The sequence below is a fragment of the Sulfolobus islandicus Y.N.15.51 genome (assembly GCF_000022485.1).
In the GTDB taxonomy this organism is placed as follows: domain Archaea; phylum Thermoproteota; class Thermoprotei_A; order Sulfolobales; family Sulfolobaceae; genus Saccharolobus; species Saccharolobus islandicus.
Window position 1 is genome coordinate 2372218 of the sequence record NC_012623.1, and the last position, 56213, is coordinate 2428430.

The 56213-nt window shown below is 36.2% G+C and carries 62 protein-coding genes, 1 tRNA gene and 6 pseudogenes (2 of these 69 only partly in view); 42 read left to right on the forward strand and 27 right to left on the reverse strand.

All coding sequences use genetic code 11. From position 1 onward, the window contains the following. Positions 1–638 carry the 3' portion of a hypothetical protein gene (locus tag YN1551_RS12805; protein ID WP_012718037.1) on the forward strand. Its footprint begins 490 nt before the window's first position, so 638 of the gene's 1128 nt are visible here — the last part of the coding sequence; the start codon falls outside the window, past its left edge; the stop codon is at positions 636–638. Positions 639–789: 151 nt separating this feature from the next. Here YN1551_RS12805 and YN1551_RS12810 read toward each other — a convergent pair whose 3' ends face one another. From YN1551_RS12810 to YN1551_RS12820, 4 genes are all read right to left on the reverse strand, one after another. Next, positions 790–2145 (reverse strand): FAD-binding oxidoreductase, encoded by a 1356-nt coding sequence (locus tag YN1551_RS12810; RefSeq protein WP_012718038.1) that lies wholly within the window; start codon positions 2143–2145, stop codon positions 790–792. A gap of 103 nt (positions 2146–2248) precedes the next feature. Further along, a complete protein-coding gene (locus YN1551_RS17765; RefSeq protein WP_048052382.1) occupies positions 2249–2443 on the reverse strand; it encodes an STK_08120 family protein in 195 nt (64 codons plus the stop codon). A 20-nt stretch (positions 2444–2463) separates the two neighbouring features. Next, complete coding sequence (locus tag YN1551_RS17770; RefSeq protein ID WP_016732037.1) at positions 2464–2604, reverse strand: hypothetical protein; 141 nt, start codon at positions 2602–2604, stop codon at positions 2464–2466. Between the two features lie 176 nt (positions 2605–2780). Continuing rightward, positions 2781–3203 (reverse strand): hypothetical protein, encoded by a 423-nt coding sequence (locus YN1551_RS12820; RefSeq protein ID WP_014511964.1) that lies wholly within the window; start codon positions 3201–3203, stop codon positions 2781–2783. Between YN1551_RS12820 and fliD the strand changes: the two genes are divergently transcribed. The 4 genes and pseudogenes from fliD (at position 3187) to YN1551_RS12845 (ending at position 5532) form a co-directional block, all read left to right on the forward strand. Continuing rightward, positions 3187–3648: a flagellar filament capping protein FliD gene (gene fliD, locus YN1551_RS12825; RefSeq protein ID WP_012715552.1), complete on the forward strand. Its 462-nt coding sequence runs from the start codon at positions 3187–3189 to the stop codon at positions 3646–3648. The genes YN1551_RS12820 and fliD overlap by 17 nt on opposite strands. Before the next feature lie 57 nt (positions 3649–3705). Further along, positions 3706–3834, forward strand: coding sequence for a hypothetical protein (locus tag YN1551_RS17920; RefSeq protein ID WP_016729666.1), 129 nt, complete (start codon positions 3706–3708; stop codon positions 3832–3834). Between the two features lie 55 nt (positions 3835–3889). Beyond that, on the forward strand, positions 3890–4285 hold the full coding sequence (locus tag YN1551_RS17775) for a hypothetical protein (RefSeq protein ID WP_238527854.1): 396 nt from the start codon (positions 3890–3892) through the stop codon (positions 4283–4285). Positions 4286–4310: 25 nt separating this feature from the next. Next, positions 4311–5532: pseudogene (locus YN1551_RS12845) on the forward strand (IS256 family transposase). Between the two features lie 65 nt (positions 5533–5597). Here the strand turns inward: YN1551_RS12845 and YN1551_RS12850 are convergent. Then, positions 5598–5774 carry a xanthine dehydrogenase family protein molybdopterin-binding subunit gene (locus tag YN1551_RS12850; protein ID WP_012715550.1) on the reverse strand — a complete coding sequence of 59 codons (177 nt, stop codon included), beginning with the start codon at positions 5772–5774 and terminating at the stop codon, positions 5598–5600. 176 nt (positions 5775–5950) lie between these two features. Here YN1551_RS12850 and YN1551_RS12855 point away from each other — a divergent pair, with 176 nt between their 5' ends. The 10 genes from YN1551_RS12855 (at position 5951) to YN1551_RS12900 (ending at position 14188) form a co-directional block, all read left to right on the forward strand. Beyond that, positions 5951–6499: a 2-oxoacid:acceptor oxidoreductase family protein gene (locus YN1551_RS12855; protein WP_012712965.1), complete on the forward strand. Its 549-nt coding sequence runs from the start codon at positions 5951–5953 to the stop codon at positions 6497–6499. Beyond that, a complete protein-coding gene (locus tag YN1551_RS12860) occupies positions 6492–6758 on the forward strand; it encodes a 4Fe-4S binding protein (protein ID WP_048051969.1) in 267 nt (88 codons plus the stop codon). The genes YN1551_RS12855 and YN1551_RS12860 overlap by 8 nt, the downstream gene beginning before the upstream one ends. A 3-nt stretch (positions 6759–6761) precedes the next feature. Continuing rightward, entirely contained in the window at positions 6762–7919 is a 1158-nt protein-coding gene (locus YN1551_RS12865) for a transketolase C-terminal domain-containing protein (protein WP_012712963.1), read from the forward strand. Then, positions 7916–8809 carry a 3-methyl-2-oxobutanoate dehydrogenase subunit beta gene (locus YN1551_RS12870; protein ID WP_012715549.1) on the forward strand — a complete coding sequence of 298 codons (894 nt, stop codon included), beginning with the start codon at positions 7916–7918 and terminating at the stop codon, positions 8807–8809. The genes YN1551_RS12865 and YN1551_RS12870 overlap by 4 nt, the downstream gene beginning before the upstream one ends. Positions 8810–9753: 944 nt before the next feature. After that, the gene (gene sixA, locus YN1551_RS12875) at positions 9754–10239 is read left to right on the forward strand and encodes a phosphohistidine phosphatase SixA (RefSeq protein ID WP_012715548.1); all 486 of its coding nucleotides are present in this window, start codon (positions 9754–9756) and stop codon (positions 10237–10239) included. Further along, positions 10240–11496 carry a Ppx/GppA phosphatase family protein gene (locus tag YN1551_RS12880; protein ID WP_012715547.1) on the forward strand — a complete coding sequence of 419 codons (1257 nt, stop codon included), beginning with the start codon at positions 10240–10242 and terminating at the stop codon, positions 11494–11496. Then, positions 11493–12134, forward strand: a complete 642-nt coding sequence (gene tmk, locus YN1551_RS12885; protein WP_012715546.1) for a dTMP kinase — start codon at positions 11493–11495, stop codon at positions 12132–12134. Before YN1551_RS12880 ends, tmk begins: the two co-directional genes overlap by 4 nt. Beyond that, a complete protein-coding gene (locus YN1551_RS12890) occupies positions 12109–12735 on the forward strand; it encodes a dTMP kinase (protein WP_012718039.1) in 627 nt (208 codons plus the stop codon). The genes tmk and YN1551_RS12890 overlap by 26 nt, the downstream gene beginning before the upstream one ends. After that, positions 12716–13351 (forward strand): CHAD domain-containing protein, encoded by a 636-nt coding sequence (locus tag YN1551_RS12895; protein WP_012712958.1) that lies wholly within the window; start codon positions 12716–12718, stop codon positions 13349–13351. The genes YN1551_RS12890 and YN1551_RS12895 overlap by 20 nt, the downstream gene beginning before the upstream one ends. Before the next feature lie 27 nt (positions 13352–13378). Continuing rightward, on the forward strand, positions 13379–14188 hold the full coding sequence (locus YN1551_RS12900) for an amidohydrolase family protein (RefSeq protein ID WP_012718040.1): 810 nt from the start codon (positions 13379–13381) through the stop codon (positions 14186–14188). An 11-nt stretch (positions 14189–14199) separates the two neighbouring features. Here YN1551_RS12900 and YN1551_RS12905 read toward each other — a convergent pair whose 3' ends face one another. Both YN1551_RS12905 and YN1551_RS12910 read right to left on the reverse strand, forming a co-directional pair. Further along, positions 14200–14715, reverse strand: a complete 516-nt coding sequence (locus tag YN1551_RS12905; protein ID WP_012718041.1) for a DUF488 domain-containing protein — start codon at positions 14713–14715, stop codon at positions 14200–14202. A gap of 2 nt (positions 14716–14717) precedes the next feature. Beyond that, positions 14718–16007 (reverse strand): phytoene desaturase family protein, encoded by a 1290-nt coding sequence (locus tag YN1551_RS12910; protein ID WP_012718042.1) that lies wholly within the window; start codon positions 16005–16007, stop codon positions 14718–14720. A gap of 586 nt (positions 16008–16593) precedes the next feature. Between YN1551_RS12910 and YN1551_RS17780 the strand changes: the two genes are divergently transcribed. From YN1551_RS17780 to YN1551_RS12935, 4 genes are all read left to right on the forward strand, one after another. After that, positions 16594–16824 (forward strand): hypothetical protein, encoded by a 231-nt coding sequence (locus YN1551_RS17780; RefSeq protein ID WP_012718043.1) that lies wholly within the window; start codon positions 16594–16596, stop codon positions 16822–16824. 761 nt (positions 16825–17585) lie between these two features. Next, positions 17586–18395, forward strand: a complete 810-nt coding sequence (locus YN1551_RS12925) for a hypothetical protein (protein ID WP_012718044.1) — start codon at positions 17586–17588, stop codon at positions 18393–18395. A 48-nt stretch (positions 18396–18443) separates the two neighbouring features. Beyond that, entirely contained in the window at positions 18444–19415 is a 972-nt protein-coding gene (locus tag YN1551_RS12930; RefSeq protein ID WP_012712954.1) for a DUF973 family protein, read from the forward strand. Positions 19416–19540: 125 nt separating this feature from the next. Continuing rightward, positions 19541–20350, forward strand: coding sequence for an amidohydrolase family protein (locus tag YN1551_RS12935; RefSeq protein WP_012718045.1), 810 nt, complete (start codon positions 19541–19543; stop codon positions 20348–20350). Between the two features lie 41 nt (positions 20351–20391). On the opposite strand, the gene YN1551_RS12940 is transcribed toward YN1551_RS12935, so the two are convergent. Both YN1551_RS12940 and YN1551_RS12945 read right to left on the reverse strand, forming a co-directional pair. Beyond that, complete coding sequence (locus YN1551_RS12940) at positions 20392–21972, reverse strand: sodium:solute symporter family protein (protein ID WP_012715536.1); 1581 nt, start codon at positions 21970–21972, stop codon at positions 20392–20394. A gap of 4 nt (positions 21973–21976) precedes the next feature. Next, complete coding sequence (locus YN1551_RS12945) at positions 21977–22168, reverse strand: DUF3311 domain-containing protein (RefSeq protein ID WP_012718046.1); 192 nt, start codon at positions 22166–22168, stop codon at positions 21977–21979. A gap of 463 nt (positions 22169–22631) precedes the next feature. On the opposite strand from YN1551_RS12945, the gene YN1551_RS17190 reads away from it, so the two are divergent. Continuing rightward, positions 22632–22799, forward strand: coding sequence for a hypothetical protein (locus tag YN1551_RS17190; protein WP_012710512.1), 168 nt, complete (start codon positions 22632–22634; stop codon positions 22797–22799). 377 nt (positions 22800–23176) lie between these two features. Beyond that, positions 23177–23347: a hypothetical protein gene (locus YN1551_RS17785; protein WP_012735488.1), complete on the forward strand. Its 171-nt coding sequence runs from the start codon at positions 23177–23179 to the stop codon at positions 23345–23347. On the opposite strand, the gene YN1551_RS12950 is transcribed toward YN1551_RS17785, so the two are convergent. Continuing rightward, complete coding sequence (locus tag YN1551_RS12950) at positions 23344–23709, reverse strand: NifB/NifX family molybdenum-iron cluster-binding protein (RefSeq protein WP_012718047.1); 366 nt, start codon at positions 23707–23709, stop codon at positions 23344–23346. The two genes, YN1551_RS17785 and YN1551_RS12950, sit on opposite strands and share 4 nt — an antisense overlap. Before the next feature lie 284 nt (positions 23710–23993). Between YN1551_RS12950 and YN1551_RS12955 the strand changes: the two genes are divergently transcribed. Continuing rightward, positions 23994–24641 (forward strand): peroxiredoxin, encoded by a 648-nt coding sequence (locus tag YN1551_RS12955; RefSeq protein ID WP_012710510.1) that lies wholly within the window; start codon positions 23994–23996, stop codon positions 24639–24641. A gap of 21 nt (positions 24642–24662) precedes the next feature. On the opposite strand, the gene YN1551_RS12960 is transcribed toward YN1551_RS12955, so the two are convergent. Both YN1551_RS12960 and YN1551_RS12965 read right to left on the reverse strand, forming a co-directional pair. Continuing rightward, complete coding sequence (locus YN1551_RS12960) at positions 24663–26177, reverse strand: amidase (protein ID WP_012718048.1); 1515 nt, start codon at positions 26175–26177, stop codon at positions 24663–24665. Positions 26178–26419: 242 nt separating this feature from the next. Further along, on the reverse strand, positions 26420–27277 hold the full coding sequence (locus YN1551_RS12965) for an MFS transporter (protein WP_048052384.1): 858 nt from the start codon (positions 27275–27277) through the stop codon (positions 26420–26422). A gap of 119 nt (positions 27278–27396) precedes the next feature. Here YN1551_RS12965 and YN1551_RS16275 point away from each other — a divergent pair. Together YN1551_RS16275 and YN1551_RS12970 are read left to right on the forward strand one after the other, a co-directional pair. Then, positions 27397–27546 (forward strand): annotated as a pseudogene (locus YN1551_RS16275) (DUF4322 domain-containing protein); the annotation flags it as partial. A gap of 46 nt (positions 27547–27592) precedes the next feature. Then, complete coding sequence (locus tag YN1551_RS12970) at positions 27593–27853, forward strand: hypothetical protein (RefSeq protein WP_238527855.1); 261 nt, start codon at positions 27593–27595, stop codon at positions 27851–27853. Positions 27854–27953: 100 nt separating this feature from the next. Here YN1551_RS12970 and YN1551_RS12975 read toward each other — a convergent pair. Beyond that, positions 27954–28135, reverse strand: a pseudogene (locus tag YN1551_RS12975) (helix-turn-helix domain-containing protein); the annotation flags it as partial. A 223-nt stretch (positions 28136–28358) separates the two neighbouring features. Between YN1551_RS12975 and YN1551_RS12980 the strand changes: the two are divergent. The 5 genes from YN1551_RS12980 (at position 28359) to YN1551_RS13000 (ending at position 35231) form a co-directional block, all read left to right on the forward strand. Next, positions 28359–29951 (forward strand): L-lactate permease, encoded by a 1593-nt coding sequence (locus tag YN1551_RS12980; protein WP_012718051.1) that lies wholly within the window; start codon positions 28359–28361, stop codon positions 29949–29951. Between the two features lie 407 nt (positions 29952–30358). Further along, a complete protein-coding gene (locus YN1551_RS12985; protein WP_012718052.1) occupies positions 30359–31651 on the forward strand; it encodes an L-lactate MFS transporter in 1293 nt (430 codons plus the stop codon). Positions 31652–31860: 209 nt separating this feature from the next. Then, the gene (locus tag YN1551_RS12990; RefSeq protein ID WP_012718053.1) at positions 31861–32952 is read left to right on the forward strand and encodes a 4Fe-4S dicluster-binding protein; all 1092 of its coding nucleotides are present in this window, start codon (positions 31861–31863) and stop codon (positions 32950–32952) included. Next, on the forward strand, positions 32949–34196 hold the full coding sequence (locus YN1551_RS12995) for a pyruvate ferredoxin oxidoreductase (protein ID WP_012718054.1): 1248 nt from the start codon (positions 32949–32951) through the stop codon (positions 34194–34196). Before YN1551_RS12990 ends, YN1551_RS12995 begins: the two co-directional genes overlap by 4 nt. An 18-nt stretch (positions 34197–34214) precedes the next feature. Then, a complete protein-coding gene (locus YN1551_RS13000) occupies positions 34215–35231 on the forward strand; it encodes a thiamine pyrophosphate-dependent enzyme (RefSeq protein WP_012718055.1) in 1017 nt (338 codons plus the stop codon). A gap of 53 nt (positions 35232–35284) precedes the next feature. Here YN1551_RS13000 and YN1551_RS13005 read toward each other — a convergent pair whose 3' ends face one another. From YN1551_RS13005 to YN1551_RS13015, 4 genes are all read right to left on the reverse strand, one after another. Beyond that, positions 35285–35749, reverse strand: coding sequence for an Lrp/AsnC family transcriptional regulator (locus YN1551_RS13005; RefSeq protein ID WP_012718056.1), 465 nt, complete (start codon positions 35747–35749; stop codon positions 35285–35287). Between the two features lie 237 nt (positions 35750–35986). After that, positions 35987–36208 carry a DUF973 family protein gene (locus tag YN1551_RS16280; protein WP_012715544.1) on the reverse strand — a complete coding sequence of 74 codons (222 nt, stop codon included), beginning with the start codon at positions 36206–36208 and terminating at the stop codon, positions 35987–35989. After that, the gene (locus YN1551_RS17790; protein WP_048052385.1) at positions 36153–36440 is read right to left on the reverse strand and encodes a hypothetical protein; all 288 of its coding nucleotides are present in this window, start codon (positions 36438–36440) and stop codon (positions 36153–36155) included. Before YN1551_RS17790 ends, YN1551_RS16280 begins: the two co-directional genes overlap by 56 nt. Before the next feature lie 117 nt (positions 36441–36557). Then, positions 36558–37421: a transglutaminase-like domain-containing protein gene (locus YN1551_RS13015; RefSeq protein ID WP_012718058.1), complete on the reverse strand. Its 864-nt coding sequence runs from the start codon at positions 37419–37421 to the stop codon at positions 36558–36560. A gap of 599 nt (positions 37422–38020) precedes the next feature. Here YN1551_RS13015 and YN1551_RS13020 point away from each other — a divergent pair. Then, positions 38021–38434, forward strand: a complete 414-nt coding sequence (locus YN1551_RS13020; protein WP_012718059.1) for a secondary thiamine-phosphate synthase enzyme YjbQ — start codon at positions 38021–38023, stop codon at positions 38432–38434. Here the strand turns inward: YN1551_RS13020 and YN1551_RS13025 are convergent. Both YN1551_RS13025 and YN1551_RS13035 read right to left on the reverse strand, forming a co-directional pair. Beyond that, positions 38423–39388 carry a GH12 family glycosyl hydrolase domain-containing protein gene (locus YN1551_RS13025; protein ID WP_012718060.1) on the reverse strand — a complete coding sequence of 322 codons (966 nt, stop codon included), beginning with the start codon at positions 39386–39388 and terminating at the stop codon, positions 38423–38425. The two genes, YN1551_RS13020 and YN1551_RS13025, sit on opposite strands and share 12 nt — an antisense overlap. Before the next feature lie 539 nt (positions 39389–39927). Continuing rightward, on the reverse strand, positions 39928–41151 hold the full coding sequence (locus tag YN1551_RS13035; RefSeq protein ID WP_012718061.1) for an NAD(P)/FAD-dependent oxidoreductase: 1224 nt from the start codon (positions 41149–41151) through the stop codon (positions 39928–39930). 345 nt (positions 41152–41496) lie between these two features. On the opposite strand from YN1551_RS13035, the gene YN1551_RS13040 reads away from it, so the two are divergent. Continuing rightward, entirely contained in the window at positions 41497–41898 is a 402-nt protein-coding gene (locus YN1551_RS13040) for a SelT/SelW/SelH family protein (RefSeq protein WP_012718062.1), read from the forward strand. On the opposite strand, the gene YN1551_RS13045 is transcribed toward YN1551_RS13040, so the two are convergent. Next, positions 41875–42135, reverse strand: a complete 261-nt coding sequence (locus YN1551_RS13045) for a hypothetical protein (RefSeq protein ID WP_012712937.1) — start codon at positions 42133–42135, stop codon at positions 41875–41877. The genes YN1551_RS13040 and YN1551_RS13045 overlap by 24 nt on opposite strands. A gap of 307 nt (positions 42136–42442) precedes the next feature. Then, on the reverse strand, positions 42443–42601 hold the full coding sequence (locus YN1551_RS17195) for a hypothetical protein (protein WP_012715527.1): 159 nt from the start codon (positions 42599–42601) through the stop codon (positions 42443–42445). A 659-nt stretch (positions 42602–43260) separates the two neighbouring features. Between YN1551_RS17195 and YN1551_RS13050 the strand changes: the two genes are divergently transcribed. From YN1551_RS13050 to YN1551_RS13060, 3 genes are all read left to right on the forward strand, one after another. Further along, positions 43261–43653 (forward strand): HEPN domain-containing protein, encoded by a 393-nt coding sequence (locus YN1551_RS13050; protein WP_012710490.1) that lies wholly within the window; start codon positions 43261–43263, stop codon positions 43651–43653. Next, positions 43634–44005 (forward strand): nucleotidyltransferase domain-containing protein, encoded by a 372-nt coding sequence (locus YN1551_RS13055; protein ID WP_012710489.1) that lies wholly within the window; start codon positions 43634–43636, stop codon positions 44003–44005. Before YN1551_RS13050 ends, YN1551_RS13055 begins: the two co-directional genes overlap by 20 nt. A gap of 391 nt (positions 44006–44396) precedes the next feature. Continuing rightward, positions 44397–44660, forward strand: coding sequence for a DUF4322 domain-containing protein (locus tag YN1551_RS13060; protein ID WP_012715526.1), 264 nt, complete (start codon positions 44397–44399; stop codon positions 44658–44660). 432 nt (positions 44661–45092) lie between these two features. On the opposite strand, the pseudogene YN1551_RS13065 reads toward YN1551_RS13060, so the two are convergent. Beyond that, positions 45093–45990, reverse strand: a pseudogene (locus YN1551_RS13065) (IS5/IS1182 family transposase). A 274-nt stretch (positions 45991–46264) separates the two neighbouring features. Here YN1551_RS13065 and YN1551_RS13070 point away from each other — a divergent pair. Continuing rightward, positions 46265–46687 (forward strand): PaaI family thioesterase, encoded by a 423-nt coding sequence (locus YN1551_RS13070; RefSeq protein ID WP_015580703.1) that lies wholly within the window; start codon positions 46265–46267, stop codon positions 46685–46687. Between the two features lie 51 nt (positions 46688–46738). Beyond that, positions 46739–47529, forward strand: a pseudogene (locus YN1551_RS16290) (transposase). Here the strand turns inward: YN1551_RS16290 and YN1551_RS13085 are convergent. Beyond that, positions 47518–48678, reverse strand: a complete 1161-nt coding sequence (locus YN1551_RS13085) for an IS110 family RNA-guided transposase (RefSeq protein WP_012715521.1) — start codon at positions 48676–48678, stop codon at positions 47518–47520. The pseudogene YN1551_RS16290 and the gene YN1551_RS13085 sit on opposite strands and share 12 nt — an antisense overlap. A gap of 293 nt (positions 48679–48971) precedes the next feature. On the opposite strand from YN1551_RS13085, the pseudogene YN1551_RS16865 reads away from it, so the two are divergent. The 3 genes and pseudogenes from YN1551_RS16865 to YN1551_RS13100 all read left to right on the forward strand — a co-directional run. Further along, a pseudogene (locus tag YN1551_RS16865) lies at positions 48972–49079 on the forward strand (IS5/IS1182 family transposase); the annotation flags it as partial. Positions 49080–49230: 151 nt separating this feature from the next. Next, positions 49231–49959: a ParA family protein gene (locus tag YN1551_RS13095; RefSeq protein ID WP_012718065.1), complete on the forward strand. Its 729-nt coding sequence runs from the start codon at positions 49231–49233 to the stop codon at positions 49957–49959. Between the two features lie 262 nt (positions 49960–50221). Continuing rightward, on the forward strand, positions 50222–50989 hold the full coding sequence (locus YN1551_RS13100; RefSeq protein WP_012715442.1) for a ParA family protein: 768 nt from the start codon (positions 50222–50224) through the stop codon (positions 50987–50989). On the opposite strand, the gene YN1551_RS13105 is transcribed toward YN1551_RS13100, so the two are convergent. Continuing rightward, positions 50984–51982 carry an alcohol dehydrogenase catalytic domain-containing protein gene (locus YN1551_RS13105; protein ID WP_012718066.1) on the reverse strand — a complete coding sequence of 333 codons (999 nt, stop codon included), beginning with the start codon at positions 51980–51982 and terminating at the stop codon, positions 50984–50986. The two genes, YN1551_RS13100 and YN1551_RS13105, sit on opposite strands and share 6 nt — an antisense overlap. Positions 51983–52031: 49 nt before the next feature. Beyond that, a complete protein-coding gene (locus tag YN1551_RS13110) occupies positions 52032–52397 on the reverse strand; it encodes a hypothetical protein (protein WP_012735389.1) in 366 nt (121 codons plus the stop codon). An 82-nt stretch (positions 52398–52479) separates the two neighbouring features. Here YN1551_RS13110 and YN1551_RS13115 point away from each other — a divergent pair, with 82 nt between their 5' ends. Then, positions 52480–53091, forward strand: a complete 612-nt coding sequence (locus tag YN1551_RS13115; RefSeq protein ID WP_012718067.1) for a ParA family protein — start codon at positions 52480–52482, stop codon at positions 53089–53091. Between the two features lie 275 nt (positions 53092–53366). On the opposite strand, the gene YN1551_RS13120 is transcribed toward YN1551_RS13115, so the two are convergent. Continuing rightward, positions 53367–53451 (reverse strand) — tRNA-Leu (locus YN1551_RS13120). 509 nt (positions 53452–53960) lie between these two features. Between YN1551_RS13120 and YN1551_RS13125 the strand changes: the two genes are divergently transcribed. Together YN1551_RS13125 and prf1 are read left to right on the forward strand one after the other, a co-directional pair. Beyond that, positions 53961–54950: a hypothetical protein gene (locus tag YN1551_RS13125; protein WP_012718068.1), complete on the forward strand. Its 990-nt coding sequence runs from the start codon at positions 53961–53963 to the stop codon at positions 54948–54950. A 91-nt stretch (positions 54951–55041) separates the two neighbouring features. Beyond that, positions 55042–56115, forward strand: coding sequence for a peptide chain release factor aRF-1 (gene prf1 / locus YN1551_RS13130; RefSeq protein ID WP_012710316.1), 1074 nt, complete (start codon positions 55042–55044; stop codon positions 56113–56115). Here prf1 and YN1551_RS13135 read toward each other — a convergent pair whose 3' ends face one another. Next, on the reverse strand, positions 56116–56213 hold the 3' end of the coding sequence (locus YN1551_RS13135) for a phosphoribosyltransferase (RefSeq protein ID WP_012718069.1). It continues 535 nt past the right edge of the window; 98 of the gene's 633 nt are visible here — the last part of the coding sequence; the start codon falls outside the window, past its right edge — the gene reads right to left on this strand; the stop codon is at positions 56116–56118.

Below are 56213 nucleotides of genomic sequence, written 5' to 3' on the forward strand. Positions count from 1 at the left end.
AACCCTTTGAAGGTGAGATAGGTCTCTATGATCCTTTCGTTTTCTTTACCAAGAATCGACCCAGACTAGGAATAAGGTTCGGTGAAATTGCTATAGATCCCTACGAGGTTAGGATACTACAGCTATATGAAAGCAGAGAACACTTTATATTACCTATTGTGGAGAAAACTTGCGGTAAATTAACCTTAAAGACAAAAACCGCATTAACGATCAGCGATCCCCTAAAGTTTAAAAACACAGCGTATTTAACTAGAGCATTAAGATACTCCCACTGGGCATTAAGGACTTCAAAGTTATCGCTAAGTGAGGTTATTAACTATTTGCCATTCATCCTTAATTCAGTCAATAAGCCAAAAAGCTTTATTAAGAGTGTAATGGATTTACATGATAGAATGGAGGAAGAAGGGGTAGATTTGGACTATATTAAGAAAGAAATCGAAACTTTAGGTTGGTATGGAATAAAGTTACCTAATAAACCTATCAGAAGAGAGGACAGAGGTCTCAATAAGCTAAAAGAACTCTATGACTTGTCTACAAAATTGGAAGATCCTATAGTACTATTAACACATCTCCTTATGACTATAATATATGTCTACAAAGTCAATGGTTATGAGTATAAACAATTATTTGTAAGGTAATTTCAACTGATTCAAGGCTATCTTTATTAGAGAAGACTTATCTGTCCTTCTAAGCCCTAATACTAACATTAATGGTGTCCTTAACTCTTTAAATTTCTCTATTTCGTTTTCCCTATCGAAGAAATCTCTCCTTTCAGTTTTTGGGTAAGGATTAAATAGTACTTCTATCCCCAGAAGTTAAATACTTATATGCCAATTCGACATACTTGTCAGGGTTCATTATATCATCTGGATCAATTAACTTCTTTATCTGATACATTAAATCCAATACACTGACACCATTATGTTTAACTATTTGTTCAGCCATTAACTTAGCCTTCTGCACACCAATACCATGTTCACCACTAACAGAACCCCCAAGCTCAATCGCCATTCTAGCTATTTCCTCAAATGCCTTTTCTCTTGCTACCTTATCCTCAATTATTATGTTTGGATGAAGATTACCATCACCTATGTGCGAGATAACGTAGAATTTAGTATTATACTTCTCACCTATTTCTCTGAGTCTCCTTATAGCTTCTGGCAGTTTAGAAACTGGTACTACTATATCTTCAGCGTAAAATACTTTTTTTGATTCAGCTTTCACTGCTATTGCAGCTTGTGATCTCACTGAATACAATTTCTCTGCCTCTTCGCCTTCAGTAATCTTAATATCAACTGCCTTTCCCTCTAATACTTTCAACACATCATCTACACTATCTTCCTCTATTGAAATTAATAACATCCCTCCCTCTGTTTCCTTGAGGTTTGCAGTCAAGTGTTTATTTAACGCTTTGACTACATCAGCATCAACGTACTCTGACAGCTCTGGCAATATCTTATTCTTCCTCAAGCCTACTATAACTTCTCCAGCGGATTCAAAATCCTTTAACATTGCAGCTATCATAACCATCTTTCTCTTTGGAATTGGTATTATCCTCAACCAGATTTCCGTTACGATACCTAAAGTTCCCTCACTTCCAACGAATAAATGAACCAAATCATATCCGGCCCTATTCTTCCTCAATGGTTCTCCGACCTTAATTACCTCCCCATTTGGTAAAACAACACGTAAAGATAATACCCATTCCCTGAATGAACCATGCCTTACACCCTTCATCCCTCCAGAGGATTCAGCTACGGCACCACCAACTGAGCATAAAAAGAAGCTTGCTGGATCTGGAGGTAACATAAAGCCTTTTTTCTCTAGTTCCTCGAAGAGGTCTATTAATTTAATCCCTGGTTGGACTCTTACGTACCAATCAATATCGTTTATCTCTAAAATTTTATTCATTTTAGATAGGTCTACTAATATACAGTTTTTATCGCACGAAACAGCTCCGGTTAAACTAGTTCCTTGACCCCATGGTATTATGGGTAATCTATTTTTCTTAGCAAATCTAACGATCCTAACGACTTCATCCTCATCCTTGGGGAAGAATACGGCTAATGGTCTTACTTTCTCTCCGGAAAAATCCTCCCTTTCCTCTACCTTTTGCTCGATATCTTTCAATTCGGTGAAATCCATAATAAACAATTATACGTGAGTTAATAAAAGGATTTTTATGGGCAAATGAATAGCTTTGTCCCTTATATAATGCTCAAATTTATTCCTTAAAATTAAAAAGTTTTTATGGGGAAGTTAAATTTTTCCTCTTTATCCTTTCAAGCCTTATTAACTCACTTGCCTTACTCCTAAAATCGTTTATTCTAGATTTGATCAGTTTGGCATTTAAAAAACAAAGTGAAATATTAAAGTCTTTATCCATGACTACCTTACCTTTTTCTAACTGGATTTTTATTTTTCCCAGCCTTAGCTGGACCATAACCCCGCAATATTGATAACTTAAGTTATAGAATTTAAAGATGTAAATACTTTACCATATATTATTACTGTGGCTTTTCTAAATAGTGTTGATAAAGGGACCTCTGCAGTGAAATCACTTCCTTTAACGTCAATGTTTAACGCCCCAAATAAAGTTGGCATTAAGAAGTTGGGTCAGCAAATATTATAGGAAGCTTCTCGTCATAATCATTACCATAAATTTCTACTTTCTATTCCACAAGAGGAAATCTTTCTTTTCTATATAAACATTTTGTTCTCAATTTAGATAAGTGACTATACTTAAATAAAATGTATTAAATAATAAAAGAAATGCTTTTTTACATGAAGGTGTTTGGCTTTCCACCCAACCTTTGAGACTCGTTTAAATATATATCTCTAGGATCAGCCAAATTTAAGGCTATCTTATACGCTGTGCTATTTTCACCAAACTTATCCCTCACCATTTCTAAATCTATCCTTCTTACCTCCCTTTCATCGGCAATCCCAACCACGTGTAAGTATTCGTGCAGTAGTATAACGTACAAATACTCGTATTCATATCCCATTCTCTTAGCTCTCATATACTGCTCGTAGTTTACATATATTGTGTAATCGTTAGCTCTCACATATGCCAATACTTGAGGAGGGAGGTAATTAACAAACTCAACTAAAACGTTGGGAATTTCCCTTCCTAACTTCTTCCTTAGTTCTTCCTTAAGCTTTTCAGTTACAATATCTGTCATAATGCCGAACGAAGGCATCAAATTAATCTTCTCATTGCAAACTAATTTAAGCTTTCTCATACGCACAACAGAAGGGAAATTGACGGTTTTAATAAGGAATGCAAAAAATAAATATAAATCCTCTACTACTTTGATTATAATGCTTGAAGAATGGATAAAACAACTTGCCGATGCATTAGATAAGTTTGTGGCTGGTGAGCAATTAACAGAAGATGAGAGAATTATGGTAGCCTCTCTCATTTATGCAACACTGAAACACCTTAAGGATTTCGACGAGTGTAACGAGAAACTTAAAGAAGTTGAAGAAAAATGTAACAAAAACCTCGATGAGTTAGAAAAGAAATTAGACGAATTGCAAAAGGAATTAGACAAGAAAGAGGTGGAAGTGAAAGAGAAGTTGAAAACTTTGGACAATTTAATAAAAATAATGGAAGTAAATCCTAGATTATTACCTAAAAACTAACTTTAAGCGACTCTGGGACAAAAACTTTAGATACCTCTTATTTTGTATTATGAACACATGAATAAGAAGTTAACTCAGAAGGACTTCGACGACTTCAAGGAGTCAATAGAGGACTTGATCAAGCTGTACAAGGAAAGTAGGCTCAGTAAGATGGAGAACACTGAGGAGAGCGAAGAGGTTAGCTAGATTAAGGAGGTTCGGTCAAGAGTTAAGGCAGGACATAGATGAAGCAGGGAAGTTCGTGAAGATCAAGGAAGAACAAGGGAGGAAGAGCAAGTTAACCCCACAAGAGAAGGCGTACATACTGATAATCAAGGAATACCTAGGGTTATCCAACAGGGAAACCGCAGAACTGGCATCACTACTGAACCTAACGAAGGAGGAGATAAGCTACAAGACAGTAGAGAGACTATACTTCGACCCTGACGTCTTCGCCATTCTCTACAACCTGCTCTCAAAGACCGTTGGTGGCCTTAAGGTGGACGCGGTCATAGACGGGACAAGCTATTCCCTAGTAGTGACCAAGCATTACAGAAGTGAAAGGGAGAAGTCTAGGGAAGAGATGAAGGAAGGGAAGGACTTCGTGTACTCCTTCTTCATCTTTGACTTAGGCAGTAACTGGGGCTACCAGTTATAGTTGTGGTAGCAAAAGGTGAAAAATAATGACAAAAAGTAAAAATAACCCCGGAAGGAGTAATACCATAAGGGAGAGTAATACCATGAAGGTAATGGAAGAAATAAGAGAAAAGATAAGAAAGGCAATCAAAGAAGGAGTTAGCCTAAGGAAAATAGAGGAGATAATCTTGCAAGAGGCCATGATGGAAGAGAGGGAAGCCTACTTGGAAGTTGAGGACGACCACAAGAACGGGACCTACTTCAGATATCTGGGAACCGGAGACGGAGTATTAAGACTCAGAGTACCGAGAACCAGAAAGGGTGGCTTCAGACCCAAGATCCTTCCAGAGAAAGGACCAGCCCAGATTACGAGGACTTCCTCCAGCAGCCTATCAGGCATGACTCCAAGTCAAGGCCGTGTTAGCAGCCAAGGGAATACCGTATAGTGAGATCGTAATGGATCGGGTTGCCGAGAGAATATCCAACAAACTCAAGGAATACAAGAACCGCGAACTACCTCACGATCTCCTAGCCCTTTACATCCATGTGAAGATCGTAAAGGTCAGAATCAGCGAGTCGATCATGGAGAGAGCCATTTACATTGCCATAGGAGTTGACTTAGAAGGGAATAAGTTCGTCTTGGACTACGAAGTTAGGGATAGGGAGGACCTTGACGGTTGGAAGTCCTTCTTGAGCGGACTCGTAAGCAGGGGAGTCAGCAGGGTTGACGTAATCGTGAGCGATGACTTCTCTGGACTCGATCGCGTCGTGTCCACGCTCTTTCCCTCCTCTCAACACCAGCTCTGTATAACACACATGGTTAGGAACCTCATGAGGGTCCTCCCGGACAAGGAGGAACTAATGATTAGAGTTAGGGATCTAAAGTCCTCCAGGAAGGTGGAGGAGGGAAGGAAGGCTATATTGTCCCTTAGCCAACTTGTCCAACCCTTTTCTCTAGCCCGAGCCAAGAGGCTTCTTGACGCTGCTGACAAGTATTGTTCCTTTCTCAACTTCCCCAGGGAGATTAGACACTACCTCTACACTAATAACACGTCGGAGAGTTTCAACTCGACCCTGGCTAGGTTTGAGGAGGAGCTCGGAGGTTACTTTCCCTCTCTTCGCTCCTTGGAGGTCTACCTCTACGTTTCGATCCATGAAAGTAATTCGCGTTGGAAGTTCAGGCCCATGTCGGTGATAAGGCATTACTCATATCATCTCAAACAACTCCACGCTTCAAGGTTCCAGGTGAGTCTTGATGAAGACTTTTAACCTTCTGCTTACATATTTTCTTACACAACTATACTCAGTAGCCCCAGATTAAAAATCTTGAAACGCTATATAAATTTAGAACCCATTAGACTAATTTGTCCCAGACTCGGTTTAGATATGTTCTTTATTATACCCCTAGCTATTGGAGACCTAACCACACTAAGATAAACTACATTTTTCGGACTAATGTCATCAATATAACTTTCTTTTACCGTTATAAGAGGTAAATGTTCTTGTATCATAAAAGTTATTACGTAAACTAACTAATAAAATCTTGTCACATATTTCGCAGTAGAGAAATATCATATTTTAATCTGTATATAAAAATAATCTGGTTCAACCGCGTTAAATATCTTTATTATATTTCGTTTTAGGACAACTTTTTTTCCTACGAGTCGAATATTATTATTGTGATAAAATGACTCTTATTGAATTAGCTTTAAGGGGAAGGGGAGGGCAAGGGATAGTTACTGCTGGGGAACTTGTTACAAAGGCCATGGTTTTAGAGGATAAATACGCCCAATCCATACCCTTTTTCGGTGGGGAAAGGAGAGGAGCTCCAGTCGTATCATTTCTAAGGCTGTCAGATAAGCCGATACTTTTACATAGAGAAGTTTACAATCCAGACGGTGTTGCAATATTTGATACGTCACTCATTCAAATAATTAACGTTACAGAGGGACTCAAAGAAAACGGTTTCTTACTACTAAACACAAATACGCCTAATAGAATTTGGAAAAGTGAGTATATTGTTGACGCTACAAGTATTGCTAAAGAATTAGGGCTAGTCGTAGCTGGATGGGCTGTTGTTAATACCGCGATGATAGGAGCTTTAGTGAAAATCTTGGGGCAACCTTCCTTACACTCGTTGGAAGAGGCTGTAAAGGAAGAATTCCCGGGAAAGATAGGGGAACTCAATGCGGAAGCGGTTGAAATGGGATACAAGGGGGTGAAAAGTGTTGATTAAAGTCCCCATGGGAGTACCAGTAGCTAGGCCAAGGATAGGATCTGCGGGAAAAACTGGATTATGGAGAGTTGAGAAACCAGTAATTGATTACAATAAGTGTACTAAGTGTAGACTTTGCGTAATTTATTGCCCAGAAAATACTATTGATCTCCTAGAGAACCTCTATCCTCAAATTGATTATGATTATTGTAAAGGTTGTGGTGTTTGTGCACAAGTTTGCCCACCTAAGGCAATAGATATGGTTAGGGAGGTGAAGTGAATTATGCAAGTTTTAAAGAGGAAAACTTTAGCTTTAGTTGGTAATCACGCAGTTGCTTATGCTGTTAAGCAATCTAAACCTCAAGTTTTAGCGGTGTTCCCAATAACTCCTCAAACTACAATGCTAGAGAAAATTTCCGAATACATAGCTTCTGAGGAATTAAATGCTGAGTTAATAAAGGTGGAAAGTGAGCATTCTGCGTTGGCTTCAATTTATGGTGCTGCATTGGCTGGTGCTAGAGTTTTCACTGCAACGTCTTCTCAAGGACTACTATACATGACTGAGATGATATATTGGGCTGGAGGTCAAAGAGTCCCTATGGTTGCTGCAGTTGCAACTAGGGCAATTGCAGAGCCTTGGAGTATTTGGGATGATCATCAAGATTTCCTAAGTAAGAGAGATGCAATTTGGATTCAAATGATGGCAGAAAACGTTCAAGAGGCTTACGATATGACAATACAAGCGTTTAGAATTTCAGAAGATGAGAGAGTAATCTTACCAGTCATGATGGGATTTGATGGCTTCATATTAACTCACACAATGGAAAGGATTGAGGTATTAGAGGATGGTGAGGTTGACAACTTTTTACCGCCTAGACAATTTAACCTAATTGACTTCTCTGATCCTATTGGTGTTGGACCAATCGCAACTCCAGAGGATTACATCAAGTATAGGTATGAGGCTATGAAGGCCATGGAAAGAGCTAAAGGGGTTATTGAGGAAGTAATGAATGAATACGAGAGGATAAGTGGAAGGAAACAAAACGGTTTAGTTGAGTGTTATAAATGTGAAGATGCCAAATACGTTTTCGTTACCATGGGAGCGTGGAGTGGTGACTGTAAGGTTGCTGTGGATAGACTAAGGGATGCTGGGGTTGAGGCTGGATTGCTCAAAATCAGGGTATTTAGACCATTCCCAAAGGAGAAAATAGAGGAATACTTAAGGTCAATGAAAGGTGTAATAGTTCTCGATAGAGCTTATTCGTATGGTTCTGGGGGGATTTTAGCAAATGAGATAAAAGCTACACTTTATGGCTATAGAGTACCAGTTTACAGCGTAATAGCAGGTATTGGTGGAAAGGACGTTAGGCCACGTCACTTCCAAAAGGTGATTGAAGACCTAATCAACGATAATTTGGAAGAGGAGAGGTGGTTGTTGTGAGTAGTTTAGTTACACCTAAGAGGATACCCAAGTTCTATAGAGGTAATGCTGCTTGTCCGGGTTGCCCAATACCTAAAGAGTTAGATGTACTCCTAGAGGTTTTAGGAAATAAAACCGTTCTAGTCGTTCCAGCCTCATGTACCACAATAATAATGGGAGATACAAGTGGAATGCCTTCAACTGTCCCAGTGATACATAGTGCATTTGGTGCTCCCGCAGCTATAGCTTCCGGCATTGTTAGAGCTTTAAGGACTAGGGGAGATAAGGATGTAATAGTAACCGTATGGGCTGGTGATGGTTCTACTGGAGATATAGGATTTGCATCATTAAGCGGTGCTGCAGAGAGAAATGAGGATATCCTTTACGTATGTTATGATAACGAAGCGTATATGAATACTGGAATTCAACGTTCAAGCTTGACGCCAAAAGGCGCATGGACAACGACAACTCCAGAAGGTAAGAGGGAATATAAGAAACCCTTACCATTCATAATTGCAGAACATAAAGTACCATATGTAGCTACTGCTTCAATTGCTTACATATACGATTATGAAGCCAAGGTGAGGAAAGCTAAGCAAATTCGTGGATTTAGATATTTACACTTATTATCCCCATGTCCGCCCGGATGGCGTTTCGACTCTAAATTGACTATTGACACTGCGAAACTTGCAGTTGAGACTGGAGTTTGGCCACTCTTTGAAATAGAAAATGGTGAGTTTAGATTGACTAGTGTAAGTAAGACACTACTTGACAAGAAGAATAGGAAACCAGTAGCGGAGTATTTAAAATTGCAAGGAAGATTTAAACAGCTCACTGAAGAGGAAATAAAGGGTATACAAGAGGAAATCGATGAGATGTGGCAGGAAATTAAAAAACTAGTTAAGAAGTAAAATATTTTTTCTTTTTCTTTTAACACTAACTGAATCAATCTCATTCAATATTGGATCAACAATCTTATACTCGCCATCCACTTTTGAGACAAAGTTAAAATTAACTAGCGTAAACGTTCCCCAAAATATCTAAAAACTGCTTAGATGCAAAGGATAACTCTTGCACCTCATCGAATGCAATAACTATCTCATCTGAAGAGTTAGGAGTTTCTATTAAACTATTTACAACTCTTCTTCTACCTCCTCTAATTTCAATTCCCGCCGAAGTTACAAGGAAGTTAATGTTAACTTTAAACCTTACGAAATTCTCTCTTTGTTGATTTCTGAGACTAAAATCGATAGAAGTGAATTTAGACTCCTTATTCCTTGTAAATTAACGTAAATACCGGGTATTTTTCTCCTTTTCCCTATCTCATTTGTAACAAACTTTCATGAATGATGTTTTCCAATCTCTCTTTGACCACTAATTATTATCCAATTTTTAGAGAGAATTTATGAAATACAATATTTAACCTCATTCTCCCTTCCTATAAGCTCTTCTATAGTTTCCTTTAGATAAAGATCGAATATCAACTGTACCCACAACAGTAACTGGTGAGACTACAGTTAAATATCTTTAGTAGAAGAATAAAGCTTTGTTCATAAACCTCCAACTCTTACCTAAATGATTACTTCCTATGTTTTATTCGACTTACTCTTCCACTTAAATTATAGTCTAGAAGGATTTCCATATTATTAGTATTTCCAGTCATTTGAAGAAAATCCTCAGTCTTTCTAAATCGTTATGATAACTTAAACATTTAGAATTATTTACCTATAAATCCATTTGATTTTTCCCAACTCGAACGTAGAAAGTGCCATGACCATATATGATAAGGAGAATTGAGATTTTGAATATCTACTATACAAAAATGCTTAAATATTATGAGACGTTATTATAGAACATGATAACTTTAATCTTGGTGAGGCACGGAGACGCTGAACCGCAAGTTGATGGTAAAGACGATAAGGATAGAAGACTAGTGAAAAAGGGAGTAAAGCAAATGAGGAGAGTTTCGAATTTCTTGGAGGAATTGGGATTTAATGTAGATCGAATAATTTCCAGCCCATACTTAAGAGCATATCAATCTGCTGAAGTTATATTAGAAGAACTATACGATAATGATAGCGAGAAAAAAGTAGAGACTTTGGATGACTTAACTCCAGATAAGGAACCCTCTCTATTTCTTGAAAAGCTTAAGGATTTCGCTGATAACTCAACTATTCTCGTCGTAGGCCATGAACCGTATCTGTCAAATTTCGTAAAGGCAATAAGTGGAGGTAACGTTGAGATTAAGAAAGGTGGAGTTGTAATTGTAGATTATGATCTGAAGGAAGGGAGAGGAGTTTTGAAAACTCTCCTCAGCCAGAAAGTTCTAAAGCTGATTTAGATGATCTCAGCAGTTATAGATTGCGGCTACAATTCCTTTAGAATGGTAATTTACCAGGTTTTTCGTAATGGAACGTTCAGGATGATTGGTTCCTCTAAATCATATGTTAGAATAGGAGAAGGATTAAAGGAAGGAGACATTATCTCTGAGGAAAAGGTGGCGAAGGCAGAGAGGGCTTTTATGATTTTTAAAAGGATATTAAACGGTGTAAATGTCAATGAAGTTAAAATAGTTGCAACTAGTGCATTTCGATATGCGTCCAATGGTAACGAAGTTAGATATAGACTAAGTAAAATAATAGAAAATGAAGTCAGAGTGATTTCCGGGGAAGAGGAAGGGAGATATGCTGCCTTGGGTATCCTAAACACGCTCCCAATTTCTGAAGGGGTATTCTTTGAATTAGGTGGAGGATCATTGGAAATAGCTGAAGTTAGTTCGGGAAACATAATTAGAGTACATCAGTTGCCAATTGGAGCGTTGAAGCTAGTTAACCTTCCAGAAAGGGAAATTAGGAAAAAAGTATCCGATGAGCTCTCTACTACGAACATTAAAAAAGCAAATTTCATAGTTGGTTCTGGAGGTAACGTTAGAGCACTAGCTAAACTTGACCTTAAGTTATCCTCTTTTCCAATTAAGTCAATACATGGTTATTCGCTCTCTTCTAAACAAATTAGTAAATACGCCTCCCTTTTACCTTCTCTAGATATTGATAGTAGACAATCCCTTCCGGGAATAAGTAAAGAAAGGGCTTTAACTATACATTCGGCATCAGTTATTATTGACGAACTTGTAAAGTATTTCACTGGAAGTTATATAGTTGTCTCCCTATTCGGTATGAGAGAGGGAGTACTGACTGAAGGTAAGAGTTTAGATAAGATGAGTTGGTTGGAGGAAATATCGTATTCTAATGCTATTGATCCTCCACCTATTGAGATCTTTAAGGAAGTTATAAGTGAGGTCGATAGCAAATATTCTTTCTATGTCGCATCATCAGCTCTATTATCGTTAATCTTCAAGATGGTTGGATACTTCAATCCATTTAGGGCTTGTTATAGATTTATCAAGGAATCGGTTTTACCTGGTTTTACTCTAAATGAAGCGTTACTAGTTGGTTTGATTTGTGAGGCTGCTGGTGGGAAAGTTAAGAACAAACAAGCTAAGTTACTAAAGGAGGATATTACCAAAAAAGAAATATTAAGTTTTGGAAATATAGTGAAGAATAGTATTGATAAGTACGTCGCTGGTGTGAGATTATGAAAGGTTTGTTAATAGCTTTTGAGGGTATAGATGGTTCTGGTAAGTCTAGTCATGCGGTATTACTCAAAGATTGGATTGAAATGAGAAGAGACGTTTACCTAACTGAGTGGAACTCATCTGACTGGATCCACGATATAATAAAAGAAGCTAAAAAGAAGAATACGCTCACACCCACAACCTTTAGCCTTATTCATGCGACTGATTTTTCAGATAGGTATGAAAGGTTCATTTTGCCAATGCTTAAAAGTGGATTTGTTGTTATATGCGATCGCTACATATACACTGCTTACGCTAGAGATGTGGTTAGGAACGTGGACTTTAATTGGGTGAAGAAACTGTATTCCTTTGCGATAAAGCCTAATTTTACCTTTTACATAAGGGTCACACCAGAAGTCGCCTTGGAGAGAATTAAAAAGGCTAAGAGGAAGATAAAGCCACAAGAAGCTGGAATTGATATATTAGGTGAGCTTCCATTGGAAGAGGGCTTTTTAAAATATCAAGGTATGGTTGTAGAGATTTACGATAAAATAGCTAAAGAGGAAAGCAATTTCATAACGATAGATGGAAATAGACCACTAAAAGACGTTCAGATGGACATAAGAAAGATTTTGGGTGAATACATTGATAATAGCCTTTGAAGGAATTGAAGGATCTGGTAAAACATCTCATCTAGAAGCTACAAAAAAGTATTTGGAGAAACAAGGATACGGAGTAATTACATTTGGATTACAGAAGTCAAAATTATTAGGAGAAAGAATAACGCAAGTTAAGAGAAATATATTATTTGAGAGAAGGACATTATTTTTAGCCTATGTCACAGACTTGGCTGATCAAATTGAGAATTACGTTAACCCATCAATAGATTCTGGATTTATAGCTTTAGCTGACGGTTATACACTCACGTTAACTTCATGGGGTTTAACTAGGGGATTGGAGAAAGAATGGATAGATGATGTCCTCTCAATTCTTCCAAAACCTTCAGTTTCCTTACCGCTAATATCAACTCCTGACGAAATAGTAAGAAGGATAATAAAGAAAAGAGGTTATCTAGATCCATTAGAAACTGGAATAGACATCTGTATAAAGGAGGACACATTTGAGGCATACATAGATTACATTAATAGGTTTCAAGAAGTTTTAATGTCAATCTCCTCCAAGGAAAACATGATATACACCGACAAGGAATTCGATGAGGTACAAAAGGAGATAGTGAGGAGAATTGTCAGTATCACGAGTTGAGAATTACCTTAATCTACAGTTGAAAAAGGCCTTGCAAATAAATGGTATTGGCGTTGAGGAAATTCACGATATTAGGGTGGCGGTGAGAAAGTATTTCGATGTACTATATGCTCTTTATCCAGTATACGAAAACGTGGAGTGTCTATTCTTAGCGAAAGAGGTAATTAGCAAATTAGGAAAGGTCAGAGACATGGATATCTGCGAAATAATTAATGAAGAAAGAAATAGACTAGCCATTAGGGCTGTAAAGGAAGTTAGAGGACTTAAAATTTGCTTTGTCAATAATAAGATATATGGTGCCAGACTAGTCATATATAATAGAATTCTCACCTCTCTACATCAAATACAAGACGTGACAGATTTTCATGAATTAAGGAAAAGCGTAAGAGTGACTAGGAATCTAGTTGAGGCTCTTGGTTACGACACCACGGAAATTAAGGCTTTTGCCAAGAAAATGGGGGATATAAGAGATGAGATACTAAAAATGAGATGTAGAGGAGTAACTCCTGCAGATATAAACGTAAATCAGTTCAAGGAAGAAGCTAAGAGGGTAATACTAAAGATCATAGCGTCTCAAGACGAGTTTCATCATTTCAAACTCAAAGATAGATATTAATAATAGAAATGAAACATACCTATCTTGATGATAAAAGTTATTGATGCTCATGTTCATTATCACATATATGCTAGAAAAATTCCTGAACACTGCAAGGAATTCTTAGAGAATGTTGAGGAAACAAGTATAACTTTAAAGAATGAGTTTGTCGAAATTGAAAAAATCCTTCTTGTTCCCTCACATCCATGCCATAGTGATGACTGTTATGATGGTTTCTATATCGATTACGAGGAGAGAAAGAGAAATCCAGATCTTTATCTGCAATGGGGAGAAGTAAACCCGTGGAGATGTGATGTTAGGAGAGAGTTAGATAAACAGTATTCGTTAGGTATTATAGGAATTAAGCTACACCCCGTACATCATGCGTTCAAGCCTAATGCGTATAGAGAAGAGGAAGGAGGACTAAAGCAACTACTTTACGTATATGAATTCGCTGAAGATCACGATTTACCTATCCTAATTCACACTGGAACAAGTATAGGAGTGGAAAGTAGAAATAAATATGCTGATCCGATTTACGCCGATGACGTTGCTAAGGATTTCCCGAAACTTAGGATAATCCTAGCACATTCAGGGAGACCACTATGGTACAATACTGCATTCCACATGGCTCGTTTTACACGAAACGTGTTCCTAGAGATCTCGTCTATTCCCCCTAAGAACATATTGAAAGTATTACCTAGATTGCACGAAATTTCAGATAAGATAATTTACGGAAGTGATTTCCCAGCATTTAAGGGGCAAGATTTAGCTGAATACGCCTATCAAGTATATGATGTTTTAAAGGATGAGAAGATAATGAGAGATAACGCTAAAAGGATATTAAAAATTAGTTGAATTTAGCTAAATTATTTATAGTTTAAATTATTTTTCACAATTTCTGCGCATGTAGTGAGTTTATGTTTGATAGTGCTTTCCTTTTCTATTAAGTGTACTACTTCATCTCCCCTAGTTAAAAACCAGTCAGAAATTATCTTTCTATGACAATTCCAAGGAAACTTCTCAGAGCACATGATCATCTTTATCTTATTAATTCTCCTAATATCCTCTAATGCCTCCATAACCCTTTCGTTAGTTAGAATGTAAATTGCATAAGCTCTAAAACCCTCGCTCTTAAAGCATTTACCAATATCTATGTCTTCAACGTCTTTTCCGATTTTCCTATATCCTCCTAACTGTTCCTTCCATAAATATTCTATACCACTTTGTTCTAAAGCCTTTTTGAGATTCTCCTTGTTAAAGTGTGGATATCTAGAACTTTTAGGCCATCTCCTTACATCTATTAATATTTCCACGTTATACTTCCTTAATATTTCCATAAAATCTTCTAAGCTTCTATTTGAATGACCAATAGTAAACAACATTATTAGATACCTAAATCAGTTATAATCTTCATTGCAGCGTTTCTTCCAGGTACTCCAGTAACTTGTCCTCCTGGGTAAGTTCCAGAACCAGTTACGTACAAGTTCTTAACTGGAGTAGTGTATCCCCAACCTTTAACTGGTCTACCGTCGAACAAGTATTCAGTATACATGGGCATATGATTCATATCTCCGAAGGGGGCATTGTATTCTCTCTCAAGTTTATAAGCATCTAATCTATCAACATGGACCACCTTCTTTTCCAAGTCTGGGAAGAACTCTTTAGCCTCTTCATAACTACCCATAATTGTCATTACATGACCTCCTAGGCTATTATCAACAGTTGAAGGAATAGTAACTTCACCTATTGGTAGCGTAAATAACGTATCCGGATGATTTCTCACGTAATCCGGTAGATTTGGTAATTCCCTCAATATTAAAGTATCCCTCTTCCAACCAGGCCTGAACTCCGGATGATAAACTTTCAGTAATCCGTTGGTCAACTTGTTCAGTAAAACTGGACTTACAGCATTAATAACTATTTTACTCTCAATAATTTTGTCAGCATTGGTTCTCACACCAGTTGCTACGTTATCCTTTATGATTATCTCATTCACCTTTGTATTGAATATAAAGTCAACACCCAATTGTTTAGCTCTATTCATTAATATTTCTCCTACTTTTCCCATTCCTCCCCTCACTATCTTCCAGTCTAGGCTAAAGTAATATGCCAGAACATATGCTGGTAAATCGTACATAAATCCGTATGAGAAATAAGGTTGAAATTCCTTATCTAGATATTCATTTAGGAACTTTCTAGATGGTTGTGTAAATATCTCAAGTTCAGTTCTTTCTACTGCCTTCATAAAATCCTCAAAGGAAGGTGGTTTGGTAACGTATTGCATTTCCTTTTCAATCTTCTCCTTAATCTTGAACAATAATTCCTCCATTTTAGGGTATTTGGTTTGACCTAGTCGCTTAAACTCCTCAAGTCTTTTCTCCTTATTTCTCCATATATTCACAACCTTTCCATCTTCAGTGACGAAAACGTCAGCAACATCTGAGTCAACTGTAGGAAAAACTACCCCCAATTCCTCTTGAATTCTTTTAGGAAATAGACCTAATACGTATGACGCCCTGCTATATTTTACTCCCTTATATTCTTCAGTGTCGCCCATTCCACCGGGCCTATTTCTGGCCTCAATAACTAATACCTTAAGCCCTTTTTGAGCCAAATATATTGAGGAAACTAGACCGTTATGGCCAGCACCAATAATTATTACATCATATTTCATAACATACTTATATTGTTGAGGGGAAAATTAAAGTTACACCAAGGAGCGAGTACAATAATCTCCTTAAATGAAATATCATCACTTAATTCTTCAGACTTAGGTTCCTATATAGATTGGGAGATCTCTCAAAACCTCAAAGACAAGCCTAACTCATTTAGTATAAGACTTAAGTTTATTACCTAAAAAGTTCAAAGTATAGTCATTATGACAAAAACTCTCGCTGTACTATTTCATAGATTAGATATTGCATTGAGCCAATCAAGTGCGTTTAAATCCTTATTATTAGTCTGTGCGTCTATTCCTCATCATCTATAAAAAGTGATCACCTCATAAGGAAATATTATGAAAAGTATCACATTTAATTATACAATCAAATATCTTACATTTGTAAGCCTCGATGGAGAGGATGGGAATAGCATAAAAATTTTTTAAACATTATCGTAAAAATTTTTACAAAAAAGGGGTTAAGGGGGCGGAAAGCCTCGCCAGCGGGGATGGATAGCCCCCTTATATTTAAATAATCCTTTTTTCTGAAATTCTTTTAGTGATGTTAACAATGCTCCTCCCCAGCTCGATTGAGGGCTTAATGGGACTGTGGGAGGAGCATCTAGTATCTCTTAAGGGACTAGACGTTATGGATGAAAGTCCCCTTCTATTCAGATGGGAGTGGATCTCTGATCCACTCGACTGCCCACCAGATGAGAGATGTAAACCCGAATCGATGGTGGGAACGATGATCCCTCTGGAAGGGGAACCATCGCCCTTTCAGGGCGGAGAGAAAGTCAGTTCGCAAGCTCGAGATCTAACTACTAGGTAGTTCTTCTACTCTGGGAAATCGTTACAGTACTGAGAGTCACTCAGAGATATCATAGCTGAAAAATGCATAAAGACAAAGAGGTTAAGGTAAAGATACCATTTTGGAGGATTTGAACAAGATGATTTTAAATGCTTTAGCAATTCGCAGAAGAGGTTTTAGGGATAAACTTTATTTAATGTAGTGGAGGATTGTTCAATATTCAATTCAAGATTAAGCTGATAAGAATGAAGTGGAGTAATAGTCGTCGAATCCAAGTATTCCTTCATAATATGCCGTAAATGTGATTTCGAGAACCAAGGAAATTGGTTATAATTGTTTAGATGTGGAGGTACTGTTTTTGAGGACAATCGCAATTATGTTTCTGTTGTAAATTGGTGTAAAATAGGGTTCTGAACCTTAATATTCGTGTCAGAGACATGATGACCGATAGGAGACCTAACCCTTTGGTGGAGAAGAATTAAGTTATCATAAGCCGCATTGATAAATGCATGTGACTATGGATATACTTTCCCCCCAAAAACATTTTAATCCCATGTTAAAGGTTAAAATGGAGTGGTATAATGATATTCGAGGAAGAAGAGGACTTATGGGAAGAAGAGGAAGACTGGGACGAGGAAGAAGAGGACTTATGGGAAGAAGAGGAAGAAGAGTGGTAAAAATAGAAGGAAATAGTTTTTTTTTTTTTTTTTTACTAAAATATCAGTTAGCCTTTATTGAAACTGGAAAAAGAGTAATAAACTTTCTTATCTTATAGATAAGATGTGAAGAAACCGAAGATCCTGCTAAGCGTTATAAAGAGTTTGTTGGAAAATAACGGACATATTACATCCCGAGAACTTCCTAAATCTAAGAAAGTTTCATCTAATCAGTTATACAAGGCTATACTAATCCTCAATAAGTTAGGACTAATTCAAATTGAGGGAGAGTTAAATAATAACAGATTTGAGCTCCACTTGGTTCGAGACTCCCAATTCCTTAATCTAGAACAAAGGGTTAAAGTTACATTTTATGAGGATAGGAGTAAAACTAAAAGCTTTAAATTTCATACTGTTGCATTAAAGAATGGCGTATCATATATTGAAGATAATAGTTACTGGTCGGTTGATGATAAGGTTAAAACTAAATTGAAAGTCTATAAGCCTAAAAGGGAATTTGGTAAAATAATTGTGGAGAAGATCGAACTAGGAGTCCAGAAAGCTTACATTAAACTAACGTTAAATCCACCAACAAGAGTAGGAGAGAAAATAATACATGGATTTAAAGTAATTCAGTCTAACTACTTCACATTCACGCAAAAGGAAACAATAGAAAGATATGGGGATCCCGAAATGATGGACGGTTTATCAGTAATACAACCTACCTTATTCTCGATATTAGAAATTAAGTTCCCCGAGGGTTACAGATTTATAGATGTAAAAGCCGAAAGATACGACTTAGTAGTAATAGATGGTCCTCAAATACCTTCTCCAATACCAAATCATCGTTTAGTTATTGAAAGAAATAGGATTATTCTAAAACTCGTTTATCCAAGTTTTGGCTATTATTTTATTTCTTGGAAAGCTGCTCAATAATTATACAATTCTAGAAACATTTTTAATAGTGATACGATTATATATAAAATGATGAGTTACAGTGAAGTAGAATATAAGGGCTTAAGTTATTTAAAGAGAGGTAATATTGAAATCATTATCATAATATTAATTGAGCTGCTTGCAATACTAGTCACTTACGTCATGGAATATCTAGGCTTACCCACACCACTACAGGACTTCCTAGTGTTATTACCTTCCTCAGCAATATCCACATTATTGATAATACTAACATATCTCGATATTCAGCGAGGTTTTTATACATTAGGAAAGGCAGAAGTAAATATTGGGATAGGAAATATAATATCGTCCTTGTTCCTAGTATTATCGATATTGGCAATAGTTGGAGTCGTGACGTATACATTGTCTTTAATATTTAACGGCATCACTAGTTCAATACTTAACCCAATACAGACATTAGTGGAGTTGTTTGCATTTATAACGTTTATAATGTTGGGATTTTCGTATAGGCTAATCGGTAATCACTATGGGAGTAATCACTTATCAATAGGAGGAATTGTTTTAATTTTAGGGGTTATCATATTCATCTTTAAACTAGAATATGGGGGACTCTTGGCGTTTATAGGTTTAATCATTACGTATATAGGACTTGGTAACTTATCAGCCATGAAAAAGCTTGTTACTGCTCCACCTCCAACTCAAGCCTCTTCTACTCCTAGTGAAACTACTTCATCTACTAATGTTTCAAGCAGTTCTCCTACGCCTAATATTATTACACATGGTGGAATATTGAGAAGTAATGGAGAAGCGTTTGTTGCTGTCTCCTCTGATATTGAAGAGGAAATACTCAGTTCTATTATTCTAAATACAGATTACTCTACAAATGAGATCACACCAAAAAAGTTATCAAAAGGTTATAATTCCATAAAAATAAACTTCAACACTAATTTACAACAGCTTACCCTTGGAAACACTTATACAATTAGACTAATTTCAGCAAATGGAAGAAATATTGATATTAATGTTGTTTTCCAACTCTAATTACTTCTCCCACAATTCAACAATCTCTTTATTTGATAACACAAGCATCAGTCTTCGCATATTTAACCTCCTAATATCATCAGCTTCCAGTAAAGTATTTAACGCTTAATTACATAGATTTAATAATGATAGATTTTCATTTTCATGCTCCCGTTAAAGAGTTTTTAGATTTTTTGGGAGAATATGCTGAACCCGCTATTAAGTATTTTAATGCGAAAGTGGAAGTTAAGGGATTGAAGGAGACCTTAGATTATTACGAGTCTTTCGGGATAAAGAGATTTGTCGTATTACCTATAGATTCCATGACGTTTTTGGGCAGAAGAATTCCAAATCAAGTGGTTAACTTAGATGATAGGATTGTGAAATTTATTTCAGTTGATCCACTAAAACCAAACGCTATTGAGGAACTAAAAAAGGCAATAAAGGAGTTTGAGCCAATAGGTGTTAAATTACACCCACAGCTGCAAGGTTTCAATCCTCTAGACGAAAGGGCATTAAAACTTTACGAGATAATTGATAGCCACGGGCTAGTTGTTGTTTTTCACACTGGTACATCTGGTATTGGGGCTGGTGTAAAATCGAGTATTAGATTAGATTATGGCAGACCAATTTACTTTGATGAAATAGCGGTGAGATATCATAACATGAAAATCGTATTAGCCCACTTCGGTTGGCCGTGGACTGAAGAGGCAATTGCAATTGCGTTACATAAGCCTAATATTTATTTAGATCTTTCAGGGTGGGCTCCGAGATACATTCCTCAAACGATTTGGAATAATGCTAAAAGACTTAGTGATAAATTATTGTTTGGCTCAGATTTCCCTCTAATAAGGCCAGAACGTTGGATAGAGGAGTTCAAGAGTATAAATTTAAGTCAAGATATCAAGGATAAAATATTGAAGCATAACGCTGAGAGGTTAATCAATAGGTGTTAGTTTTTAAATGATAACATAATTCGAATTTTTAAAAAAAGAATTTAACCTATTTCTTCTGCTCTTATATTGCTTACTGGTCTCCATCCAACTCCGTAAGCTATTGCAGTCCCAATTAATCCTATGGCTAAGTTGATAAGAGTTGATATTACTCCTATATACATTGGCCCTAAAGGTGTTAAGAAAGACGAGGTTTTAAGTGGACCAAAGTGATTAGCCAACAATGTTAGATATATCCCGCTAAACATTCCTCCCACCCAACCTCCCACTAACGCATAACCATGGAGCTTATTAGTATAGAGTCCTAGAAACACTGAAGGTAAAGTTTGTAAAATAATTATACCACCCAATAATTGTAACTGTATGGCATATGTTGATGGTGTAGCGAATACGAGAGCTAAGGCTAAAAATTTAAATGCAGTAGAAATCCATTTAGCTAATGCTGATTCTGTACTAGGAGACATATTGGGTTTAAACTCCTTTATGATGTTCCTAGTAAGTAAATTAGCTGCTCCAATTGCCATTATGGCTGCAGGAACTAGACCTCCTATGAAAATTCCCAATAATGCTATTCCAACAAACCAATCTGGCATTGAATACCCTATTAGAGCGGGAACAGTTACTGCACCAGAATGTGTTTTAGCGATAAAACTAATCACATTGGGATTGGCGTAGGCTAGGATGCCAAATAGAGCTATAATGGCTAATATGATCGAGTAGAAGGGTTGTAATGCTAGGGATAATTTAAGGGATTTCTTAGAATCTGAACTTACACTTGCATTCACGGCGTGAGGATATAGATAAAGGGCGAATGCGCTTCCAATAGCTAAAGAAATATAAGCAGTATGTGCAGCTAGGGTGTTAGGTAAATAGTTATAGAAAATTGGCTTATTAACATTATTTAATGCCAAATTAATCTGTGAACTTAATGTTTGAGCGTTATGAAATGCACCCGAAAATCCTCCAAAAGCTAGTGGGACATATATTGCAATACTTATTACTGTACCTAAAATTATGATATCCTTATATACTGCAGTTAACGCTGCACCCCTAAGACCACTCGTAAATACGAACGCTGCCAAGATTATAAAGGCTACCAAAAGGCTTAGATCACTTGCTAGTGAAATGTTACTAACTCCTAAACCTAATAATAGGATAAGTAATGCTACTTGCATACCCACTATTTGTAACGCTATATAGGGCAATTCAGCAACCACTCCGGTAATTGCGACAAGTCCAGCTAGAATCTTGTTGTTAAATCTATCCTTAATAAAATCCGCTGCTGTAATATATCCCCTGTTTTTAGCAATTGTCCATAATCTGGGCATGAAGAGTAGGGCTATGAAAGGAGTGACTGCAGAATAGAAGGCTGCGAAAAATCCAACTGGACCACTCGCTAGAACTAGAGAGGGTACTGCAATAAACGTGTATGCAGTGTATAAATCAGCAGTTAGTAGAAACCACATTAAGTATGGCCCCAATCTTCTTCCTGCTAGTGCCCATTCATGAAGCTTTGATAGATCTCCTCTTCTCCATCTGCTTCCGTAGAAACCTAAATATACAAAAATTACGAATAAAAATATAAACAGTACTATTGAAAGAATTGAGACATGTAACCCGTCCATGTTCTCAATCCCTTATAATCATGATAACTGCGTAGAATACAAGAGCCCCTATTGGCATTAGGATAATTTGATACCAATAAAATAACGGTAGTCCTAGGAGCGTTGGATCATTTTTGGAATAAAATGGTAATAGAGAGTACAGTATTATGAAGAGTAGAGCTAAAATCCCTACTATCACATAAAATTTACCCGCCATTATGTAATAATGTAAAAATCCTTTTTTAAGCTTTACTTTATTAAATAGTCCAACTGTTAATTTTAAACTTAAAATGTAATATCAAAGACATAAGTAGAATAATATATAACAGAAGTTACAAGAGTTCAAGACATGTTACCTATAGTCTGAAGTACTCCTTTACTGTCTCCCTTCCTTTATCTGCCATTCTCACGAATGTCCTTACACCATTCACAGTTAAACCCTTTTTAGTTATTACTAACCCTTCCTCTTACAAGATTTGCAAATGTATCAGTAAGGAACTTTTAGGTATTCGAGAGTACTCCAGTATCTCAGAGAACTTCATCTGACCGAAAGTGTACAAGGCTATTAACCATGAAAAGACTCTTTACCTATATCGTAAAATGAACCCTTATAAATCCTAATCTAATAGGCTGGGGAATACTTTATATAGTATTCTTGAGGAATAATAAGAGCTTACATTATGGAACCTGGATTTTTAAAAGAGATACCATTTACTAACGCAAAAATAATATATCAAAACTACGTTGCAGTGTGGTATTCCGATTTGGTAATACTATCGCTAAGTGCACTAGCTGTATCAATAGCGTTTATACTTTTTGTCAAACTGGAACTCTACCATATTTGCTAAGATACAGCAAATTAAAGGCGAGTATGTATGCACTTTCTATTTATCTGGGATTTTTAGTAATTGGATTAATAATAGAACTTCTAATGACCGCTGTAATCCCATTTATTTTTTCAAACAACGGGACAGGGATAATTACAATCCTTCAGAAATTCCCACTTTAATTCCAATATTGATCTTGGGAAGCTTATTCTTTATATCATTCTCAACACTTTTGGCAATATTAACAATTAAATTTAAGGAAATGAGAATGCAAAATTTAATTAGCTTCATACCTCTAATATTAGGCTTTATCTTCTATTCTCTATTCACATCTTCAGAATATCCAAACATTTTGGACTACACGTCTCTATACTTATCGATGATGCTTCTATTATATTATGGATATACTGGAAATACCACCAATAAACTTTCAGAATGCACGAGAAAGAGTATCTCTTGACGCTGTCATTTTATCTTCTGTATTATGGACTCTTATAATAACTATAATAGATATCATTATGATAAGAAGGATATACTTCACCAACATAGAAGAGAGTAGACAACTCTAGTGGTAATGTTCCCCGTGACGCTCTCCATGTGTTGGTTGCGTAATTTCAAGTAATTCGTTTTTAATTAGCTTCTCCAAGGCAGTCTTAGCATCAAGACCCATTCCGAGATATGCCTTCACATTATACCTCTTTAAAAACCTAAATCCTGGAGGACCCATTTCCGCTACAACAACTGCGTTAACACCTTTATCAATGGCGGATTTTAACATATGCACACCTCTGGCTGCAGTAGCATTTAATGCAGGATTCTCATATTCTTCTATTATTTTGTATTCGTTCCCATTTATTTCATAAATTTGAACAGCTAATCCTTCACTTGGTCCAGAAACATACCCATTTGTAACTGCTATTGCAACTTTCATATATACAATTTTCCTCTTTTATAGCATATAAAGTTAATGTATGATTTATCCATTTCAGATGAGTTGCTGGATATTTAGTATATCCGTGACGAAAGCATCTCAAAATAGATCTTAAGCTCGATACCTTAATTTTACCATAATAGCGCTACCTTCTCCATACCACATCCACCTCTACTACAGATAGTATAGGAAATTTAGAACGACTTTAATTTAAAAGTTATATTTTAATGAGAATGAGTTAATTTTAAATAGGAGCTATTCCAAAGTTATATATAGATGAGAAAATGAGTGAGGGAAGAATTCCATTAATAGGAGAGAAATTCCCTGAAATGGAAGTAATAACTACACATGGTAAGATAAAGTTACCAGACGACTACAAGGGGAGATGGTTCGTATTATTCAGTCATCCTGGTGACTTCACGCCAGTATGCACTACAGAGTTCTATTCATTTTCTAAGAAATACGAGGAATTCAAGAAGTTGAACACAGAGCTAATAGGACTTTCAGTTGACAGTAACATCTCTCATATTGAATGGGTGATGTGGATAGAGAAGAACCTAAAGGTTGAAGTTCCATTCCCAATAATTGCGGATCCAATGGGTAATGTAGCTAAGAGGTTAGGAATGATTCACGCAGAATCCTCTACGGCTACAGTTAGGGCAGTATTCATAATTGACGATAAGGGAACTGTGAGATTAATACTATACTACCCTATGGAGATTGGAAGGAATATTGATGAGATTCTAAGGGCTATTAGAGCATTACAATTAGTTGATAAAGCTGGAGTTGTAACACCAGCGAACTGGCCAAATAATGAACTAATAGGAGACAAGGTTATTAATCCAGCACCCAGAACTATAAAAGATGCCAAAATGAGATTAGGTCAGCCCTTTGATTGGTGGTTCACTTATAAAGAAGTTAAAACGACATAATATGAATTAATCTTTTTTAAATTATTTTTTCATTCTTTCAAACATATTAGCTATTTTAAGTATCTTGTCCTCTTCAAAGTAGCTTCCTACTATCATTAACCCAACTGGTAAACCATTCGAATATCCCACAGGTACATTCATAGCAGGGTGTCCAGTAACGTCATAAGGAGCGGTATTATTTATCATTCCTAATGCCATTATGAAATACTCATCAAAACTTGGTTCACTCCTATACCTCATGGCTTTCATAGGAGTTGTTGGCATTATGAGGGCATCATATTTCCTTAATGCTTCATCATAAGCTTCCTTTAACATTATTGATAGATTTCTAGCCTTAGCATAATACCTATTATTATATTTCCTTATCATGAAATAACCTAGCATTAATACGCCCTTTACAGTATTAGGAAGATCTCTAGCTTTGGATTTTAAGGAGTTCCCAAACAAATCGGCAATTTGGGTCTCAAATAAACCCTTCCTTCCCCATCCTAGCCCACTTCCCAATATCATAGTGGCTGTAGCACCCTCAATGCCAATGGGAGTCCATATATCCAATCCCATTCTATGAAGAGGTATGGAGACCTCTTCTACCTTAATCCCATAATCTTCTAACTTCTTAGCAGAATCCAACACCAACTCATCAACGTCCTTTTCCGAATTTGGCCAATTAAACCCTTCCTTAACTATACCTACTTTTATACCCTTTATCTCGCTATCAATAAGGTTCAAATAAGGTTTAACCGGAGGTTGAGGTAAACTATCTGGCTGTCTTGGATCTAATCCGTCTCTTCCCGCTATTACCTCCAAAAGTAATGCTATATCCTTTACTGTATTAGCCATAGGTCCCAGGTGATCTAATGTGGGCTCGATAGAGAAAGCACCAGTATATGGAACTAGTCCATAAGTCGGTTTTAGTCCATATATCCCAACCCACGAACTGGGAATTCTAATTGAACCTCCTTGATCTCCTCCAACAGCCATATCACAATAGCCAGAAGCTACTGCTACGGCACTACCGCTTGATGATCCTCCAGCCATATATTCGGGATTTCTCGGATTTAGTACTGGCCAAGGATAAGACGTATGGCTACCTCCTGAGAAACATAGATCCTCACACGTAGTCTTAGCTACGATTTCTCCAGCCTCATCCAGAATCCTTGAAACTACAGTAGCATCCATATTCGGGACAAAACCTTCTAACATTTTTGATCCGTTAAGCATAGGTATACCCGCTACCATCACATTGTCCTTAATGCAAATCCTTTTTCCCTTTAACTTACCCTCTTCCTTACCCTTTATTGAAGTTACCCACACTAAAGCACCATAAGGATTCTCCTCTTTCACAGGTGATCGACCTAATGTTCTCTGATATTTAACTCTTGGAGTATAATCTGGTAAGGAGTCTAACCTCTCATAGGATTCTAACTGCAGTTTTACTAATGACAAAAAGGATTTTAACTCCTCATCCTCTAGATCTAAATTAAATTGTCTAGAAATCTCTCTTAAATCCTCCAATGTGGGTAACTTAATTCCCATAAAATATTTTAGCAATGCAATCTTATAAACAAAAGTTTTAAAAGTGGCATTACATGCCTCGCCTCTAACAGATCTGAGTTTGTAACCGTGTGAAGAAAAAGATTATAGATGTTAAGTTTGTTAAATTTTGCTTAAATTCAAAATCAAGCGTTGATTTAAAAGTAAGTTTTACATTGGCTTTGATAAAAACTGAATCAATCAAAAATGGGATTATCCATTACGTCACAAGAATTTCCACCTCTCTAATCAACTTTGTATTTGAACATTAATATTGATGGGATTATTACTAAAAGGGAGAGTAAGAATACGGTAGCTGGGGATATGTTTACCCAAATATAGAGAGCAATTATTGGAGAAGATATTGATAGTAATGTAGATACAGAATCAATTAACGACATGGATAAATTAGCTGTTTTCGTCTTAGAGATTACGCTGACCTCTGGCACGTTATCCATTGCTATAAATAATGTTCCAACCCAGTTTATCAATATAAAGATCACGGGAGATTTTACAAAGTAAAGTAAGGCATACGTTACAGCGGCTAGAATTCTTGTCATTACTAACGTAGTCACGTTACCCAATCTGTCTGAAATGAACTTTGATAGAGATGAGGCTAAACTTATGGCTATAGTCTCGGTACTAAGCATTATTCCCAACTCCAGTAGACTTCCCTTTATTATCTCTGTAAAATAGAGCGGAATGTACAAAAAACTTGTTCCAAAAATAAACCTGTTCACAGCTAACAGCAAGGGCAAGATTAATCCACTTCTATCTTCTCTCATCAATTTAGAATACTCCTTAAATGGAATATGAGAAGTAGTAGTTATAGGTTTTTCCTCAGTTAGTGGTACAATAGACTTTATTATAAATAGGATTAGAATTACAATTATTATAAAGATAAATGCTACAACGAAATCAATTGTATAACTCTCTTGGGCAATAAAACCAGAAATTAAAGGTAATACTATAGAAAATAAAGGCGTTATTGTGAAATAGGTACTTAGCTCTTCTTTACTCATTCTCTTCCCAATTACAACTCTCATTAAAGGTACTCTTACATTAAAGCCTAAATATGCTAAAGAGACTGCAGCTAAAACTATACCTTAGACCCCAAATTCATTTTACAAAAATAATTGCATGGCACAATTCTTTCTACCCCAGAAAATTTTGTAATTAGAGAAAAAGTTAAGGGAGATGTAGTCTGGTATTACTTTAGGGGATAATACCCCACTCCATCTACCCCAAAATACGAGTGCAAATAGAGGAAAAATTATTTTCCATCATAAACTTCAAGGGAAGAAAGGCAGAAGAAGTCAAGAAAACACTTGTAACAGCAGCACTAACAAACGATTCCGTGGAAAACAAGACTATATGTTGTGGTCGTTTTTGGGCTGCTCACGAATAACTTACTCTTATTGAGTACAATAGCGTTAGCCTTAGCAATAGTTTTAATTACTATAGTTCTAACGTCGTACTCCTATTTAAACGCCAGAATAACACCAGAACGAGTTGAAATAGGTAAGTGGAAGATACACATAGACCAAGTAAGGGAGATAAGAGTATTAAGGAGTAATGGACCTATAGCTGACTTGATTATAGTTTACGTAAGGAGGAGAAAGGACTATCGAGGAAGTGAAAAACTGGAAAGAAGTCCTAGAGATGTTCCAAAGATATAAGGAAAATATGGTCTGAAGTACAAGGGATTGCTAAAACATTAACCACAACCCTCAACTGCAGAGCTTAGAGGTACTCCCGATTGATAACTAAACCTATACACCTAGGCTTAGCGCTCAAATCTTCCCTCCTCAACCACTTGTAAATGGTGAAGATGGAACATCATACTTCTTCGCCGCATCCTTTATACTCATCCCATTCCTCACGTCATTTACAGCGTTAATTCTCCTCTCTTCCTCCTGATTCTTGTTAAGCCTTATTCCATGCATGCTGGATTTAGGCATAATAAGTTAGTATTACTCATTAAATATAAATCTTGCCCTTTAAAGTCTGATTAAGTATAAGTTAATATTTGAACGTTATTCGTAAACTTTTATAGTCTTTTTTAAATATTTTCATGAAGAGATGACGAGGTGCAATAAATTTTGTAATTATTTTTTGAGAATTTTTAACCATTTATCAAAAGTAAGCTTATAAAGTTAGAGATATATTCCATATCAGAGAAGTATGTATGTACAACCCTTAAACCCAACTGGTAATGTAGGGTTAACTATTTTAGCATCTTTAACGCCAATAATTATACTACTCGTATTGTTGGCTGGACTAAGGATAACTGCATGGTTAGCTACGCTCATAGGTTCAATAATAACGATTTTAGTTGCAACCTTAGTGTGGGGAGCTCCCATAGTACAGGTCAGCTATGCATGGCTTATAGGAGCATTAGTAGGAACTTGGGCAATATCTTGGATAGTATTCTGGGGGTTAACAATTTATAATACGTTAGTGCTAACTGGGAAATTTGATGCGTTTAGGGATTGGATCGTAAGAAACTCTACTAATGACGCTAGAGTTCAAGCTATTGTATTAGCTTGGTCTTTAGGAGCCTTATTTGAAGGATTAGTAGGATTTGGATATCCTTGGGCATTTATAGCTCCACTCCTAATATATCTAGGTTTTGATGATCTAAAAGCTCTTCAAGTTTCTGCACTGGCCAATAACGCGCCAGTATCCTATGGTGCATTAGGAACACCGATCATTATATTAGCATCGGTTACCGGATTACCTTTACTGTTTGTATCATCTTCAGTGGCGAAGGTTGTAGCAATTTTAGCTCTATTACCACCTTGGATATTATTATATCTAGTTGACAAATGGAGAGGGATAAAGGAAGCATGGCCAATAGCCATACTAGGCTCATTATCCTACATCTTAGGTCAATATCCGGTAGCGAGCTTTGTTGGTCCTTATTTACCTGACATTACAGGGTCTTTAATATCTTTTGTAATATTACTTTTATTCTTAAGAGTGTGGAGGCCTAAAAGAATACTGAGCTTAAGAAGTATTCAGCCCAATGGTGGGGATAGTAAGAAATACTCTAAAAGAGACGTTATTGAGGCATTATCAGCTTTCATAGTATTGATAATAGTAGTGACTCTATGGACCGGCCCTTGGTCTCCTCTAACTAAGTTTTCATTAGTTACCTTATCCCAGTCAACTTACTCTTCACTTCTCCATAAAAACGTGGCGGTAAGTTTTGCCTTTAATCCTTTCGTAGCAGGTACGTCAATTTTAGTATCATGGATAATCATTTCTCTAGTTTTAAGGGCCTCGCCTAAAGTTATGGGACAAGCTATAAAGAGGTCTTTTCATCAATACTGGGGAGGGATACTAACTGGTGTTTTTGTAGTTGGACTTGCATATGTATTCAATTTCAGTGGAATGGCTTATTCATTAGCTTGGAAAACTAGTGATCTAGGAGTAGCGTTTATAATAGTCTCACCATTATTTGGGTGGATTGGATGTGCACTGTCTGGAAGCAATACTTCAACTAACGCCCTTTTTGGAGCTTTCCAAGCCACAACTGCACGTTTAGCTGGCTTACCCGTAGGATTACCGCCAGCGTTAAACTCTGTCGGTGCAGAGTTAGCTAAACCAGTAGCTCCGCAGACTGCGAGTGCAGGAGTATCTACAACAAAATATGTTCGAAAAGAGGGAATAGTAATTAGGAAAAATCTGCCTTGGGCTATAGGTATATTGATATATCTAATGCTGATAGGAGTACTATACGCGTTCTTAGCTCCATCTCTATTTGTGCATTAGTATCTATATAAACTACCTTCCCTTTTTCTATTAAGTTAACTCCTAATATTTTTACATATCTAGAATTGTTTAACTCAATCACTCCTCACAGAGTTTTATATAAGAAGTAAAAGGTAAAATTGTCACTAGCTTTTAGGGAGTACTTAAATATTATTCATAGGATTCCGTTTATGCAGGAAAATTTTGTTATTTATAGCATGGATCAACTGAACTATGTACATTAATAATAATAAGTTTTTAAATTTAATTTCCAAATATAGTGCTACTATCTAAGCCAAAGAATTATATTTTTAACGTACTTACTCGCATTTTATGCAAGAAAATTTGATGACAGTTAGTTATATTTCTAATAAATATAGGCTAATTTTAGAAACAAAAGTTAAAACCATTTTTTACGTATAGAATGAATGATGAGCAATAAGTGGTTAGAGAAAGGATGGTTTAGATGGTTTTTAGTAGTAGCAGCAACTATTTCCATGGCACTTGTTAGTGTGTATGAATACTCATGGACATTATACACAGTACCATTAGGTAAAGTATTTAACGTAGCTCCAGGGTCAGCAGCACTAGGGCTTACATTCACAATATATATTATTGTCCAAGCTCTATCAATGTTTGTTGCAGGTAGGATTGCGGATAGGTATGGTCCTAGACTAATTTCTATGTTAGGTGGGATAGTTACTGGTATTGGATATGTTAGCTCTGCCTTTGCTAATTCCTTGCCGCTACTATATCTTACCTATGGCTTCGGGAGTATAGGAGTTGGTATAATATACGGCACCGCAATAAGCACTGCAGTTAGATGGTTCCCAGATAAAAGAGGTCTAGCAACTGGAATTATAGAAATAGGTTTCGGTGGTGGATCATTTGCATTATCCCCTTTAATACAATATATTATCACTTCAATTAGTTACCGTACTGCATTAGTTTATTTGGGAATTACACAACTAGTAGTTATAACTCTATTGGCATACTTCTTTGCCTATCCTCCTCCTCAATGGTTACCTAAAGGCTTTAATGCCGAGGAGTATGAGAGAAAACGTAAGATGATAAAGAGGAGTAAAAGCGATTTTAGCGTTTCACAGATGGTTAAAACATGGCAATGGTGGGTAATTTATATTGCATTTTTCCTTATTGTAGGATCTGGTCTATCCATAATTGGACATCTAATACCTTACGGTAGATCACTGGGATTTAGTATAGCTGCTGTAATTGCGGTGTTCCTATTTCCCTTCGCTAATGGTTTAGGAAGATTTGTAATGGGTACGGTATCTGACTACTTAGGAAGACCATATACTATGACGCTGTCTTTCGGAATTAGTGGAATCTCCATGCTTTCAGTAGCGTTCATACCAAAGATTGCGCCATTATACCTTGCCTTGATTTTCCTTACAGCATTCACATGGGGTCCGCTATTCTCTTTATTCCCTCCGCTAGTAGGTGATTATTATGGGCCTAAGCACTCTGGAGCTAATTACGGCTTAACCTATACTGCAAAGGCATTAGCGGGTATATTTGCCGGTTATGGTGCATCAGTACTATTCACCTCATATGGCATAAAGGAGACATTGGTCATAACTGGTTTAATGGCCATAATATCTTCAATCCTAGCCTTAACCCTAAGACCACCAAAAATGCCTACTGCACAGATTGCAAGTACTGAGAGTCAGAGAGATAGCATAGAATCTAAAACCAAATAATTTCTTGTGATAAACATTTTTTATTGTAATTTCTATTCTTTTTTATTTTTTAAAAAAATTCTTAATAGTCAAGTCAAACTTCCTTCCCTATATCTTGCATATTTTGCAAAAGATTCTAGAAACACCCTACTATGTTACAAAACCTTGTATACGTAAATTAATATAGTTACAAATGAATCTATATATAACAGATTACGAAATATTCTCATATGGGAGTAAAAGATGAAGTGAAGTATGTAGAGATAGTATATAGGGGTATATTCCAGAAAAGATTGGCAAAATATATTGCAGAAGGAATCGTGTATACTGCAAGGGAAATCGGGAGACCAGCCCTATCTTTCGGAAGATATGGAGATTCTCCAGAAAGGAACGGAGTACCGGCGAAATACTATGTTGGAATAGGAAATGGAGTGAATGAGGAAGACCTTATAGGGTACTCAACAAGAGTAGAGCCTGATCTAGTAGATACCATTATTGTACTAGACGATACCCTATTAAAGGGTGTAGAATCGTGGGCATGGCAAGGGGTACAACCAATCAACCTTAAACTAAAGAGTAACGGGACAATGTTAGTAACCTCTACCAAGAGAATTAACGAATTGTTGAAAATGATACCTAAAAAGGACTTCAATTGGACTCTAGGAGTAATAAATACTGAACCATCATTTTCGGGACTATGGGCATTTAAGGATGATTTAACAATGGAGAAAGTCTGGGGAGGATTAGCAAAGTTAAGACCAGATATAATTGATTTAGATCATTTAATTAAATATGTAAGTAAAAAGCAAGATGCTAACAAGAGAATATCTGCGGTCAAGGAAGCATATTCGTCAGTAGATTACAGAACTGTAATGAAAGGTGAGGGAATAGATTTCGTATATAATCCGCCTAGACTACTAACATGGCATGAGATGTTGGAAGGTACAGTAATTCCCGCAGTTCCTAGAGGAAAGAGAAACGAACTCTTTAAGAGAGGGACTACGAAATTTGAGAGACCTACAGTAGATTTCGACACTTGTATCAAATGTAAGTTATGTTGGATATACTGTCCGGATGAATGTTTTGATGAGACGCCAGATGGATATTACGATATAGCATATGATTACTGTGTAGGCTGTGGCATATGCGCTGATGTATGTCCCGTTAAGGATTGCATAGTAATGGTAGATGAATCGATGTTCACAGATTACAGAAGACCATATGAGATGTGGAAGGAGAATAAGGCAAAGTATAAGGAATGGTTAAAGAATGTAAGGCAAGCTAGGAAAGAAAGGGTTTACGTTCCGGGGTTAGGGAGATGACAGAGGTCAAAAAATTAGTAGAAAAAGAGGTATTAATGAACGGAACACAAGCAGTTGCTCATGCTGCAATGTATGCAGATGTGGACGTAGTTGCAGCTTATCCAATTAGACCATATACTGAAGTTATGGACACGATCTCTAAATTAATAGCAGATGGTGAATTGGATGCAGAGTTCATAGTTGCTGAAGGAGAACACGGACAGTTTGAAACTGTGAAGCATGCCTCTTTAGTTGGAGCGAGGACTTTAGTGGGAAGTAGTGGAGTTGGGTGGCTTTACGGAATGGAGGCAATAGTGGTTACGGCAACAGATCGTGCTCCAATAGTCGCAATAATAGGGAATAGGGCTCTAGATGATCCTGGAGCTTATGGAGTTGAACACAATGATGCGTTAATGGTAAGGGATGTGGGTTGGTTATTGGTATGGGTGGACACTGCTCAAGAGGCTTTCGATACTACGTTAATAGCTTATAGGGTAGCTGAAGATCAAAGGGTGTTACTACCCTTAGGTATATCTATGGATGGTGGATTTTTGACGCACTCAGAACAAATAGTGAGACTACCTCCTAAGGAACTGGTTAAGAACTTCTTACCGCCATATAATAGAGGTAAGTATTTGGTTCACCCCGATAATCCAATTACTGTAGCTCCTCAAGTTAACGACGATTGGGTTATGGAAATAAGGAGACAACATGAAGAGGCTATGGAAAGGGCTAGGGGCGTAATAGTTGAAGCATATGAGGAATTTAAAAAGGTGTTCGGGAGATATCCAGGTTCAACCAATGAGTTACAAATGCCGGAAAACCCATTTGTAGAGCCGTATATGGTTGATGACGCTGAGGTGGTGTTAATTGGAATGGGAACAGTTTCTAAACCGATGAAAGTCGCGATAAAGAGTATGAGAAGACAAGGCTATAAGGTGGGAATGTTAAGGATAAGGTGGTTCAGGCCATTCCCAACACAAGATGTCATTAAGTATTTAGCAAATTCTAGGGTGGTGTGTGTTGTTGATAGGGATTACTCAATGGGATCGCCAAACAGAGGAGGGGTCATCTATCATGAAATTAGATCTTCACTATATGATCTAGATCAGAGGCCCAGAGTTATGAGTTTCATAGGAGGATTGGGTGGAAGGGAAATAACTACCCAGGACGTGAAAAAAATAATTAAGATAGGTTACGAGCATAGGGATACTCCCATAACGAAACCCGTTTATTGGGTTGGGGTCAGAGGAGACCCTTGGTAAAATTGAAGGTGATCCCACATGGTTGAAAAGGAAATGGAAGAAAAGGTGTATAAGTCAATTATTAAGACAATAAAAGATACACCACTGGAAGAGTTCTATACATCTGGCCATAGGACTTGTCAAGGATGTGAGTCAGCACTAGTCATGAGGTTTTTGGCTAAAGCTGCCGGACAAAGGACCATAGTTATAGGAGCTACTGGATGCATGTATGTGGCAAATACTACATATTATAGCACGTCATGGATAGTACCATGGGTTCACACGCAATTGGGAGGATCTGGTGCAGCTGCATTAGGTACAGCCGCAGCATTGAGAGCGTTAATGAGGAAAGGAAAAATAAAGCAAGAACCTATAAACGTGATAGCCTTCTGTGGAGATCTAGGATGTGCAGATATGGGTTTGTCTGGAGTTTCAAACGCAATGACGTATGACTATAACTTACTCATAGTACTTTATGATAATGAATCTGCAGCTAACACTGATATTCAAGAGACTAGCATGACACCTTATGGAGCACAGACCTCATTCAGTAGGCCAGGTAAGCAAAGAAGGATAATGAAGAAGAGGTGGAAGAAGAGTGTAGTTCCAATGATAATAGCAGGGCATAGGAACATTAGATACGCCGCTACCATGACCCCAGCCTATCCACTGGATTCAATAAACAAGATCAAGAAGGCATTAGCAATAGGAGGGCCAACTTTCATTCATTCCTTAGATCCATGTCCAAAGGGATGGGATTACGATCCAAGGTTCTCTCATGAACTGGGAGTATTGGCAGCTGAAACTGGACTATGGCCACTATATGAGTATACTGATGGGGAGATAGCGTACAATGAGCCCACAAAGAGTATAGTGGAGGGTAGAATGAAGAGAAAACCGGTAAAAGAGTACTTAGAAAAGCAAGGAAGATTCTCACACTTTACAGAGGAAGACATCGAGCACATAGAAAGGATGGTTGACGAGATGTATGAAGAATGGGAAATCCCCGGAGTAATGCCAATAAAGTCGTTAAATGTAAAGATAAGTGACAAATAATAATAATAAAGAAAAGAAAGGGATATCTTTTTCCTCTTGCTACTCCGATTTTCTCATGGCAATACCGAGGGGTCTATCTTATATCTCTCAATTATTCTTGAAATGGAAACAGTCTTAATTCCCTTAATATTGTACAATTTATTGGCTATAAATTGATGTGCACTTGCATCATCTTTAAAGATCATATGTACGTGTAATCTAGGCCCATTATCTAAACCATATATTCTCACCACTTCTGGTATTTCACCTAGTTCTTGAGCTACCTTTTTTATGGAATAAGGCACTGTCTCTATTTCCATGACTAATGAAACATTTAAACCTAGGTTCACTCTGTCTATTATGGCTACATATCCTCTTATTATTTGAGCGTCTTCCAGTCTCTTTATCCTATACCTCACGGTACTTATAGGTATTCCCAGTTCGTCCGATAACTCTTTTAAACTCTTTTTAGCATTATAGCGTAAGATCTCAAGTATTTTTTCATCAGTATCGTCAAGTCTTATTATATTAACTCCCATCAATATATATTATACATTATCAAACATATAAGGATTATTGTAAAAATTACAAGATTATCCATTGATTCATTGCATAAATTAAACTCTTATCTTCTTATAATTAACAATTTTGCAACTTCAAGAAAGAAGTTAATTATCAAAATTCTAAATATTTATTACTTTCTAGTTGGTAATTAAAAACATTGGATTATATAGAATAATTTATACAAATATTATTTAAGAAATTTTTAAATTTCTTTAAGGCTGATATACCACACTAATGTTTAAAGTTTGTCCATTTGATAAAGTTAGTTGTATAACGTAAATGTTACCAGATACAAAAGTGAATGAAGTTTTGAAATCGATTTTAATAGCGTTATAACCTAAAGAAAGCTGATTAGGCGTAATACTATTCGTTGAATAATTAGTACCTAATATTGTAGCACTTAAAATTGCTAGCTGATATTGAGACTGATTCATCCCCACCCTGGAAGGGCGATGGTCCCCCTTCCAGAGGGATCATCGTTCCCACCATCGATTCGGGTTTACATCTCTCATCTGGTGGGCAGTCGAGTGGATCAGAGATCCACTCCCATCTGAATAGAAGGGGACTTTCATCCATAACGTCTAGTCCCTTAAGAGATACTAGATGCTCCTCCCACAGTCCCATTAAGCCCTCAATCGAGCTGGGGAGGAGCATCATTAACATCACTAAAAGAATTTCAGAAAAAAGGATTATTTAAATATAAGGGGGCTATCCATCACCGCTAGGGAGGCTTTCCTCCCCCTTAACCTCCTTTTTCTGTAAAAATTTTCCCATATGAACATATTATCTGAAATACCAGTTAAAAGAGAAGTCAAAACTTGTGGGTTTGCGATACCAGATCTTACTCCTAACATCAGCGTCATCCCTCCCAATAGCCCATTTCAAATACTGTATTCCTTTAGTGGCATTAGTGGGATCAACAGGAAACCACACATCGTTAACCTTAATCTCAACCCATGCGTGAGCTTCCTTAGTAGAATATGGAATTAAACCCACAACGTATCTAGCAGGAATTCCCAATGCTCTTAGAATTCCTAGTGTAACGTGGCTATAGTTTACACAAACTCCAGAACCCATAATTAAGGAGCCAAATGCCGATTTAACGCTACTATTGTTTTTATCGTACTTAATACTACCCCTAATAAAACTCGTAATTTTATTTAGGAGGTCATCAAGTGAGGAATATGGTATGTTAAACCTCCTAAACTTATCAATATTGACATATTTGCTTGAAGAGAGAAAAACATTCTCCTCATTCTCAAATTTTGAGAAAGAATAAATTTCGACCTCATAATTGATACTAATTGAAAAATAGCCAGAGGGATTACAGTCAAAGGATAAATACTCATTTCTAAATCTATCTTGATTTACACTAACCTTGCAAAATGAGGGATAATCGATATCAAAATAAAGGACCTTTTGCCCATTGTCCTTATAAGGAATCATATAAAGCTTGCCCATTACTTCACTAGGCCTAGAAAAGGAAACTTCAGCGGATAGCTTATATCTAGTCATTGTCGTTGCAAATAAGAAAGAAAAAAGAAAAACTTTACCCCATCTGAAATGATAAAGTCCAAGATGGGAATGCCAGCCAGCAGGATACGATAAGGAAGCTCTACCGAAATCAGTTATTTCTAAATATTCCATATTTCCCTTAACAGTCCTTTTAGTTAATCCAGGTTACAGCAAAGCGCTGATTACTAAATCGAAGGCACAGCCATATAGTGGTAGAGTCTTCTTTAATTTATCTATACTTTTCCTACCTTTTGATAACTCATTTAATGCATGATATCCACATCCTAAACATTTTTATCATTGATATTGAATTCGATATCAGAATCTTTAAACTTTACTCTCAATCAAAAACCCCGTAATAAATGGGGGAATGAGAGACAATTTTAAACTTGCAGTGCAACAACTATTAGATTAGCATTTTGCGTAAATTCCTAGGGTTAGATACTTTTTAAAAGAACTGTGTTTACGCTTATAATATTTTATATTAAAATTGTTAAATCTTATTATTTGTCTTAAAGTGATAGCAAATGTTACGTTAAGTATTCACAGTAATTATACCCCTAAAAGGATCGTATGGGAAGGCTTCTCGGATAGCATTATTTTGTTTATCTCTTCAATATCACAATGGGGATAATGAATATCAGATAGCACCAGTATCTTACCACTCCATTCAATGGAAATCTCTCTCAAACTTTTTATCCCTATGATATGATTATAATTTGTGGTAAAAAATGAAGGTGTACTTCGAGGATATACGCGTCTCTACAACAAGACAGTTTGAATTAGTTGACATTACTGACCAAGTTGAGGAAATTGTAGAGAAGAGCGGTGTAAAGAATGGAATCTGTCTAATTTTTGTAGCACATTCAACTGCAGCTATAGTCGCTAATGAACACGAAAGAGGACTAATGGAAGACATTTTAACTAAGATAAAGGAGTTCACTGAACCTTCACGAGGCTGGAAACATAATCTAATTGATGATAACGCACACGCCCATCTAGGGGCGACCTTTCTAGGGGCGGAAAGAGTGTTCCCAGTTAGAGATGGTAAATTAGTTAGAGGAACGTGGCAAAACATATTCCTAGTTGAGTTAGATGGACCTAGGAGCGAGAGACATATCACAGTTGAGATCTTAGGAGAGTAGCCATATTCGCCATGAATACAAATAGTAACCCATTATTGCAGTACCGTGATTATCACTGAACTCCATGCCAACTTGTATGGCATCTAAATAGTACGTATTCGGATTATATACATTCATCCCTGCGTTCTCAATAAATTGGCCCATGTTTTTCAATATATAAGCTATAGGCACTCCACATTCCACTTCGCGTTCTTTTAAGGGTGACAAAAAGTAAACTCCAGTCCAACCGTTGGCCGAACCAGTTCTAGGCAATACGTATACTTCCCAACTCAAGTTCTCGATCTTACCATTTATAAGTGTTGGGATTGTCATGTTGCCGACATATATGAAATATGGAACATGGGACAAGTTTTCGCTCCAATACATCCAAATCATCACTTCAAAATCGCCATATTGTAAAGAGGTTACGTTGGGATTTTGGGAAAGCCAAATATCATAGGAGAAATCGTCAATACTTCCATTAATGAGGTAAACGGAGTAATTAAGAATTGAGTAGAAGTTTGGTAACTGTGAAACAATCATAGGCAAGGATAGGGACTTAAGTTGAGCTGTCCTATACTCGAATGGCCACCACAATTCTTGACCGTACATTAAACTTGGATAACCATCCACCACGTTTAAGGAAATCTTGTTTATTTGAGATAGATTTATCGCTACGTGTAAATAATTATTAAACGTCATGTTAACGTTTCCTAAAGCATATCCTATATTCCATAAAAAGGGTGAAGCCATCAGAGTAGCATTTGTAGACGAGTTCACTATTACTAAAGCATCTGCATAATTACCGGAATAGTTCGCAACTATATTGAAAGAGTGATTACGACCAGGGAACAAGGCGTAAATACTAGTGCTTTTAGTTAAACTAGTATTTTGTTGGAACTTGCCAAATTCTAGAAACGTAATTATACCAAGTATGATTATTACCACGATTAATATGGGAATTAGCTTATTCATAGATATTACTTACTTTGGCAATTTTAAAAAATTAGTAGGTTAATGCTATTTACGCTCCTAAAAAGTAGGATAGCCCATGTTAAGAATTATAAGTTAGATTATAAGTAACTTATATTATGGGAGCGGTCTTTTCGAATATATTCTAAAAGACAAGGGGATTGGAATAAACGACTGCGTAGAACCTTCCGAAATGGGTCCGATAGCTGAGAAGAGAGGGCTGAAAGTGAAAAGATGTTACGCAGAGGAATTACCAATTAAACAAACCGTTAATGAATTGTTTGACACCTATTGAAAGCCCCTTGCCTAATAGTATGAAAAATACGCTACCTATAGTAACCCTAACTGCACTAACTATCATCGGTGAGGAGTAAACTGTAATAAGTTTAGTTAGAAGGGTATGAAAGCCCAAAACTATAGCAACTGGAATCAATCCATTTTATAAAGAGATATGGTGTACTGGATAACATGGGGAGAAGTTAGATAGTTAAGTAAAAAGTTTAACTTTTAACCACTAAACTACTTATCCGAAAGAAAAAAGGTCATTTCAGTAACTCCTTAAGGTCGAATCCCTCATCTGCCAGAGAGTTCTTCTTATTTGAAACATCTTTACCTTCTTTAATCAGCTTATTTAGAACCTCTAATTCGCCATAATCCCTATTTATCGCAACATACCCCTTAACTATACCACCTTTCAAATATATCACATTAAAATTAGGATTATCAGAATTGAATCTTCCTCTTATTACGTATTCGTCATAATTCCTCGTCTCACCAGCCGATTCTATGTGAATATCGAATATATCCGACCATATGGATGATATGAAATTGTAGGCTTCTCCATTACCAGCCATGTTCCTAGCTGCCAATTTTCCAGTGTACTCAGCGTTGTTCCAGTGCTCAATCCTCTTCCTCCTACCCTCCCTAGGATCAAATATATTTGCAATATCCCCAGCCGCATAAATGTCCTTAGCACTTGTCTCCAAGTATTCATTCACAATTATACCATTATCAACTTGTATACCACTCTTTTGCGCTACCTCAACATTTGGTACAATTCCCACAGCGATCAGAAACATATCCGCTTCCAATCTCTTACCACCAGACGTTATCGCGGCTTTTCCTTGAATCTCCCTTACTGACTCGTTCAATATGAAGCTTATCCCCTTACCCTCCAAGTATTGCCGTATAACCATAGATACCTTTTCATCCACAAAAGTGTTCCATATGTACGGCATTACTTCCACTACTGTAGTCCTCACACCAAGCGTTGTTAGACTTGATGCCACCTCAACACCTATGAAACCAGCACCAATTATTAACGCATTCCTACTCCTACTCGCAACCTCCCTTATTCCATCACAATCATCCAATGTCCTCAAATATAGTGCATTCTCACCTCCCGGAACACTCAACCTCCTAGGCCTACCACCACTAGCTATCAAAGCCCTATCAAAGGATATCACACTACCATCATTCAGCACTGCCTCCTTAGAATCAGTATCAATCCTCTCAACACTCCTATTCAAGACAACATCCAAATTACCCCTCTTATAAAAATCCTCAGACTCAAAGAATAGTTTCTCACGTGCCATTTCTCCTCTAAGATAATCCTTTGATAGTGGTGGTCTATCATATGGGTAATATTTGTCTGATGAGACCATGATTATTTTTGAGTTTGGCTTTAGTTCTAGTAGTTCCTTTAATGCATTATATCCCGCAATACCACTCCCAATTATCAAGTAGTCACAAGATTTTTCGCGCATAATAATAAACTTGTTGAGGATTATTATAAACCTTAAATTCAAGATGGTTTATATTTTTCCTTATAATTACGCTTTCTTAACTCTAATTCCGTTTTATAGGAAACTAGTTTATATATTGTGCTTTGTGAATTCTTCAATTTTCTTAGGTGTCAAGCTCGTTAAATTTTATTAAATTCAAAATCAAGCGTTAGATTAAAAATAAGTTTAGCGTTACTTTGATAAAAATTGAAGCCAATCCGCAAATCACATATATTGAAATTATAAGTTGATTATTAACATAAGTACATTAAGGAAGTTGAAAGTATTTTGGGAAAGTTTTATAATTTACTGATACTTCCTTATTTTATGCAAGATCCCGTTTGTAAAATGGAAGTTGAGAACACTACGCCTTATAGGATAAACTATAGGGGTATAACCTATTACTTCTGTTCTAAAGGATGTCTAGATGAGTTTAAGAAGAATCTAACTAAATACGTCTCACCAGCTGATCTGAATAAGAAAATTGACGTTAAGATCGTTTACTGCAGGCCTTGCAAATATATGGATAGGGCGTTAAATCTGGCAAAAGATATTCTATCCTATTTTGAGGAGGTCAATGTTGAACTAGTTCAAGGTGATAGGGGGATACTAGATATATATGTTAATGATGAGCTAGTATTTTCTAGATATATAGAAAAAAGGTTCCCAGAAAGTGAGGAGATTCTAAAAAGTATAGGCCAAAAATTACAACTTGCCAGACAATCTTAAGATATCCTCTATAATATTGTCAATATCTTTAACATTACTATAATTCTTTTTTATATCTTCTATTGTTATCTTCTTTTCTGTAAGATGTTTAACCAGAACATCAGTGGCTATTTTAGTTAAGATCTCAACATCTATCTTGTATTTATCTTCTAATTGTCTTACTACATCATCTACTGTACACATTTTAACGTCAGTAGGAGCTGATAACCCCTTAAGGTCTTTTAATTTCCAACTCATTATAGGGGATATTGTTTACACAAGTTAAAATCCTTTTCCTTCAGTGTGCTTTGGTAATATGTTCAATTAATTTCATAAAAATAATATAATATAAAATGAATTTCTCAGAATTAATATATTAATTTCAAATTTTTCAAACTCATGCTCTAATACAAGGAGATTTGCTGGATAAAACCTCATTCTCCATCATACCGATACTTGAACCAGTGAGAATCAATAAAATTTTACTATCCTTTAATTTCTCAATCCCAAACTCTCTGAATTAGCGAGGTGACTCTCTCACTTTCAATTAAATACTGAACTTAGTCTATTGATAAAACAACCTCTCTATAATCTCATCGACAAAGTACATCAAAAGTTCGTCTAGGCTGACATTTAGTGGCTTAAAATAAGCCTTTCCGGTAAATGACACTAATTCTTCTTTAAGCCTATTAACGTTACTTGTCAAACCGTCAGAAGTACACAAATGTTAAATCGCTTTTTCCCATTAATAAACTGTTTAATGATCTCGGTCTTTCCAATCTTCCTCCCATAAATTATTATTAATTGAGCCTTATTCTCTATACCTATCCTCTAAAAATTTAAACTCTTTTCCAGCTCAATAAAAAGCGGTACCCTAATTATAGTCTAGATACCACTTATTAAGCTATCATAAAATGGGAGAAAAATATTATGGTAAAAGGAAAAGAATGAAAACCATGTTCATTAAATCGTATTGAATGGAAAATAAGCCGTTTTTGGAGTGTAATACATATAATAATTTTGTTAATTAGTAAATCATATAAAGTATCAGTCCATTTAATTTATGAAAAGATTTATCCATAGAGAGAAAAATGTACAATTTTTCCGGAAATTTTCTATATATTAACATATTTAAAGGAATTTTAAAGATTTAAACTAAATTTCAATATTGAACTATTATCTACATTTGGGAGATCAGAAATAAGGAGTATCTCACTGATAAGACAGAAAATCGTCCTATGATTTATACAAGGTTGATAAATGATATTAAATATCATGAAATTATATGAAGTTAGCTACTTGGAATCTGGAATAAAGGAAACCGTTGCACTAATCGAGGTTAAGCGGGCATGAACTTAATAAGTTAAGTTACCACACTTTTTTATGGTAAGCAGAGTTGATGACTGGCTTAGACAAGCTGAGAGAAATCTTAGATCGGCGGAGATTAATTATCAGAATGAGCTCTACGAGGAAGCTTGTTATGAGTCTCAACAGACTGCCGAGAAAGCAGTTAAAGCGTTACTAAGTTATTTTCATAAAGAACTAAGGGGACATTCGATTACCTTTCTTTTACAATCCTCTTCTATCCAAATTCCCAGTGAGATATTGAAATGCGCTCAAGAGCTCGATAAGCATTATATCCCTTCTCGCTATCCCGATGCGTATGACCAAGGTGCTCCTGCTGATTATTATAACAAGGATGATGCAGATAGATGTTTAAATTGCGGTAAGAGGATTTTATCATGGGTAGAGGGAATTGTTAGAGGAACTGTGTAAGATTTATTCTAAGTTTAATCCAAAACTGGTCATATTATTTGGCTCCTATGCCAGAGGAGATTACACTAGTGAGAGTGATATAGACGTTCTAGTAGTTTCCGATATATTCTCTAGAGATCCGAGAGAAAGCTTTGGTATGGCCTATAATTTAAAATTTCCTCAAGTAATGCCTGTGGCAATGAATACTCAGGTTTTTTTGAAGAAACTGGATGAAGGTTCAACTTTTATTCTGGAGATTATAGAAGATGGAAAAATACTGTGCGGAGAGAAGGAATTTGAAAGAGAAGTATTGGAGAGGTATAAGAAAATTAGGAAGAGGTTTAGGAGAAAGGGTAGACTGTGGGAATGGTGATTTGCAAATAATGGTCTAAATAGCTAAAAGGTATACGTAAGGAAATATTGTATCCCTTAACGCTGGTAATATGTATCGTTGCTGAGGTTTTTATTCGCACGATATTTTGTTGGGACATTTTTAAAAAGTTTTCAAGCCTCCCTCAAACTACAAGGATTTTCCGATATCGGTAGACCCCAAAATCATTTTACAAAAATTATCTCAGTGAATTATTTACATAATAATAGAAAATTTAGAAACTAATAGGAAAAATTTAAGGTTGGGAGAGCGGGTATTACTAGTGGGAGATACAACTTGGTAACACCAACCTCTCCCAACCAAGTAGATATTCACCAAGTCAAAAATAAGTTGTCTTCTATCCTGGACTTCCAAGGAAGAAAAAGCGGAACAAATGAAACAAGTACTAGTCTCAGCAGCAATAACAAGAGACTCAGTAGAAAATAAGGCAAAACAGTACTGCATCTCACCACAAACAGTAAGAAACTACGTAGAACAAACAGTAATAGACAAGATAATGGAGAGAATAAAGAAGCCCTCAATAAAAAATCTTATTAAAAAACACAGACCAATAAGAATTTCGATAGAGTGGACTTCAATAGAATACGATGGTAAACCAGTAGAAGGATCAAGAGGATCAGAACACGGTTACGCTTAGAACTACGCTACAACATAAGTTAATGGGAAAATCCTTGTACTAGTGTTAACACGTAAGTATGGGAATCTCTTTTTTAGCGTAAAAAATGAGATGGAAAAATTCAGAAGAAAATTCTGGTTTATGTTAATTTTTTGTAGAAAAGTTTGTATAAGCGAGGGCGGACCTAATTATATGCCACAAACTAAAGGTGTTAAGCAAGCTAATAGGGACTTCGTTAGGTCCGCCCTCAAGAGAGTGTCCCAAACGCAAATAATTCAATAAATATAGTATGATAGAAAAACAATCTTATAATTAATTAAGAATAAAATACAATTATATCTTTCAGTATAACGAGAGATTAAGCTTATATTGTAATGGAAAATAATCACGTATAGAGAAAAACGGAATTTCCAACATAGTCCACACTACCTCGATCAACTCACGCGCTACAAGTTAGTGGGCGAGTTGGCTCTCGGGAACCCGCGAGAGCACTGAGGTATAGATGGAGCAGTTATAGATCAACGCAACAACGTAGACGAAGAGTTCTACCATATCCTTTTCAGTAGCGTAAGGCCTCCAATATCTACTCAAGAAGATCCCGAAGAACTCCACGTACCTCCTAAAACTCGGAAAACCTATCAACCAAGTCGACGCTTTCCCCACGAATCCCCTATCCACTACCTTATAACCGCCATGGGAAAAGCCCACCTTGTTATCGGGAAAATTAGCCAGTTCCACTTGAATCGCGTGGATTAACATTTTGAGTGACATGAGAATGAAGACCTTGAAGCCAAAGTAACTTCTATTTCTCTTCTTGGTGAACTCTCCCTTGAACCTTCTTCTAGCCTTGCACTGCATGTATTGGTAGAGTAGCTTTGCTGCCTCCTTGTACTTTCCCTACCTTAAGCTCAATTGGAACTTCTTCCACAATTGTTTCTTTTACCGAAGGGTACCTCTATCAAGAAGTCTACAGCCCACAGTTTCCAGACCTTGCCGAACAACGTACTACTTGGTAAGTAGTCCGCAAACTTACTCAACTTCCGCTCCAGTTCTCGTTAAAAACTGGTTTGATGTTTGCACTAAACTTCTTGGCCCTTCTGTGGATTTCGGACTTGCATTCCCCTAGGAACCATCTTACTACCACGTCGGTTCGGTAGAAGCTCCAAACGTCTCTGTAAGAACACGTCCACACGATCATTACTATTAAAGCCCTTAATATGAAGAGGTCATCTAGACGCGATAATACTTCTGACGTGATTAGTACGTAGTTCATTTTCACAAGTGTTTTATGCTTTGATGATAATTCTTCATAGGGAACTGGACCGTTGTAGTGCACGATCCAGGGTTCCATAAGCATCGGTACTACATGGTCCCAGTTCCCTCTAAGTATTACTCTACTTTTAGCTTCAAGAGAAAATTCAAAATTTCTCAATAACTTATCTCTATTTTTGAATAATTATCTATAAACTTGTACATAGATTTATTAAATTATTTGCACTTGGGATGCTCTCTTAAAGAGAATCAATAACGTAAGAATTGTCTTTACTGTAGTTATGGTATACTCTTCTAGCTATAGAATAATCTTATCCGCAAATTATTTAAATCGTTCTCCCTTCTTTATTAGTATGGAAGATCCTAAGATCATTGAGGAAATATTCAAAAATGCTGATCATGTTTTCAGATATGTAGGAGCTAAAGTGCTTCTCCTAGAGCAAGGTAGAGCAGTAGTTGAAATACCTTTTAAGGAAGAATTAACTAGAAGGGGCAACGTATTACACGGAGGAATAATAATGACTGCGATTGACTTCACTGGAGGTCTTGCAGCGTTTACTGTTAATGATGGTGTAGATCAAGTTACACAAGAACTTAAGGTTAACTTTCTGGAGCCTATGTATAAGGGGCCGTTTAGAGTTGAGGGTAAGGTTCTTAGGAAAGGCAGTACAGTAATAGTTGTTGAGATAGAGTTTAGAGATGCTGAAGGCAATTTAGGGGCTAAGGCATTAGGCTCATGGTATATTTTAAGAAAGAAAGTCCAAGGTGCTTTGTGAGCTATTTCACATTATACAAAAATTTATAAATAATTATACCGAGTATTACCCATGGGAAAGAGTAAGTACAAGAGGGATTGGCACAAGTACGACGAGAACGTTATAACGAGATATACCCTAATGTTCCCCTTCTACGTCTTCGAACACTGGTTTACTAGCAGAGGAGAATAGGAATGCCAAGAAAACCTACAAGGCACCAAAGGAGTTCAACGAATTCCTAGCATTCCTCCACACCTTCCTACCTTATATAGAAGGAGTATTGAGAGCACTAGAAAGACTGAAAATCATCAAGCCTAGACTACTCAACAATATGGGAAAGAGTAAGAAACATGAACATAAAATTCCCAGAGGCAAATGACCAACTAGAAGCAGACGCAACGGGAATAAGCACAAACAAAGGAGGACAATACATTATCGCAAAATGGGGAAAAACCAAGGACTCAAAATTCCTCAAGATCGAAATAGTAATTGATAAGGACCAATTCAACGTAATAAACGCTGAAGTAACCAGCAACGAAGTTGAGACTGCAGTTAAGACAGTTAAGGATTTACAAGATAAGGGAAAGAAGTTTTATGGAGATAAAGCTTATGATGTCAATTTACAAGACTGGGGTTGAGGTTGTTGTCCCACCTAGGAAGAACGCTTCTACTAGGCGTGGCCATCCTGCTAGGCTGTAAGGGAGTTCAAGAAGTTGGGTTATAATCGTTGGAGGGAGGAGAAGGGTTATGGTGTTAGGTGGAGGATTGAGTCCTTATTCTCTGCTGTGAAGCGTACTTTTGGGGAATCTGTTAGGGCTACAAGGCACTACATGCTGACGCCTCTAACAAACCTATGGGGATAACGAGTCTAGCGCGTCTCCCACGTCGAAGTCCTTGACATTAACTTCCTTACCCCTAGGAATCCTAAAACTCTTCTTGACAACTCCCTTGTAAACACCGTCCTTTATAACATGATAACAAATGCTTGCAAGCTTTCCGGCAAGAGCACAAGTAGCTTGAGTAACACTCTTCCCCCTAGCAATAAGCCTCTCATAATACCCTTTAAAAGGCTCAAGACCCCTAGCAACCTTGGCAACCAAGTAGAGAGCTCTACGCAAATACTTATTACCCCTAATCATACCGGAGTGAGACTCGCTATCACCACTCTGCTTAGTTTTGGGTGCAAAGCTTGCATAAGCCCTAGCAGCCTTAGAACTGGAAAAACGGGAAACATCACCGAACTCAGCGTAAATAGTTGCAGCACTAATCAAACCAATCCCGGGGATCTTACTCAACTCAATTACTGGTTTTGGAATCTTGGAAATTATCATATCCTCAACCTCCTTAATCATTTTCTCCAAGTTTTTTAACAGTTCAACTAATTGTTTTAACGCTAGTTTTTCCGCGTCGTTTAAGTTTCTCCCTAGTTTTTCTTTTAGTTCCTCCTTCTCTTCCTTGCTTAGTCCCTCCCCCTTTACTAGCTTTTCAAGTAGTTTTCTTCCCTTCTTGTCGAATGGTTGTATTTTATATCCCGCGAATTCTAATATTTTCCTTATCTCGTTCTTTACTTGTGTTGTCTTCTCTACTAAGCTTTCCCTATATCTCGTTAGTTCTCTTAGCTCCATTATTTCTCCTGTTGGTATGTATGATCCCTTGATTACTCCGGTCATGTGTGCTACTAGTAACCTTTGTGCGTCGAGTTTGTCTGTCTTTTTCCCTAGTATTTCTGTTAGGTGTAGTGGGTTTATTACTGTTACCTTGTATCCTTTTTCCGTTAGTTTTTCGTGTAGGTAGAAGTAATATATTCCAGTTGCCTCTATTATTCCTTCCTTATATTCTCCTAGGAATTTAATTAGTTCCTCTATTCCCTCGTTGTCGTGGTTGAATTCCTTTACCTCCTTGACGTATACTGCTGATTTTTCTTGTTCTACTACTAGTTCTCCCTTTGCTGCTGTTAGTTTGCTTTGTGAAATATCAATTGCGAAGGCCTTGTTTGTAACTTTTAATTCCATGCTTGTGTATTACGCGTTTCTCGAGATATTTTTTGTTCTCATAATACCTTGTTTTCTTTGCATAGTGTTAAGTGTTTCAGCCCCTAGAGTATTTTGTTACAACCTCCTACTCGGGGTTTTTATCCCCTCTTGTTAGATCGTTCTAGGGGCTTCACAGCTAGCCTTGTAGATGGGGTTTTATCCCCATGTTTTCTATGAGCTTATGTTGTTTTTCTCCTTACTTGTTTATTTCCTTTTCTCTTGTAATACTTGGTTTTATTCGTTCTCTTGTTTTGCGTGGATTGCCCCGTAGGAGTTTTTTAGGACAAGTGGTTGAGGCTAAGCTCAAGTTCTGGGCTTATGCATGGATGGTCCACTTGGCTAATTCTTTAGTTGGTAGAGCTCCGGGTATTAGGGTGTGAGCTTGCGAATAACGTTGAAATAAATATTAATTACTGAAAAATTCTCAGTGCATCATATCATGCTTATGAAATAAATTGAAGAGATCAACAAAGCAGAATTATACATAAAATTTTTATTTAGCATTTGGAGAAGAGTTATGTGGTTTAGATTATGGAAGCCATTTATGTACTTGGAGTAAAAGGAGGTACAGGCAAAACAACTTTTTCTCTTTATTTTGCTAAACGCTTGTCTTTAATGGGTAAAAAAGTTATGTATATTGATCATGATTATTTTTCCTTTGGAAGTTTAATATTAGGACATAATGACCTTGGACTTCTGGAGGAGATCGAACGTAATTTGCCAATATTTTCAAGAAGTTTAAAAAACATTGATAATCTTTATGTCTTAAAACTTTTTTCAAATCCTTTAAACATAAACAAGAATTATTCTTTATTAAGCAATAAGATACCGCAAGTTTTAAATAGTATTCTTAAGAGAGAAGTGGATTACATTATTTTAGATTCTTCAGTGGGTATACTTCCAGATAATGATATTGTAATGGCATTACTAGAAGAGTTAGAGATAGAGAAAGAAGGAGTGTTCTTAAGTGATATGCTGTCTGTAAATTCCACTATAAAATACGCTAAATTATGGGAAAATAATATAAAATATAAGGTATTAGTTATAAATATGGTTCCACCAATACCAGAAAACCTATCTGAAGCTATAAAAATTGCAAATGAAGTCTATAATAATTATAACGAGCTATTTAATGCTGCTATAGTTGTTCAATTTGACGAGAAAATGTATAACTATAATCCAATAATTGCTGAGTATGAAAACGAGAAACTGAATAGTATATTATTATCTATACTTTATCGATATAATACTCTCAAATAAACATGATATTGTTAATATATGTAGTAAAAAAAGATAATTATTGCGTTTATAGTGAGTATTTTAAGAAAGGGTTGATAGAATGGAGCTAAAAGAAAGAAGTATTTAACTGTTATTTAAACCCTTAAGTCAAATTACGTTTTAAGAGTGTAATAATTAAAGCTAATTATCGATATTCAAGGAAGGTTTTACTGAAAGTTTAGAGAAAATATTGGGGATATTTTCTAATATAGATTTATAAGGTTGTTGTTCATAGTACAAATCAATGATTAGGATAAATGTGGTTGGATTTAAAGGTGGTTCTGGGAAATCTACTGTATCGTATTATTTAGCCAGACAGCTAAGTGAGTATTACAATGTAGTACTTGTAGATAAGACATATTCTGGAACTATAAGCCGGATATATAATATTAATAATAACATTTTTTCCTTTCTGAAAGGAAGGAACGAGTTATTTTATGTTAGTAAGAATAGCTTTTCAGTTATAAACATGTCCTTTTCAAGTGAAAATGATCTTAATAATTTTGATTTTAACACATTCAAATACTTGTATGGTAAATTAATAAAGGATAGTGATATAGTTATTGTAGATCATTCATCTATTCCTCATGACTTCGCAACCGAGATAGAGTTAAAGGCATTTATGGAAAATTTTAAAAACTTTGCATATAATACAGTATTAGTTCTTAGTGGAGATGAAATTCCGATAAAAAGATATTTAAACTATACAACGCTGCTAAATGATTTTGTAAAGAATTACGCTGAGAAAATCTTAGGTATTTCTTTACCAAGAGATGTTAAATTTCTAAAAATTGTAGCAGTAATTATAAATAAAATCCTCAAAGGTCAAGAAAGTAAGTTAGACGAATTTATAAGAGGAGACGAGATTCTGCAGAGATCTGCTAGATTTGTTATTCCCTTTTATCTTTCTCTAACGCAAAGGCATTTCAAAGATATTGAGCCCCCTAAAGAGATAATTGATATCGTTAGATATATATTAGATTTGTTGAGAGAGCCCACCTCGATTTTATGATACTTGCAACATTATTCTCCCATCCCTATTTTCGGTCATAATTTGTTTTACTGCCTCTATACCTTCATCTAATAATCTGTAAGTCTTGTGAACCTTTACCTTGCAATCTTTACATATATTTATCAATTCAGTTAGTTCCTTTCTAGATCCACCTGTGGTTCCAACTATCTTTATATGTTTTCCGTATAAGGAACTCAAATTTACCTTCACCTCACTTCCGGTTAACCCTCCAAAGAATGCTAATTGACCACTTAAACCTAGAACTTCTAAGCTTTTTTCCCATAACGAGGAGCCTAAGGAGTTCATTACTATATCAGCCATTTTCCCATTAGTTATTTCCTTAACCTTTTGTACTACATCATCATATCCTATTATATAATCTGCACCAAAGTCCTTTAGCCAGTTCTTTCTTGAAACCGCTATTACTGTTGCTCCGAATTTTTTTGCCAGTTGAACTGCAAAGATACCAGTATTACCACCTGCACCAAAGATTACTACAATATCATTAGGAGAGACTTTTAATTCTTTTAAAGAATGATACGAAGTTAGAGCAGCTACAGGTAAACTTGCAGCAATATCCCAACTCATATTTTCCGGAATTTTGAAAACATTCTTATCTGGAACCGAAAAATATTCTGACCATCCGCCATTGGTTATAACACTCATTATCCCGCCGTTTCTGCATAGCATTTCCTTTCCAGATAGGCATAAATCACAAGTTCCATCAAACACTCTGTTATATACTACTACCTTATCTCCTTTAGCTAGTCCTTTCACATGATCCCCTACTTTTTCAACTATTCCTGCTACTTCCGCACCGGGGATATGGGGCATTGGGGTAACTGGAATTGCACTAATTACGAAGTAATCTATAGGGTTTAAACCAGATTTAACTACTCTTATCAAAACGTCATGTGGACCTAATTGTGGTTCTTGAACTTCTTTTACCTTGAGATTTTCTAAACCACTCTTGTCGAAAACTAGGGCTTTCATAAAAACTAGTCTTCTCCTCAATATAAATCGGTTACTTAACTTTGGGTAACTATTGTCTTATCCCTATCTTAGCCTTATTCTTAAAGCTAATATACTCATACGCCAAGCTTACGAAATCTTCATCAGCCTCTTCACCCTTCTTCTTTATTGTAATGTATCTCAAGGTCTCTAGTTCTACTGATGTTAAGTTAGTTATGTATAAAAATATGCTCGTGGATTTGTGTAATAAAATGGCTTCAGCTCCTTTAAGTACAAATAGGTGCAGTTTTTCTCCATCTTCTTCTTCAACAACTTGTAGATTAATTGGAAAATTAGTTATCTTTTTCATCCATAGGTTTTCTAGCATTCTTACCTCTTCATTATCATATACCTTTTCGATGTGTTTAACAAATTTCTCTATCACGCTCATGAGCATTGTATAATTGGTTTTATATGTTTTAAGTTTGAAGCGGAAAAAAATATTAAATAAAGAGATATGAGTAGTACCTAGAGAATTATTGACAACCAATATTGTCAGAGTTTTAAGTATTAAGGGTGGTGTCGGTAAAAGCTCTATAGCTTATGCGTTAGCGAGAACCATCTCTGCTTCTGGGTATAAGGTATTATTTTTAGATATGGATAACCTTCACACCATTTCGAGAGTATTGGGAGTTAAGGATTGTGAGTTAACATACGTAAGGGATTTATTCGTATTTGCATGTGATGATTTTAGTAAAATTTCTTTTACCAACTATGAATATGTGATAATTGATACTTATTCTGGGATCTCCAGTGAAACGCTTTCAGTTATTAAGGGGGATCTTATTTACAATATTTTTATTTCAGACTTTTCTTCTATTGATAATTCTTTAAGTTATATAAAAGAGTGGAATGGTAAGAGAAGTATTAATCTCTTAGTTGTAAATATGGTCATAGTGGAAGATAACGAGTATGATATTTTATTACGAAAGTTTTTTGATTCCTTGGCTCTTAAAAGTAATGTGAAGATAAATAAGGTATTTTTGTTTTTCTTCGACGAAAATTATTATGGATCCTATAAAGTTGATCTAAATCATATAGAACTCATAGCTAGTTATGTACTAGGTGGAATAGGTGAATCTGATCCTTAGACATTTGCTGATTTTAAGTTTCTCTTAGTGATATGTCACAAAGAATTAGATAGAAAGTATTAAGATGAAGTTAGAAGTCAGAAAGAGAAATGGAGAGTAACTTTTCTAAATGAGATGGGCCGTTTGAACCCATAACTATAAGTGTTCAAGCTTGACTAGATTACTGCTCTCGTTATAATAAAGACTATAGTTATAAGTCAAATAATGGAAATTAAATTCAAGATTGAGAATTAGTGTCACATTATACCGTAAGAAATATAATAGAAATAATTTTATGCGGGGGACGGGATTTGAACCCGCGCAGGCCTTCGCCAGCGGAGCCTCAGTCCGCCCCCTTTGCCCTGACTCGGGCACCCCCGCACACCAATACTTTATATTAACTAGGTATAAAGTTTTACCATAGAATAAAACAGAAGGACTTTAGGAAGGAGATAGAAGTTCCGAACTTTTAAAATTATAATTCAAGTATGAGACGTGCTTGAGAAACTCTCCTTTTGAGGCAATAATGGCTTAGGTTAGTATGAAGAGATGATCTATGGATCTTGTTTCATTTAGAAACTAAATAAATATGAAGAGATTTTGTTCTACATAGCTATATGGCATAAGAGAATTTCCATAAATTAAGACTATAAACAAATTGTCATTATTGCTGATGATATTAGTATGGATTAGATTACGAAGGGAATGATATGGATACAATATTATTCGAACTATAGTGGCTAATTATCTCTTTACTACCGCTAAAATTCAGAATCCACGGGACGCAGAACTCCCCTTTTAGTGAAAACAGTCTGATTGTGAGGTTAAAAAGTTTTAGCGTGGTCCCTCGCTTAGTTGTTCTTTAAACGTAAGTTGCAGGTGTAAGGTCTTTGCAAGGTAATAAAGTGAAATCCTTTACGTTACCGATTATTTCATATGCTGTTCCTACATTTGTGTTGGTGTATCCATCGTTCTTTGTAGGCTGGCTCAGTGATTCTATGCATTTAGCGTATTGGGAGGTGTTCGCAATAGTTGCTTTACCATTTCTAGGTAGGATAATTGGTTCTTTCATATATCAGTTATTCAAAGGTAGTGTAGTTTCTTACTGTTTTCCGTTGCTTGGTTTTTTAGTTGTTCTTCAAAACTTTTTAGGGGCTTTAGTTTTTGTGAGATTTCTAGTAGGGGTAATATTTGGTCTGTTAACGAGCTATGCGGTTGAGAGTGCTGTAAGAAGTGGTAGAAATGTATTAGTAGGTTTTACTACCGCAGGTTGGTCTATGGGTTGGGTAATTAGCTATCTTGCGTATTCCTTACTTAAAAATTGGAATGTAATTACAATAAGTGGGATTTTAATAATGTTTTTAGCGTTGTTTGAGTTAAACAAGGAAGAGTTTAGAGAGAGGGGTATGAGTTCTGTATCTTTTCCCAGGCTTACCTCAATACTGATTTATATATCGGCGTTAACACCGGCTTTCATTTTGCAAGTTATGCCGAGTTTTTTGGAGACGATAAAGCTTACTTGGCTTATTCTTCCATCCTATTTGTTATCAATTCCAACTTACGTGCTTTTACCTATGATTAGTGGAAAAGTGGGAATTAGAAAGGTTTTGGTTATTAGTTCCATTATTGTAATTCTTAGTAGTATTATTACTTTTCTTCTATTGCCTATGATGGTAATTGTTTTTACTAGTATTGGTCTTGGTATTTTAGGGATAACGCCTAAGTATCTAGTAATTAGAGGTGAAGATCCAAAGAGGATGGGTTTGGCTTTGAATATTGGTTCAGTGATGGGTCTAATAGTACCAGTACTGTATGCGCTAATGCCATTTTCACCAGAGTTTTTATTATCAATTTTAATGGTTTTGATGTTATTGATATGAAGCAAGATCGGCAGATTTTTAAGGGATAACATGTTAAAGTGATAATGATTAGGGATGAGTCTTTGACGAATATGCTTTAAATAAGCAAGAATTGAAGGCACTAATTAAGGAATTGAAGAAATGGAAAGCGCCAGCTACTGTTCTTCTGTCTTTATATATACCACCCGGTAGACCAATTCCAGATGTGGTTAATCTACTTAGGCAAGAGTACTCCATAGCTCAGAATATAAAGCTCAAGAGGACTAGAGATGCAGTACTTTCCGCGATAGGTGCGGCAATAGATAGGCTGAACAAGATACCGAAGATAGATGGTAATGGTTTAGTATTGTTTTGTGGTGAAAATTTCGATACTGAGGATTTCAAATGTTTTATGTTTTCTCCTCCTGATAAAGTTCCATTATTCTTCTATAGAACTGACAAGGAGTTTCATGTGGAATTTTTGGAGGATATGGTGGAGGATACTGTAGTATATGGTCTTATAATTGTGGAGAGGGATGAGGCCACTATAGGTTTACTTAAGGGAACTAGAATAGAAATTTTAGAGGAAATTGAAGGTTTTGTGCCAGGGAAGCATATGATGGGAGGACAGTCTCAGAGGAGAATTGACAGAATAATAGACGAAATGTATCATAATTTCTTAAAAGAGGTTGGTGAGAAAGTCAATGCGTATTTTATGCCTTTTATTCAGACGGGCAAGATGAAAGGTATATTATTAGGTGGTCCAGGATATGCTAAGGAGGATTTCTATAAGGAAGATTATGTTGACTATAGGATAAAGAATTTAATTTTACAACCCTTAATTGACGTTTCTGATCAAGGTGAGGTTGGATTAAGGGAAATGATAATGAGGGCTGAGGATTTATTAAAGAATCAACAATACGTTGAGGTGGAGAAATTACTAGAGGAATTAAAATACCATTTGGCTAAGGATGATGGATTAATAATATATGGAAAGGAGCAAATTAAAAAAGCTATGGAAATGGGAGCAGTAGAGGCTATAGTAATTCATGAGGACTCTAGTGATAAAGAGTTAGAGAAATTAGCTCAAGATGCGGAAAATTATGGCGTTAAGGTTTTTGTGGTTGGTGATGAAGTACCAGAGGCTGAATGGGTTAAAAAAACGTTTAATGGTGTAGTGGGTAAGTTAAGGTATAGGCTATATTAATTAGATTATTTTTCTTCTTTTCATTTCCATTAGTATTTTATCTAATGAGATTGGTGGGTCATTTATTCCATAATTTTCAACAAAATTCTTTTTAAGCT

What these genes read in the sequence shown, in the direction of transcription:
- YN1551_RS12810 (WP_012718038.1), bottom strand. Translation starts at nt 2,145, where the DNA reads ATGGATTTCACCGAATTGAAAGATATCGAGCAAAAGGTAGAGGAAAGG.
- YN1551_RS17765 (WP_048052382.1), bottom strand. Translation starts at nt 2,443, where the DNA reads ATGGTCCAGCTAAGGCTGGGAAAAATAAAAATCCAGTTAGAAAAAGGT.
- YN1551_RS17770 (WP_016732037.1), bottom strand. Translation starts at nt 2,604, where the DNA reads ATGCCAACTTTATTTGGGGCGTTAAACATTGACGTTAAAGGAAGTGAT.
- fliD (WP_012715552.1), top strand. Translation starts at nt 3,187, where the DNA reads ATGCCGAACGAAGGCATCAAATTAATCTTCTCATTGCAAACTAATTTA.
- YN1551_RS12820 (WP_014511964.1), bottom strand. Translation starts at nt 3,203, where the DNA reads ATGCCTTCGTTCGGCATTATGACAGATATTGTAACTGAAAAGCTTAAG.
- YN1551_RS17920 (WP_016729666.1), top strand. Translation starts at nt 3,706, where the DNA reads ATGAATAAGAAGTTAACTCAGAAGGACTTCGACGACTTCAAGGAGTCA.
- YN1551_RS12850 (WP_012715550.1), bottom strand. Translation starts at nt 5,774, where the DNA reads ATGATACAAGAACATTTACCTCTTATAACGGTAAAAGAAAGTTATATT.
- YN1551_RS12855 (WP_012712965.1), top strand. Translation starts at nt 5,951, where the DNA reads ATGACTCTTATTGAATTAGCTTTAAGGGGAAGGGGAGGGCAAGGGATA.
- YN1551_RS12865 (WP_012712963.1), top strand. Translation starts at nt 6,762, where the DNA reads ATGCAAGTTTTAAAGAGGAAAACTTTAGCTTTAGTTGGTAATCACGCA.
- sixA (WP_012715548.1), top strand. Translation starts at nt 9,754, where the DNA reads ATGATAACTTTAATCTTGGTGAGGCACGGAGACGCTGAACCGCAAGTT.
- YN1551_RS12880 (WP_012715547.1), top strand. Translation starts at nt 10,240, where the DNA reads ATGATCTCAGCAGTTATAGATTGCGGCTACAATTCCTTTAGAATGGTA.
- tmk (WP_012715546.1), top strand. Translation starts at nt 11,493, where the DNA reads ATGAAAGGTTTGTTAATAGCTTTTGAGGGTATAGATGGTTCTGGTAAG.
- YN1551_RS12900 (WP_012718040.1), top strand. Translation starts at nt 13,379, where the DNA reads ATGATAAAAGTTATTGATGCTCATGTTCATTATCACATATATGCTAGA.
- YN1551_RS12905 (WP_012718041.1), bottom strand. Translation starts at nt 14,715, where the DNA reads ATGTTGTTTACTATTGGTCATTCAAATAGAAGCTTAGAAGATTTTATG.
- YN1551_RS12910 (WP_012718042.1), bottom strand. Translation starts at nt 16,007, where the DNA reads ATGAAATATGATGTAATAATTATTGGTGCTGGCCATAACGGTCTAGTT.
- YN1551_RS17780 (WP_012718043.1), top strand. Translation starts at nt 16,594, where the DNA reads ATGGGACTGTGGGAGGAGCATCTAGTATCTCTTAAGGGACTAGACGTT.
- YN1551_RS12930 (WP_012712954.1), top strand. Translation starts at nt 18,444, where the DNA reads ATGATGAGTTACAGTGAAGTAGAATATAAGGGCTTAAGTTATTTAAAG.
- YN1551_RS12935 (WP_012718045.1), top strand. Translation starts at nt 19,541, where the DNA reads ATGATAGATTTTCATTTTCATGCTCCCGTTAAAGAGTTTTTAGATTTT.
- YN1551_RS12940 (WP_012715536.1), bottom strand. Translation starts at nt 21,972, where the DNA reads ATGGACGGGTTACATGTCTCAATTCTTTCAATAGTACTGTTTATATTT.
- YN1551_RS12945 (WP_012718046.1), bottom strand. Translation starts at nt 22,168, where the DNA reads ATGGCGGGTAAATTTTATGTGATAGTAGGGATTTTAGCTCTACTCTTC.
- YN1551_RS17190 (WP_012710512.1), top strand. Translation starts at nt 22,632, where the DNA reads ATGGAACCTGGATTTTTAAAAGAGATACCATTTACTAACGCAAAAATA.
- YN1551_RS17785 (WP_012735488.1), top strand. Translation starts at nt 23,177, where the DNA reads ATGGATATACTGGAAATACCACCAATAAACTTTCAGAATGCACGAGAA.
- YN1551_RS12950 (WP_012718047.1), bottom strand. Translation starts at nt 23,709, where the DNA reads ATGAAAGTTGCAATAGCAGTTACAAATGGGTATGTTTCTGGACCAAGT.
- YN1551_RS12955 (WP_012710510.1), top strand. Translation starts at nt 23,994, where the DNA reads ATGAGTGAGGGAAGAATTCCATTAATAGGAGAGAAATTCCCTGAAATG.
- YN1551_RS12960 (WP_012718048.1), bottom strand. Translation starts at nt 26,177, where the DNA reads ATGGGAATTAAGTTACCCACATTGGAGGATTTAAGAGAGATTTCTAGA.
- YN1551_RS12980 (WP_012718051.1), top strand. Translation starts at nt 28,359, where the DNA reads ATGTATGTACAACCCTTAAACCCAACTGGTAATGTAGGGTTAACTATT.
- YN1551_RS12985 (WP_012718052.1), top strand. Translation starts at nt 30,359, where the DNA reads ATGATGAGCAATAAGTGGTTAGAGAAAGGATGGTTTAGATGGTTTTTA.
- YN1551_RS12990 (WP_012718053.1), top strand. Translation starts at nt 31,861, where the DNA reads ATGGGAGTAAAAGATGAAGTGAAGTATGTAGAGATAGTATATAGGGGT.
- YN1551_RS12995 (WP_012718054.1), top strand. Translation starts at nt 32,949, where the DNA reads ATGACAGAGGTCAAAAAATTAGTAGAAAAAGAGGTATTAATGAACGGA.
- YN1551_RS13000 (WP_012718055.1), top strand. Translation starts at nt 34,215, where the DNA reads ATGGTTGAAAAGGAAATGGAAGAAAAGGTGTATAAGTCAATTATTAAG.
- YN1551_RS13005 (WP_012718056.1), bottom strand. Translation starts at nt 35,749, where the DNA reads ATGGGAGTTAATATAATAAGACTTGACGATACTGATGAAAAAATACTT.
- YN1551_RS16280 (WP_012715544.1), bottom strand. Translation starts at nt 36,208, where the DNA reads ATGAATCAGTCTCAATATCAGCTAGCAATTTTAAGTGCTACAATATTA.
- YN1551_RS13015 (WP_012718058.1), bottom strand. Translation starts at nt 37,421, where the DNA reads ATGGAATATTTAGAAATAACTGATTTCGGTAGAGCTTCCTTATCGTAT.
- YN1551_RS13020 (WP_012718059.1), top strand. Translation starts at nt 38,021, where the DNA reads ATGAAGGTGTACTTCGAGGATATACGCGTCTCTACAACAAGACAGTTT.
- YN1551_RS13025 (WP_012718060.1), bottom strand. Translation starts at nt 39,388, where the DNA reads ATGAATAAGCTAATTCCCATATTAATCGTGGTAATAATCATACTTGGT.
- YN1551_RS13035 (WP_012718061.1), bottom strand. Translation starts at nt 41,151, where the DNA reads ATGCGCGAAAAATCTTGTGACTACTTGATAATTGGGAGTGGTATTGCG.
- YN1551_RS13040 (WP_012718062.1), top strand. Translation starts at nt 41,497, where the DNA reads ATGCAAGATCCCGTTTGTAAAATGGAAGTTGAGAACACTACGCCTTAT.
- YN1551_RS13045 (WP_012712937.1), bottom strand. Translation starts at nt 42,135, where the DNA reads ATGAGTTGGAAATTAAAAGACCTTAAGGGGTTATCAGCTCCTACTGAC.
- YN1551_RS13050 (WP_012710490.1), top strand. Translation starts at nt 43,261, where the DNA reads ATGGTAAGCAGAGTTGATGACTGGCTTAGACAAGCTGAGAGAAATCTT.
- YN1551_RS13060 (WP_012715526.1), top strand. Translation starts at nt 44,397, where the DNA reads ATGAAACAAGTACTAGTCTCAGCAGCAATAACAAGAGACTCAGTAGAA.
- YN1551_RS13070 (WP_015580703.1), top strand. Translation starts at nt 46,265, where the DNA reads ATGGAAGATCCTAAGATCATTGAGGAAATATTCAAAAATGCTGATCAT.
- YN1551_RS13085 (WP_012715521.1), bottom strand. Translation starts at nt 48,678, where the DNA reads ATGGAATTAAAAGTTACAAACAAGGCCTTCGCAATTGATATTTCACAA.
- YN1551_RS13095 (WP_012718065.1), top strand. Translation starts at nt 49,231, where the DNA reads ATGGAAGCCATTTATGTACTTGGAGTAAAAGGAGGTACAGGCAAAACA.
- YN1551_RS13100 (WP_012715442.1), top strand. Translation starts at nt 50,222, where the DNA reads ATGATTAGGATAAATGTGGTTGGATTTAAAGGTGGTTCTGGGAAATCT.
- YN1551_RS13105 (WP_012718066.1), bottom strand. Translation starts at nt 51,982, where the DNA reads ATGAAAGCCCTAGTTTTCGACAAGAGTGGTTTAGAAAATCTCAAGGTA.
- YN1551_RS13110 (WP_012735389.1), bottom strand. Translation starts at nt 52,397, where the DNA reads ATGCTCATGAGCGTGATAGAGAAATTTGTTAAACACATCGAAAAGGTA.